Source organism: Lampropedia aestuarii (genome assembly GCF_004803635.1).
GTDB lineage: Bacteria > Pseudomonadota > Gammaproteobacteria > Burkholderiales > Burkholderiaceae_C > Lampropedia > Lampropedia aestuarii.
Genome location: NZ_SSWX01000016.1, coordinates 1 through 57,215 on the forward strand (window position 1 = coordinate 1; position 57,215 = coordinate 57,215).

Annotated in this window: 48 protein-coding genes (1 of these 48 running past the window's edge); 21 read left to right on the forward strand and 27 right to left on the reverse strand. The window is 57.3% G+C overall.

Annotation, left to right across the window (positions count from 1 at the left end; all coding sequences use genetic code 11):
* Window positions 1-41 precede the first annotated feature (41 nt).
* Window positions 42-3,620 (reverse strand): indolepyruvate ferredoxin oxidoreductase family protein, encoded by a 3,579-nt coding sequence (locus E8K88_RS12325; protein ID WP_136406976.1) that lies wholly within the window; start codon window positions 3,618-3,620, stop codon window positions 42-44.
* Between the two features lie 188 nt (window positions 3,621-3,808).
* Between E8K88_RS12325 and E8K88_RS12330 the strand changes: the two genes are divergently transcribed.
* A complete protein-coding gene (locus tag E8K88_RS12330; RefSeq protein ID WP_136406977.1) occupies window positions 3,809-4,735 on the forward strand; it encodes a LysR family transcriptional regulator in 927 nt (308 codons plus the stop codon).
* Window positions 4,736-5,125: 390 nt separating this feature from the next.
* Here E8K88_RS12330 and E8K88_RS12335 read toward each other — a convergent pair whose 3' ends face one another.
* Together E8K88_RS12335 and glmS are read right to left on the reverse strand one after the other, a co-directional pair.
* Entirely contained in the window at window positions 5,126-5,533 is a 408-nt protein-coding gene (locus tag E8K88_RS12335) for an FKBP-type peptidyl-prolyl cis-trans isomerase (RefSeq protein WP_136406978.1), read from the reverse strand.
* A gap of 175 nt (window positions 5,534-5,708) precedes the next feature.
* Window positions 5,709-7,604 (reverse strand): glutamine--fructose-6-phosphate transaminase (isomerizing), encoded by a 1,896-nt coding sequence (gene glmS, locus E8K88_RS12340; RefSeq protein WP_136406979.1) that lies wholly within the window; start codon window positions 7,602-7,604, stop codon window positions 5,709-5,711.
* 162 nt (window positions 7,605-7,766) lie between these two features.
* Here glmS and E8K88_RS12345 point away from each other — a divergent pair, with 162 nt between their 5' ends.
* Window positions 7,767-8,261 (forward strand): Lrp/AsnC family transcriptional regulator, encoded by a 495-nt coding sequence (locus E8K88_RS12345; protein WP_136406980.1) that lies wholly within the window; start codon window positions 7,767-7,769, stop codon window positions 8,259-8,261.
* Window positions 8,262-8,328: 67 nt separating this feature from the next.
* On the opposite strand, the gene E8K88_RS12350 is transcribed toward E8K88_RS12345, so the two are convergent.
* The 3 genes from E8K88_RS12350 to E8K88_RS12360 form a co-directional block, all read right to left on the reverse strand.
* A complete protein-coding gene (locus E8K88_RS12350; protein WP_240754506.1) occupies window positions 8,329-9,588 on the reverse strand; it encodes an aspartate aminotransferase family protein in 1,260 nt (419 codons plus the stop codon).
* An 84-nt stretch (window positions 9,589-9,672) separates the two neighbouring features.
* Window positions 9,673-10,482 carry a YggS family pyridoxal phosphate-dependent enzyme gene (locus E8K88_RS12355; protein ID WP_205880083.1) on the reverse strand — a complete coding sequence of 270 codons (810 nt, stop codon included), beginning with the start codon at window positions 10,480-10,482 and terminating at the stop codon, window positions 9,673-9,675.
* Window positions 10,479-11,726 (reverse strand): benzoate/H(+) symporter BenE family transporter, encoded by a 1,248-nt coding sequence (locus tag E8K88_RS12360; RefSeq protein ID WP_136406981.1) that lies wholly within the window; start codon window positions 11,724-11,726, stop codon window positions 10,479-10,481. The genes E8K88_RS12355 and E8K88_RS12360 overlap by 4 nt, the downstream gene beginning before the upstream one ends.
* A 126-nt stretch (window positions 11,727-11,852) precedes the next feature.
* Here E8K88_RS12360 and pdxR point away from each other — a divergent pair, with 126 nt between their 5' ends.
* A complete protein-coding gene (pdxR, locus tag E8K88_RS12365) occupies window positions 11,853-13,370 on the forward strand; it encodes a MocR-like pyridoxine biosynthesis transcription factor PdxR (RefSeq protein ID WP_136407055.1) in 1,518 nt (505 codons plus the stop codon).
* A gap of 144 nt (window positions 13,371-13,514) precedes the next feature.
* On the opposite strand, the gene chrA is transcribed toward pdxR, so the two are convergent.
* The 7 genes from chrA to cydD all read right to left on the reverse strand — a co-directional run bounded on the left by chrA (window position 13,515) and on the right by cydD (window position 22,078).
* Window positions 13,515-14,723: a chromate efflux transporter gene (gene chrA / locus E8K88_RS12370; protein WP_136407056.1), complete on the reverse strand. Its 1,209-nt coding sequence runs from the start codon at window positions 14,721-14,723 to the stop codon at window positions 13,515-13,517.
* A 32-nt stretch (window positions 14,724-14,755) separates the two neighbouring features.
* On the reverse strand, window positions 14,756-15,070 hold the full coding sequence (locus tag E8K88_RS12375) for a PadR family transcriptional regulator (protein ID WP_136406982.1): 315 nt from the start codon (window positions 15,068-15,070) through the stop codon (window positions 14,756-14,758).
* A 476-nt stretch (window positions 15,071-15,546) separates the two neighbouring features.
* Window positions 15,547-15,660 carry a cytochrome bd-I oxidase subunit CydX gene (gene cydX, locus E8K88_RS12380; RefSeq protein ID WP_136406983.1) on the reverse strand — a complete coding sequence of 38 codons (114 nt, stop codon included), beginning with the start codon at window positions 15,658-15,660 and terminating at the stop codon, window positions 15,547-15,549.
* Between the two features lie 34 nt (window positions 15,661-15,694).
* Window positions 15,695-16,852, reverse strand: coding sequence for a cytochrome d ubiquinol oxidase subunit II (cydB, locus tag E8K88_RS12385; RefSeq protein WP_136406984.1), 1,158 nt, complete (start codon window positions 16,850-16,852; stop codon window positions 15,695-15,697).
* A gap of 29 nt (window positions 16,853-16,881) precedes the next feature.
* Window positions 16,882-18,471: a cytochrome ubiquinol oxidase subunit I gene (locus E8K88_RS12390; RefSeq protein ID WP_136406985.1), complete on the reverse strand. Its 1,590-nt coding sequence runs from the start codon at window positions 18,469-18,471 to the stop codon at window positions 16,882-16,884.
* Between the two features lie 89 nt (window positions 18,472-18,560).
* On the reverse strand, window positions 18,561-20,306 hold the full coding sequence (locus E8K88_RS12395; RefSeq protein ID WP_136406986.1) for an amino acid ABC transporter ATP-binding/permease protein: 1,746 nt from the start codon (window positions 20,304-20,306) through the stop codon (window positions 18,561-18,563).
* The gene (gene cydD / locus E8K88_RS12400) at window positions 20,303-22,078 is read right to left on the reverse strand and encodes a thiol reductant ABC exporter subunit CydD (protein WP_136406987.1); all 1,776 of its coding nucleotides are present in this window, start codon (window positions 22,076-22,078) and stop codon (window positions 20,303-20,305) included. The genes E8K88_RS12395 and cydD overlap by 4 nt, the downstream gene beginning before the upstream one ends.
* 422 nt (window positions 22,079-22,500) lie before the next feature.
* Between cydD and rplM the strand changes: the two genes are divergently transcribed.
* Together rplM and rpsI are read left to right on the forward strand one after the other, a co-directional pair.
* Complete coding sequence (gene rplM / locus E8K88_RS12405) at window positions 22,501-22,929, forward strand: 50S ribosomal protein L13 (RefSeq protein WP_136406988.1); 429 nt, start codon at window positions 22,501-22,503, stop codon at window positions 22,927-22,929.
* A gap of 11 nt (window positions 22,930-22,940) precedes the next feature.
* Window positions 22,941-23,333 carry a 30S ribosomal protein S9 gene (gene rpsI / locus E8K88_RS12410; RefSeq protein ID WP_136406989.1) on the forward strand — a complete coding sequence of 131 codons (393 nt, stop codon included), beginning with the start codon at window positions 22,941-22,943 and terminating at the stop codon, window positions 23,331-23,333.
* Window positions 23,334-23,630: 297 nt separating this feature from the next.
* Here the strand turns inward: rpsI and E8K88_RS12415 are convergent, their stop codons facing one another.
* Window positions 23,631-24,461 (reverse strand): family 1 encapsulin nanocompartment shell protein, encoded by an 831-nt coding sequence (locus E8K88_RS12415; RefSeq protein ID WP_136406990.1) that lies wholly within the window; start codon window positions 24,459-24,461, stop codon window positions 23,631-23,633.
* The gene (locus E8K88_RS12420; RefSeq protein ID WP_136406991.1) at window positions 24,454-25,518 is read right to left on the reverse strand and encodes a Dyp-type peroxidase; all 1,065 of its coding nucleotides are present in this window, start codon (window positions 25,516-25,518) and stop codon (window positions 24,454-24,456) included. Before E8K88_RS12420 ends, E8K88_RS12415 begins: the two co-directional genes overlap by 8 nt.
* Window positions 25,519-25,938: 420 nt before the next feature.
* On the opposite strand from E8K88_RS12420, the gene E8K88_RS12425 reads away from it, so the two are divergent.
* From E8K88_RS12425 to E8K88_RS12445, 5 genes are all read left to right on the forward strand, one after another.
* Window positions 25,939-26,658 (forward strand): toxin-antitoxin system YwqK family antitoxin, encoded by a 720-nt coding sequence (locus tag E8K88_RS12425; RefSeq protein ID WP_136406992.1) that lies wholly within the window; start codon window positions 25,939-25,941, stop codon window positions 26,656-26,658.
* Between the two features lie 456 nt (window positions 26,659-27,114).
* The gene (dnaQ, locus tag E8K88_RS12430; protein ID WP_136406993.1) at window positions 27,115-27,840 is read left to right on the forward strand and encodes a DNA polymerase III subunit epsilon; all 726 of its coding nucleotides are present in this window, start codon (window positions 27,115-27,117) and stop codon (window positions 27,838-27,840) included.
* Between the two features lie 88 nt (window positions 27,841-27,928).
* Window positions 27,929-28,300: an ATP-dependent Clp protease adapter ClpS gene (clpS, locus tag E8K88_RS12435; protein ID WP_136406994.1), complete on the forward strand. Its 372-nt coding sequence runs from the start codon at window positions 27,929-27,931 to the stop codon at window positions 28,298-28,300.
* Between the two features lie 159 nt (window positions 28,301-28,459).
* Window positions 28,460-30,808 (forward strand): ATP-dependent Clp protease ATP-binding subunit ClpA, encoded by a 2,349-nt coding sequence (gene clpA, locus E8K88_RS12440; RefSeq protein ID WP_136406995.1) that lies wholly within the window; start codon window positions 28,460-28,462, stop codon window positions 30,806-30,808.
* Between the two features lie 123 nt (window positions 30,809-30,931).
* Window positions 30,932-31,951 (forward strand): LD-carboxypeptidase, encoded by a 1,020-nt coding sequence (locus tag E8K88_RS12445; RefSeq protein ID WP_136406996.1) that lies wholly within the window; start codon window positions 30,932-30,934, stop codon window positions 31,949-31,951.
* A 345-nt stretch (window positions 31,952-32,296) separates the two neighbouring features.
* Here the strand turns inward: E8K88_RS12445 and E8K88_RS12450 are convergent, their stop codons facing one another.
* The 6 genes from E8K88_RS12450 to tsaE form a co-directional block, all read right to left on the reverse strand.
* Window positions 32,297-33,283, reverse strand: coding sequence for a porin (locus E8K88_RS12450; RefSeq protein ID WP_136406997.1), 987 nt, complete (start codon window positions 33,281-33,283; stop codon window positions 32,297-32,299).
* 559 nt (window positions 33,284-33,842) lie between these two features.
* Window positions 33,843-34,442, reverse strand: coding sequence for a mechanosensitive ion channel family protein (locus tag E8K88_RS12455; protein WP_136406998.1), 600 nt, complete (start codon window positions 34,440-34,442; stop codon window positions 33,843-33,845).
* A 143-nt stretch (window positions 34,443-34,585) separates the two neighbouring features.
* Window positions 34,586-35,575, reverse strand: coding sequence for a diguanylate cyclase domain-containing protein (locus tag E8K88_RS12460; protein ID WP_240754508.1), 990 nt, complete (start codon window positions 35,573-35,575; stop codon window positions 34,586-34,588).
* Window positions 35,576-35,598: 23 nt separating this feature from the next.
* Window positions 35,599-37,149, reverse strand: a complete 1,551-nt coding sequence (gene lysS, locus E8K88_RS12465; protein WP_136407000.1) for a lysine--tRNA ligase — start codon at window positions 37,147-37,149, stop codon at window positions 35,599-35,601.
* A 196-nt stretch (window positions 37,150-37,345) separates the two neighbouring features.
* Window positions 37,346-38,983 (reverse strand): N-acetylmuramoyl-L-alanine amidase, encoded by a 1,638-nt coding sequence (locus tag E8K88_RS12470; protein ID WP_136407001.1) that lies wholly within the window; start codon window positions 38,981-38,983, stop codon window positions 37,346-37,348.
* On the reverse strand, window positions 38,971-39,462 hold the full coding sequence (gene tsaE, locus E8K88_RS12475) for a tRNA (adenosine(37)-N6)-threonylcarbamoyltransferase complex ATPase subunit type 1 TsaE (RefSeq protein WP_136407002.1): 492 nt from the start codon (window positions 39,460-39,462) through the stop codon (window positions 38,971-38,973). Before tsaE ends, E8K88_RS12470 begins: the two co-directional genes overlap by 13 nt.
* Window positions 39,463-39,596: 134 nt before the next feature.
* Between tsaE and queG the strand changes: the two genes are divergently transcribed.
* Complete coding sequence (gene queG, locus E8K88_RS12480) at window positions 39,597-40,709, forward strand: tRNA epoxyqueuosine(34) reductase QueG (RefSeq protein ID WP_205880084.1); 1,113 nt, start codon at window positions 39,597-39,599, stop codon at window positions 40,707-40,709.
* A 238-nt stretch (window positions 40,710-40,947) separates the two neighbouring features.
* Window positions 40,948-41,988: an AbrB family transcriptional regulator gene (locus E8K88_RS12485; RefSeq protein WP_240754509.1), complete on the forward strand. Its 1,041-nt coding sequence runs from the start codon at window positions 40,948-40,950 to the stop codon at window positions 41,986-41,988.
* A gap of 21 nt (window positions 41,989-42,009) precedes the next feature.
* Here the strand turns inward: E8K88_RS12485 and E8K88_RS12490 are convergent, their stop codons facing one another.
* The gene (locus tag E8K88_RS12490; protein ID WP_136407004.1) at window positions 42,010-43,065 is read right to left on the reverse strand and encodes a metal-dependent hydrolase; all 1,056 of its coding nucleotides are present in this window, start codon (window positions 43,063-43,065) and stop codon (window positions 42,010-42,012) included.
* Window positions 43,066-43,307: 242 nt separating this feature from the next.
* Between E8K88_RS12490 and E8K88_RS12495 the strand changes: the two genes are divergently transcribed.
* From E8K88_RS12495 to E8K88_RS12520, 6 genes are all read left to right on the forward strand, one after another.
* Window positions 43,308-44,051, forward strand: a complete 744-nt coding sequence (locus tag E8K88_RS12495) for a YggS family pyridoxal phosphate-dependent enzyme (RefSeq protein ID WP_136407058.1) — start codon at window positions 43,308-43,310, stop codon at window positions 44,049-44,051.
* Window positions 44,052-44,151: 100 nt separating this feature from the next.
* On the forward strand, window positions 44,152-44,628 hold the full coding sequence (locus tag E8K88_RS12500; RefSeq protein ID WP_136407005.1) for a PTS sugar transporter subunit IIA: 477 nt from the start codon (window positions 44,152-44,154) through the stop codon (window positions 44,626-44,628).
* The gene (locus E8K88_RS12505; protein ID WP_136407006.1) at window positions 44,597-44,866 is read left to right on the forward strand and encodes an HPr family phosphocarrier protein; all 270 of its coding nucleotides are present in this window, start codon (window positions 44,597-44,599) and stop codon (window positions 44,864-44,866) included. The genes E8K88_RS12500 and E8K88_RS12505 overlap by 32 nt, the downstream gene beginning before the upstream one ends.
* A 60-nt stretch (window positions 44,867-44,926) precedes the next feature.
* On the forward strand, window positions 44,927-46,777 hold the full coding sequence (ptsP, locus tag E8K88_RS12510) for a phosphoenolpyruvate--protein phosphotransferase (RefSeq protein ID WP_136407007.1): 1,851 nt from the start codon (window positions 44,927-44,929) through the stop codon (window positions 46,775-46,777).
* A 219-nt stretch (window positions 46,778-46,996) separates the two neighbouring features.
* On the forward strand, window positions 46,997-48,544 hold the full coding sequence (locus E8K88_RS12515) for a phospholipase D-like domain-containing protein (protein WP_136407008.1): 1,548 nt from the start codon (window positions 46,997-46,999) through the stop codon (window positions 48,542-48,544).
* A gap of 229 nt (window positions 48,545-48,773) precedes the next feature.
* A complete protein-coding gene (locus E8K88_RS12520; protein WP_240754510.1) occupies window positions 48,774-50,681 on the forward strand; it encodes a sensor histidine kinase in 1,908 nt (635 codons plus the stop codon).
* A gap of 34 nt (window positions 50,682-50,715) precedes the next feature.
* Here the strand turns inward: E8K88_RS12520 and E8K88_RS12525 are convergent, their stop codons facing one another.
* Together E8K88_RS12525 and E8K88_RS12530 are read right to left on the reverse strand one after the other, a co-directional pair.
* Window positions 50,716-51,024 (reverse strand): c-type cytochrome, encoded by a 309-nt coding sequence (locus E8K88_RS12525; RefSeq protein WP_136407010.1) that lies wholly within the window; start codon window positions 51,022-51,024, stop codon window positions 50,716-50,718.
* A 247-nt stretch (window positions 51,025-51,271) separates the two neighbouring features.
* Window positions 51,272-52,186: a 23S rRNA (adenine(2030)-N(6))-methyltransferase RlmJ gene (locus E8K88_RS12530; RefSeq protein ID WP_136407011.1), complete on the reverse strand. Its 915-nt coding sequence runs from the start codon at window positions 52,184-52,186 to the stop codon at window positions 51,272-51,274.
* Window positions 52,187-52,383: 197 nt separating this feature from the next.
* On the opposite strand from E8K88_RS12530, the gene E8K88_RS12535 reads away from it, so the two are divergent.
* The gene (locus tag E8K88_RS12535; RefSeq protein WP_136407012.1) at window positions 52,384-53,352 is read left to right on the forward strand and encodes an aldo/keto reductase; all 969 of its coding nucleotides are present in this window, start codon (window positions 52,384-52,386) and stop codon (window positions 53,350-53,352) included.
* Between the two features lie 50 nt (window positions 53,353-53,402).
* On the opposite strand, the gene greB is transcribed toward E8K88_RS12535, so the two are convergent.
* Complete coding sequence (gene greB / locus E8K88_RS12540) at window positions 53,403-53,969, reverse strand: transcription elongation factor GreB (RefSeq protein ID WP_136407013.1); 567 nt, start codon at window positions 53,967-53,969, stop codon at window positions 53,403-53,405.
* Between the two features lie 188 nt (window positions 53,970-54,157).
* On the reverse strand, window positions 54,158-55,240 hold the full coding sequence (locus E8K88_RS12545; RefSeq protein ID WP_136407014.1) for a TRAP transporter substrate-binding protein: 1,083 nt from the start codon (window positions 55,238-55,240) through the stop codon (window positions 54,158-54,160).
* A gap of 276 nt (window positions 55,241-55,516) precedes the next feature.
* On the opposite strand from E8K88_RS12545, the gene E8K88_RS12550 reads away from it, so the two are divergent.
* Both E8K88_RS12550 and E8K88_RS18360 read left to right on the forward strand, forming a co-directional pair.
* Complete coding sequence (locus E8K88_RS12550; protein ID WP_136407015.1) at window positions 55,517-55,972, forward strand: DNA polymerase III subunit chi; 456 nt, start codon at window positions 55,517-55,519, stop codon at window positions 55,970-55,972.
* Between the two features lie 5 nt (window positions 55,973-55,977).
* The gene (locus E8K88_RS18360; RefSeq protein ID WP_240754511.1) at window positions 55,978-56,370 is read left to right on the forward strand and encodes a hypothetical protein; all 393 of its coding nucleotides are present in this window, start codon (window positions 55,978-55,980) and stop codon (window positions 56,368-56,370) included.
* 88 nt (window positions 56,371-56,458) lie between these two features.
* Here E8K88_RS18360 and E8K88_RS12560 read toward each other — a convergent pair whose 3' ends face one another.
* Window positions 56,459-57,215, reverse strand: the 3' portion of a protein-coding gene (locus E8K88_RS12560) for an RsmB/NOP family class I SAM-dependent RNA methyltransferase (protein WP_136407016.1). Its footprint extends 602 nt past the window's final position; 757 of the gene's 1,359 nt are visible here — the last part of the coding sequence; its start codon lies off the right edge, out of view — the gene reads right to left on this strand; the stop codon is at window positions 56,459-56,461.

Genomic DNA, 57,215 nt, shown 5'->3' on the forward strand with positions numbered 1-57,215 from the left:
ACCTGTGCAGAAAAGGCTGGGTCAATACATCCCTTCCCAGCTTAGCCAGCCTTGCGCTGCACTTGCGGGGCTTCATCGCGCAGCGCATGCAACGCATGCAGCAGACGTTCTTGCTTGTGGAGCGCAGCTTCTGCATTGCGCTCCTTGACATGGCCGTAGCCGCGAATGCTTTGGGGCAAGCGTGCCAATTCGAGCGCGGTATGGAGTGTGTGCGCTTGCAGCTCTTTGGCCACTTGTAGCATCAGTGTTTTGAATGCACCAATCGCGGCGCGCTCACTGCGGCGCTCGTCGGTTTTGCCAAATATATCCAAAGCCGTGCCACGCAGGAACTTGAGCTTGGCCAATGCCTTGTAAGCCTTGAGCACCCACGGGCCATAACTGGATTTCAGCAAGCGGCCTTGGCCATCTTTTTTCGCCAACAAGGGCGGCGCGAGGTGAAAACGCAGTTGGTAGCCACCTTCAAACTGCTTGTCGAGGCGATTCAGGAAGCCTGTCTCGACAAACAGGCGGGCCACTTCGTACTCGTCCTTGTAGGCCATCAGTTTGTAGAGGCTGGTGGCGACTTCGCGGCTAAAGCGCTCGGAGTTGATCTGGGCTTTTTCAATCGCTGCGATCTCGTTGACAAAATCGGCGTAGCTGTGCGCGTAGGCGGCATTTTGGTAGGCCGTCAGGCGCTGTATGCGGTCCGCCATGATGGATTTGAGCGTTGGCAGAGGCTTGGGCATCTGCACGCGTTGTGTGTGTTTGTCGCCCACGCCTGCGGCACTGCGGACCAGCTCGATATCCAGCGCCGCTTGGCGGCCCCAGGCGAATGCGGCTTTGTTCATCGCGACCGCTGCGCCGTTGAGTTCAATCGCCTGCAGCAGCGAGTCGGCGCGCAGTGGAATCCAGCCCTTTTGCCAGGCAAAGCCCAGCATGAAGACATTGGTGGCCACGGCATCGCCCATCAAGGCAGTCGCCAGCGTGCTGGCATCCATTGCTTCAACCTCACGGGCGGCTTGCTGCACGCGCTCGGCCATTGCCTCGGGCGAGACCTGCCAATCTGGCTCGCGTGTGAACGTGCCGGTTGGGGCCACGACAGTATTCAAAATCGCATGGCTGCGCTGTTTGTCCAGACTGGCAATGGCTTCGTTACCGGCGGCGACTAACAAGTCACAACCGAGCAGTAAATCGACTTGGTGAGGTACAACACGGGCTGCATGCAGCAACTGCGGGTTGTTGGCCAGCCGAATATGCGACATCACCGCGCCGCCTTTTTGCGCCAGGCCCGCCATGTCCAGCACCAACACGCCTTTGTTTTCCAGGTGCGCGGCCATGCCCAGCAGGGCGCCAATGGTGACCACGCCGGTGCCACCTACGCCGGTCACGACAATGTTCCACATCTGGGCATCCGGCACTGCAGGCTCGGGCAGATTCTCTGGCGGCATGGCACTGGCTTTGGCTGCTTTGCGCAGCTGGCCACCTTCAACGGTCACAAAGCTGGGGCAAAAGCCTTGCACGCAGGACAGGTCTTTGTTGCACGAGCTTTGGTCGATCGTGCGTTTGCGACCCAGCGGGGTCTCCAGCGGCTGAATCGATACGCAATTGCTTTGCACGCCGCAGTCGCCGCAGCCTTCACACACTTCTTCGTTGATGACTACGCGCTTGGGCGGGTCCAGCATTTCCTGGCGTTTGCGGCGGCGGCGTTTTTCTGCCGCGCAGGTCTGGGCATACACCAGCACCGACACGCCTGGGACTTCGCGTAACTGCCGCTGCAGCGCATCCATTTGCGCGCGCTCATGCACTTGCACATGGGCGGGAATGCCGACCATGCCTTTGTACAGCTCGGGCTCATCGCTGACCAGATGCACATGTTCAATACCTTCGGCACTGACTTGTTGCAGGATTTGCGGCACAGTGGGCGCGCCTTCGACTGGCTGGCCGCCGGTCATCGCGACCGCGTCGTTGACCAGAATTTTGTAGGTGATGTTGACGCCTGCGGCTTTGGAGGCGCGAATCGCCAGCGAGCCAGAATGCATGTAGGTGCCATCGCCCAGGTTGGCAAACACATGCGGTGTGCTGGTGAATTTGGCCTGGCCAATCCAGCTGACGCCTTCGCCACCCATTTGGGTGAAGGTTTCGGTTTGGCGGTCCATCCACTGCGCCATGAAGTGGCAGCCAATGCCGGCGGTGGCGCGGGAGCCCTCTGGTACCTTGGTGCTGGTGTTGTGTGGGCAGCCTGAGCAGAAAAACGGCACGCGTTGTGGTTGGCTGGCATCGGCTTTGAGAAAGCCATCGCCAGCGCGGCACAGCACCAGGTAGTCCAAGACCGAAGCGGGTAGGCTGTCAGCGCCTTGCACCTTGGCCATGCGCATCGACAGCACATGGGCGATGTGTGTTGGCGTGATTTCGCCATTGGGCGAAAGCAAAATGCCGGCTTGAGGCGCATGCACCCATTCACCCGCTTCGTCGAATTTGCCGACTACGCGCGGGCGGCTTTCCACCGGTGCATGGTAGAGCTGCTCCTTGATTTGGTATTCGATGATTTGGCGCTTTTCTTCGATCACCAAAATCTCATCGAGGCCCTGGGCGAATTCGCGGATGATCTCTGGCTCCAGCGGCCAGGTCATGCCGATTTTCAGCAGGCGCAGGCCCAAAGCGGGTGCGTTGTCCTCGTCAATGCCCAGCATCTCCAGCGCTTCGTGCACATCCAGATAGCTTTTGCCGCAGGTCACAATGCCCAGCCGGGCATCGGGCGCTTGCCAGTCCTGGCGGTTGATCTTGTTCTGGCGCACGTATTCCAGCAGTGCGTACAAGCGGTGGCGTTGCAGGCGGCTTTCCTGCTCCAGTGGCAGATCGGGCCAGCGCATGTGAAAGCCACCTTCTGGGATCGGGTAGCTGTCGGGAATCTTGATCTCCAGCCCCATTGGGTCGATCTCAAAGGAGGACGAGGATTCAATCGTGTCGCTGATCGACTTGAAGCCCACCCAGCAGCCCGAGTAACGCGACATCGCATAGCCGTGCAGACCAAACTCGATGAACTCACGCACGCCTGACGGATTCAGAACCGGAATCATGGCGGCAATGAACGCATGCTCACTCTGGTGCGGCAGCGTCGAGGATTTGCAGGTGTGGTCATCGCCTGCAATCACCAGCACACCACCGTGCTTGGATGTGCCTGCGACGTTGGCGTGTTTGAACACATCGCCGCTGCGGTCCACCCCTGGGCCTTTGCCATACCACATCGCAAACACCCCATCGACCGTGGCATTCGGGTCGAGGTTGACCATTTGCGTGCCCCAGACCGCGGTAGCAGCGAGCTCTTCGTTCAGACCGGGCACAAACTGGATCTGGTGTGCATCTAGATGCTTGCGGGCGCGCCACAACTCCTGGTCGACCGCGCCCAGCGGTGAGCCACGGTAGCCGGAGACAAAACCGGCGGTGTTCAGACCAGCGGCCTCATCGCGTTTTTTCTGTGCCATCAGCAAGCGCACCAAGGCCTGCGTGCCGGTCATGTAGACCCGGCCTTTTTCTAAGGTGTATTTGTCGTCCAGCGTGACTTTGGGGCGCACAGGCGTGGATGCAGTCGTCTCTGCGCTGGTGGTTGGCGTGGGTGGCGCTGCCCTTGTGATTGTCTCCATGGGGCGTTCCTTTATTTGTTGTCTTTGATGGAAGCAAGCGTTGCCTGGCCTATGTTTGGTCGATCACACATGGCGAGTGCTTGCTGAACAGGCGCTTAGATTAGCCGCACGCTAAAAACATGTAAAACACAAATACTTTATGATTGATATCGAAAAAATCAATAACACCGAGTCGATCGGTTTTTCAGATGTCTGATTTCATTTCTCCGCTGCGATTTACCTTGCGGCAATTGCAGTATTTCGATGCCGTGGCGCGTACCGGGCAAATTTCCTTGGCGGCCACAGAAATGCATGTGACGCAGTCGACCGTCACCTCGGCGATTGCCGAGTTGGAGCGTGCACTGGACGCGCCGCTGCTAGAGCGCCACCGCTCAGGAGTGGTTCTGACCTATGCTGGTCATTTGTTTTTGCAGCAAGCGCAGACGGTGCTGGCAGCCGCGCACGATGCTGCGCGCCAGCCGTTCAAAGCCTTGCAAGAGCTGGAAGGTGAGGTTCGGGTAGCGGCCAGCTACACCGTGCTGGGTTACTTTCTTGTGCCCTTGATCGCCAAGTTCCAAAAAAACTACCCGAAGGTGCAAGTCATTCCGGTGGAGTTGGATCGCCAGCAGATTGAGCAGGCGGTATTGGCCAATGAGGTGGAAATGGCGGTGGTCATCACCTCCAACCTGCAAGAGCGCAAGCGCTTTCATGAAATCGGCCTGGTCCAATCGCCTCGTCAGTTGTGGGTCGCGCAGGGACATCCACTGGAGGGCCAAACACAGGTGTCGCTGGAGCAGGTGGCGCAGTATCCGTATATTTTGATCAGCATTGATGAGGGCGAAGTCAACGCTGTGCGCTATTGGCAGGCTGCAGGCATCAATCCTTCTACCTTTATCAAAACCTCGTCGATGGAAGCAGTGCGCGAGATGGTGGCTTTGAATTTTGGGGTGACCATTCTCTCCAATATGGTCTATCGGCCATGGTCACTGGAAGGCAAGCGCATCCATGCGATTCGCCTGCCGGCCTCGGTACCACCGATGGAGGTGGGTTTGATTACCTCTAAAGAACATGCGCTCAGCAGCGTGGCTGAGCGGTTTGCTGCGTACTTGTCCATGTCAGCCAAACAAATGTCCTAAGCGCCTGTTCATTCTCCTCGCGCAGCCGCGCAAGGCATAGCAAACAATGGTGGGTTTGGCTGCGCTCAAACCCACCTTCAGGCCGCTAAGAGCCTGTTCAAAATCTCCACGCAGACCGTGTTGGAGCCCAAAAGGATACGATGCGCGGCAAAAACCGCAGTCGGGCTATCTGCCCGGCGAGGGTTTTTAACAAAGCAGCGTGCCTTTTGGGCGCCAACCCGAAGGGCAAGGCACAAAAAAGCGCATTACTGCGTTGCCCGTTTTGCTCATACAGACGTATGAGCTGCAACAGGCGCCTTGTACTGCCTCTTTTTTGTGCCTTGCGCGACTGCGTCGAGACTTTGAACAGGCTCTTAGGTGATCATGCAGCATGCTGCATGTATGCGGGCATTATTTGATGCCTAGCAACTCCACATGGAATTTAAGCGTGGCATTAGGTGGAATCGTGCCAGGCACGCCGCGCGCGCCATAGGCCGTCGCGGCAGGGCAGGTCAGGTCAGCGCTGCCGCCGACTTTGATTTTTTGCACGCCTTCGGTCCAGCAAGGAATCACGCCGGAGAGGGGGAACGAGATCGGCTGGCCACGTTTGTAGGAGCTGTCAAACTCATTGCCATTTTCCAGCGTACCGCGGTAGTTCACGGTCACGGTGTCAGTGGCCTTGGGTGTTGCACCAGAGCCTTCTTTGACGTGCGAGACGACGACGCCAGAGGGCAGTGTTTCGGCCTCAGCAGCATACGCGGCGCTTGAAGCGGCCAGGGCGATGGCGGCCAGCGCGCCAGTCAGAAATTGTGTATTCATCGGAGCTACCTTCAGGTTGAGCACCCCTTGGTGCGGTTGTGATAGCCTGCGATGGCCGTTCGTTTGATCATCGCAGGAGCCTGGCAAGTATAGGCGCATCTTGCTGTGCTGAAAGCGCTGGGCAAGCCCCATTGCGCAGTCAAGCAAGCCATGGCGGCGCTTGCTGACGCATGGATTACTCCACAGTCACACTCTTTGCCAAATTGCGCGGCTTGTCCACGTCTGTGCCTTTGCCCAATGCCGTGTGGTAGGCCAGTAGCTGCAATGGGATCACGTGCAGAATCGGGCTCAGCGCCCCATAGTGTTCTGGCATGCGGATCACGTGCGTGCCTTCGCTGTTGTCGATGCTGGTGTGGGCGTCTGCCAGCACATACAAGACGCCACCACGGGCGCGCACTTCTTGCATATTGCTTTTGAGCTTTTCCAGCAAGGCATCGTTGGGCGCCACCACCACCACCGGCATCGCGCTGGTGACCAGTGCGAGCGGGCCGTGCTTGAGCTCACCAGCCGGGTAGGCTTCGGCATGGATGTAGCTGATTTCCTTGAGTTTGAGCGCGCCTTCCAAGGCAATCGGGTAATGCGCGCCACGGCCCAAGAACAAGGCATTGTCCATGCCAATAAAGGCGCGGGCCCAGCTGATGATTTGCGGCTCCAGCGCAAGCACGGCTTGCACGGCTGACGGAATATGGCGCAGGCTGTGCAAGTGTTTGGCCAGGCTTGCTTCGTCCTGGGCCTTTTTGCTTTGGGCCAAGGTCAGGGTCAGCAAATACAGCGCGGCCAATTGGGTTGTGAAGGCCTTGGTTGAGGCCACGCCAATTTCAACTCCAGCGCGGGTGATGTAGGACAGTGCGCATTCGCGCACCATCGTGCTGGTGGCGACATTGCAAATCGTCAGCGTGTGGTTGTGGCCCAGGCTCTTGGCATGGCGCAAGGCCGCCAGCGTGTCTGCCGTTTCACCCGACTGGCTGATAACCACGACCAAGGCTGCTGGGTGCGGCACCGATTGGCGGTAGCGGTACTCGCTGGCGATTTCGACTTGCACCGGAATTTTTGCGATGGCTTCGATCCAGTATTTGGCCACCAGTCCGCTGTAGTAGCTGGTGCCGCAAGCGAGAATCAGGACCGAATCGACGGCTTCAAAATGCCGCCAGGCGCTGTCGCCAAAAAGCGCGGGGTTGACTTCGAGCACATCGGTCAGCGTATCGGCCAACGCGCGTGGCTGCTCAAAAATTTCCTTTTGCATGTAGTGCTGGTAGGGCTCCAGCTCGGCTGCTGCGGCAAAGGCTTGCACGGTTTGTACTGGGCGTTGCTGTTCGTCAAAAGCGCGCCCTTGACTGTCGGTGATCCAGTATTTAGCGGCTTGCAAATCGACCAGGTCGCCTTCTTCCAGATAGACAATTTTGTCAGTCACGCCGGACAAGGCCATTGCGTCGCTGGCCAGGTAATGCGCAGGCGAGTCGCCACCGACCACACCCAGCACCAGCGGGGAGCCCGCGCGCGCGCCCACCAGCCGGTGTGGCTCGTCGCGGTGCATCACCGCCAGCGCGTAGGCGCCGTGCAGGCGGGCCGTGGCTTCCTTGAGGGCTTCGAACAGGTCGCCGTTGTAGACGCTGTCGATCAAATGCACGACCACTTCGGTATCGGTGTCGCTGCTGAACACGTAGTTCTTGGCTTCCAGCTCGCGGCGCAACACCTCGTAGTTCTCGATGATGCCGTTGTGCACCAAGGCGATGCGTGCGGCCGATTCCGGCAGTTGCTGCTCTTTGGGGTGCGGGCCAAAGCTGAAGTGCGGGTGGGCGTTGTAGAGCGATGGCGCGCCATGCGTGGCCCAGCGGGTGTGGGCGATCCCGGTGGCCGCATGCAGCGATTCTTCGCGCACTTGTGCTTGCAGCTGGGCGACGCGGGCGGTGCTGCGGGTGCGGTGCAGGCCCTCTTCAGAGGCCGGGTTCATGCTGGCGGTATGTACGGCCAGGCCGCAGGAGTCGTAGCCGCGGTACTCCAGGCGTTGCAGGCCCTGCAACAACACGGGAACCACATCGTGATGGGCGACACCGCCAACAATTCCACACATAAGAGCGATCTTTCTATTCAATACAGGCACCGGGACAGGCGGTGCTACAAGTTGCGTATCCTAAGTTTCTTTGGGGAAATGTGTATTCAAAATAATGGCTAATTTGAAATTAAATTTATAGATTAATATATCAAGAAATATTATTTAATATTTCATTAAAAAATGAATGAAAAACTCGACTCCATAGACCGCAAGCTGCTGGCCTTGGTGCAGCAAGATGCATCAATCAGCAACCAGGCGCTGGCGGCACTGGTGCATGTCTCGCCCGCCACGTGTTTGCGGCGCATGCAACGCTTGCGCGAGTCCGGCGTGCTTGAGCGCCAGGTCGCCTTGGTCAATCCCTGGGCCTTGGCAGAGGCTACTGGCCAGCCGCCTGCGCTGACCTGTTTTATCGAGGTCAGCCTGGACAGGCAAGATGCCGAGGCGATGCAAGCTTTTGAAGACGCCGTGTTGCAATTTGAGCAAGTGCAGCAATGCTGGCGTGTGGCCTCGGGGCCGGATTTTGTGATGGTCGTGCAAGTGCTGACGATGGAGCACTACCAGCAACTGGTGCAAGCGCTGCTCAAGCAGTCCAATGCAGTGCGCAATGTCAAAGCCTATTTTGCGACCAAGCGCGTCAAATACAACACGCAGGTGGTGCTGCCAGCGCAGGCATGAGGCTGGCTTAGGCAGTGATTGGGCGCAGCTGCAACTATTGGCATAGCGCGGCAATTGACCACTTGAACTACCAAGATGATGAGGCCACGGCAGTCGCTGACTCTGCCGTGTGTTGCGGCTGGGGTTTTGCTTCTGGTGCCAGTAACAGCACGATACGCCGCACGATGTCGTCTATCTGCGCCTCGGTGCTGATCAATGCGGGCAGCAGCCGGATCACGTTGCCGCGTGTGACGGTAATGAGCAAATGCTGTTCTGCCAGTGCCCGGCCAACCAGGTCCGTGCAAGGGCGGTTCAATTCAATGCCGACCATCAAACCGTGGCCGCGAATTGCGCTGACAGCCGGGTGCGTTGCCAGTGCCTGGCGCAAACCATCAAGCAGGCGCGCACCCAGTACCGCTGCGCGCGCTGGCAATTGTTCGCGGGCCATGACCTCGATCACCGTGCAGGCCACCCGGCAGGCCAATGGATTGCCGCCAAAGGTTGAGCCATGCTGGCCTGGCGAGAACAGCGCAGCCGCTGCGCCGCGGGCCAGGCAAGCCCCAATCGGAAAGCCATTGCCCAGCGCCTTGGCCAGTGTGACCACATCGGGGAGGATGCCTGCGTGCTGGTAACCCAGCCAGGCGCCGGTTCGGCCCATGCCGGTTTGGATTTCATCGACCATCAATAGCCAGCCTTGCTGGTCGCACAACTGCCGCAAAGCGCGCAGGTAAGCTGGATCGGCAGCGCGAATGCCGCCTTCGCCTTGCACTGGCTCCAGCAGCACGGCCACAACATGGGGTGACTGCGCTGCTGCTGCCCAGACGGTGTCAATGTCGTTGTATGGCAGGCGCAAGAAGCCGGGCATCAAGGGGGCAAAACCGGTTTGGATTGCTGGATTGCCTGTGGCCGAAAGGGTGGCCAGCGTGCGGCCATGAAAGCCATTGTCCATCACGATGATCTGCGGCGCAGCAATGCCTTGGTGGTGGGCGTGCAGGCGGGCGAGTTTCAACGCAGTTTCATTCGCTTCTGCGCCCGAGTTGCAGAAAAAGGCTTTGTCCATGCCGCTGAGCGAGCACAGCCGCTCGCCCAGGCGCTCCTGCCAGTCAATGCGAAAAACGTTGGATGTGTGCAGCAGCAAGCTGGCTTGCTCGCAAATTGCTGCGGTGATTTCCGGGTGGGCATGGCCCAGGCTGGTGACTGCGACGCCAGAGATGGCGTCCAGGTACTCCTGGTCTTGGGCATCCCATAACAGCGCGCCACTGCCGCGCACAAAGGACAGGGCTTGGCGGGCATAGGCTGGCATTAAATGGGCGCTTGCGCTTGGTGCGGTGGCTGGCAGTGGGTTCATAGGTCTGGATTTTTTGAGCTTGTCACAGGCAAAGTGGTGCATGGGCGGTGGCAGTTTTCATCGGCAGGGTCATTCCTTGGTGTCCTAGGCGTGGGCTGGGGCCTCACCAGGCCAGTAATGGCTGTCGGGCACAGCACGTGCGCCAAACAGCGCCTGGCCGACACGCACCACGCTCGCACCTTCTTCAATGGCGATTTCAAAATCACCGGACATGCCCATTGACAGCTCATCCAGTGCAATGCCATCTGGCACGCTTTGGCGCAACTGCTCGCGCAGTGTGCGCAGCCGGATGAAGCACTGGCGCACACGCTCGGCTTCGCTAGAGAACATGGCCAAAGTCATCAGCCCCCGCACACGCAAGGCTGAGAATGCCGGCAGCGCTTGCATGAAAGCAGGCACATCGGCTGGCTCCAGGCCGTATTTGCTGGCTTCGCCCGAGGTATTGACTTGCACCAGTACATCCAAGGCTCTGCCTTCGGCTTGCAGTCTGCGCTCCAGAGCCTCGGCCACACGCAGGCTGTCGAGCGCCTGAAACTCCGCCGCGCAGCGCGCGACCAGTTTGGCCTTGTTGGTTTGCAAATGGCCAATGACGGACCAGTGCAGGCCACTCAGGTCTTGCGAGGCTTCCCATTTGCGCAGCGCTTCTTGCGGTTTGTTCTCGCCAAGCATGCGCAATCCAGCAGCGTAGGCCAGGCGCACCACGGCGTCAGGCTGGGTCTTGCTGACCGGCAAGAGCCGCACCTGCGCAGGGTCTCGGCCCACCCGTATGCAGGCAGCCTGTATGCGGGCCTGGACAATGGCCAGGTTGCGGTGGATGTCTGCCACGCTGTGCACTTGGGCATAGCGCCCATGTTGGTCGTGGCGGGTGGCGGTGGTTTCAGGTGTGGGCATCATGGACTCTTGGTGTGGATGGCTGTTGGCAAAGGCGTCGCGGCAGCGGGTGCGGCTCGGGTCGGCCACTGGCCATTGAGCACCGCATACGCCAGCAGGCCAATCACCAGCCCCCAGAATGCGCCGCCAATGCCCAGCAGCGTGATATTGGCAGATGCTGCCAAAAAGGTCATCAGCGCGGCTTCGCGGGTTTTGGCATCGGCCATCGCGCTGGCCAGACTGCCACCGATGGTGCCTAGCAAGGCCAAACCGGCCAAGGTGGTGATGAAGTTCGCGGGCAGGGCCATGAATACCGCTGCCAGTGTCAAGCCAAATACGCCGACCAGCACATAGAACAGACCAGCGGCAATGCCTGCGATCCAGCGTTTACTGGGGTCATCGTGCGCCTCAGGGCCGGTGCAGATTGCGGCTGTGATCGCCGCCACATTGAAGGCGTGCGAGCCAAATGGCGCCATCAACAAGGAGCCCAAGCCGGTCAGCGTGACAATCGGATTGGCGCTGACTGTGAAGCCGTCGTTGCGCAGCACCAGCATGCCTGGCATGTACTGGCCAGTCAGTGTGATGAGAAACAGTGGCAAGGCCACGCTGAGCAAGGCGTTCAGCGTGAACACCGGCATCGTGAACACAGGCGCGGCCAACTGCAATTGCAGCCCGGACAGGTCGGCACGGTCCTGCAGCAGCAATAGGCCCAGGCCCAGCACCAGAATGCCGACGACTGCATAGCGTGGGCAGCAACGCTTGAAAATGGCATATGCGACGATCAGCAACCCGGTCAGCCAAGGATCGATGGCCATGCCGCCAAATGCACCAACGCCGAACTGCAGCAAAATACCTGCTAGCAAGCCTGCGGCAATGCCTGCCGGAATCAGGCGAATCAGGCGGTCAAACCAGCCCGACAAACCCAGCAGCACAAATGCGGCGGCAGAGACCAGGTAGGCACCTATCGCTTCTGCATACGGCGTTGTTGCCATCGCAGTGACTAGAAATGCAGCGGCCGGTGTCGACCAGGCGGTGATCACCGGTGCACGCGAGACCCAGCTGAGCACTATGCCACTGACCCCTACGCCAATCGAGATCGACCATACCCATGAGGCGGTCAGCTCTGGGCTCAGCCCGGCGACCTTGGCGGCTTGAAACACCAGAATAAACGTGCCGCCGTAATTGACCAGCACGGAGATCAGACCGGCAACGACCGGGTGAGGCAGATCGCGCCAGCGAAGAGGGTTGGAAGAGGGGGCGGTTGGCATGGGGGGCGTGCTGGGTAGGAAAATACAAATACAAGCTTGTCTAAGGTGCAAGCGTTGCAAAGGCGTATTTATATTTCTAAAATGGCCGGATATTCCCTGCCATTTTTTCAATGGAGTGCAGACCAATTGTTCAAACATGCGCAATTAGAGACAGTCAAAGCCTGGATGGCCGATCCTGCGCACGGCAGCATGCCACTGCACGCACGTGTGCAACGGGCGATTCGCCAATTGATCCTCGACGGTGTGTTGGAGGCGGGGCGGCCATTGCCGGCCACGCGTGCGCTGGCGGCTTCGCTGGGAGTGTCGCGGGACACAGCCGAGTCAGCCTATGGCCAGCTGCATGCCGAAGGTTTTATTGAGCGGCGCGTGGGCAGTGGCAGCTTTGTGTCTGAGCGCACCCAGCGCTTGCCAGTGCGCAGCCACAGTAGGCGAGCCAGGAGCAGTGCCCCCCACCTGCGGCTGAGCCAACGCGGTATGGCCATGTTTCAGGGCGGTGGTGTGCGTGATTTTTTCAAACCGCGTGCCTTCGCGCCCGGCGTGCCAGAAACACGCAACTTCCCTCTGCAGACCTGGGAGCGTTTGGAGCGCCAGGTGCTCAAGGAGTACGGCACCCAAGCACTATTGCACAGCCCACCCCAAGGCATGGAGCCGCTGCGCCGTGCCATTGCCGACTACGTCAATTTGGAGCGCGGTGCATGCGCCAGTCCGGAGCGGGTGCTGGTACTGACCAGCTCCCAGCAGGCGCTGACTCTGTGCGCCAGCGTTCTGTTCGATGCGGGCGAGCGTATTTTTATTGAGGACCCGGTCTACCACGGTGCACGCAAAGCCTTTGATGCCGCCGGTTTGGAGTGCATGCCCGTGCCTCTGGATGCGGATGGGCTGCAGGTCGAGCAGTTGCTGGCGGCCACCCAGGCAATGGCCAGCGCAAACGGTCCAGCAGGCCAGGTACCAAGGGCGGTTTTTCTGACCCCTTCGCACCAGTTTCCATCGGGTGCAACGCTCAGCCTGGATCGGCGCCTGGCTGTGATTGAATGGGCCCGGCAGCAGCAAGGCTGGATCATTGAAGACGATTACGACAGCGAGTTCCACTACGCAGGCAAGCCGACTGCTTGCGTGCAAGGGCTGGATGCGCATGGGCGCACGATTTACATTGGCACGTTTACCAAATCCGTATTTCCTGGCTTGCGCATTGGCTATATGGTGCTGCCCGAAGCCTTGGTCGCGCCAATGACGGTGGCGCGCACCTTGCTCGACGGCCACAGTGCGCCTATCCCGCAGCTGACCCTCGCGCGTTTCATCGACGCTGGCCATTTTGGCGCCCATGTGCGCACCATGCGTGCCGTCTATGCCGAGCGCCGCGATGTGCTGGCACGGCTGCTGCGTGCGCATTTGGCCGAATTTGTTGAGCCGCAGGTGCCTGCCGGTGGTATGCAAATGCCTTGCGTGCTGATTCGTGATATTGCAGAAACTGCGGCTGTGCAAGCCGCACAGCGTGCGGGCATTGACCTGTTGGGATTGACTGGTTTGTACGCGTCAAGTCGGCATCAGGCTGGCTTTTTGATGGGCTTTGCTGCCCATGCACCGCATGAGCTCGAAGCCGGGGTCATGCAATTGGCCAAGGTGCTGCGTGGCTTGTGCCGCTGATCAGGGCAAGGGCTTGCTCCTGCACTGGCGGATGCAGAAACAAACGAGTCAGTGGCATCTTCACAGCAGCGCCACACCATCAGTGGCCCAAGGAGCACCTGGCAGTGAACCCCTTACTTGCACATCAACCGCCAACCCTTGTCTCTAGCTTGCCATCCCCATAGTCCATCCCATCACACCAGCGAGCAAAACCACCAACGCAGGAGGCACCCGCCCCACGGTCAACAAGCCAAAACACAACAATGCCAGCCCAAAGTCTGTTTTGTTGAGGATCGCACTGGTCCACAGCGGGTCATACAAAGCAGCCCCCAAAATGCCGACCACACCGGCATTGATACCGGCCATGGCAGTTTGGATGCTTGCACGGTGGCGCAAGTCTTCCCAAAACGGCAGGGCGCCAATGAGTATCAAAAAAGCTGGCAAGAAAATCACGGCCAGCAGCACCAAACCGCCAGCCCAGCCATGCAGTGCACCGTTGCTGATGGCCCCCAGAAAGGCTGAAAACGTGAACAATGGGCCTGGTACGGCCTGGGCTGCGCCATAGCCAGCCAAGAAGTCGGCATTGCTGACCAGGCCATTGGGCACCACCGCCGATTGCAGCAGTGGCAAGACCACATGGCCACCGCCGAAAACGAGCGCGCCAGCGCGGTAAACCCCTTCTAGCAACGCCAGCGTTGATGAGCCGGTGATCGCCGCCCACAATGGCAAGCCAATGAGCAGGGTGACAAAGGCAATGAGTGCAGCCATGCCCAGCCTGCGCGATACTGGGTAGTTGTGTGCCTGGCTGCGGCTGTTTTGTGTGGGTTGTAAGCACCACCACCCAAGCAAACCCGCAATGGCGATGGCTGTCACCTGTCCGATTGCCAAGGGCAAGACCAGCGTGAGCAGTGCGGCAAGAAAACCCAGCGCAGCACGTGGCCGATCCGGGCACAAGGATTTGACCATACCCCATACCGCTTGCGCAACGATGGCCACGGCCACGATCTTGAGTCCATGGACCCAACCAGCCTGGGCCAGATGCTGGTATTGGGTGATGCTCAGGGCCAGCAAGATCAGCGCGATCGCCGATGGCAGGGTAAAGCCAGCCCATGCCGCCAGCAGACCAGGCCAGCCGGCGCGGCCGAGCCCCAGCGCCATGCCGACCTGGCTGCTGGCTGGGCCTGGCAGAAATTGGCATAAAGCCACCAGATCGGAGTAGCTGCGGTCATCCAGCCAGCGGCGGCGCTCAACAAACTCCGTGCGAAAGTATCCTAAATGGGCGATGGGGCCGCCAAACGATGTCAGGCCCAGTTTGAGAAAGGCGCCAAAGACTTCGCGCGCTGTTCCCTGTGTGGCCACTGGTTGTTGCGGCATGTTGTTGTTGTTGTTGTTGTTGTTTGGGGGTGTCATTTTGGCATCGCCTCACCTATGAACTCTCGAATGCGCTCCTTGGCCAAGGCCAGGCCTTCACGGCCTTTGGCCGTGATCGTATAGAGCTTGCGAGTAACACGCCCCTGCCGCTGCTGCTGCGAGACAAGATAACCATCGCGCTCCATCTTGTGGAGCATTGGATACAGCGTTCCCGGTGAGAGGCAATAGCCATGGTGCGCTAGCTCCTTGATCATCCATTGCCCGTATATTGCATGCTCACCTGCATGGTGGAGTACGTGCAGGCGGATAAAGCCTGCTAGTAGATCATGGTGTTCTAGTGTGTTTGGCATTGCATATTTTTTGCTATCGAATTTCGATATCGAAATCCGATAATACCACGGTGCACGCACGCACAATGGCGGTTGTGATGGCTTGCTTGCGGTATTGGGCCAGTTATGTTGGCGCAGGTGCGGCAGCCGCTGTTGATCGGCGGGGTTGAGACGCCGTACAAAGAACTGCGTGGAGGGGGTGTGCAGGCTCTTGGTCTGTCCATGCCCGTGGCCCGTGGGCGGCGTTGCTGCAAAAGGCCACGACCAAGACCCCGCTGGTGCGGCCAGTGCAAAGAATGCAATGGCTGGCGTTTGCAACTGGCGGCAAGGCGGTGAGCCAAGCGCATTTTTAACTGCTATTGCAGTTTTGGATCAGCCATAAAAAATCGTGCAAAGGCGTTCTGACAGAACTCCTGTTGCACGACGGTGGAGATGTTGGTTGAGTACCGCAGGCATGGCGTGGGCGCACCAAGCCTGCTACTTCTTCCTGCTACCTCTTATTTGCGCGGATGACGCTTTAAATCCTCTTCCGTCATCTCATACCACATCGCATTCAATACCGCGAACAGTGCTGCCACTGGCAGGCCCAATAACCAAGCGAAATACCACATAGATCAAATCCTTTCTTGTGAAGTGCAGCAGCGCTTAGTAAGCGTGGCCACGGCCTTCTTTGATTTCTTCGGTTGTGACTTTGCCGCGCATCACCGAGTACACCCAGCTGGTATAGGCCAAGATAATGGGCAGGAAGATGATGGCGCAGACCAGCATGATGAACAAGATCATGTGGCTGGACGAGGCATCCCAAACGGTCAGGCTGGCTTTGGGCTGCACGGACGAAGGCAGGATGAACGGGAACATCGACACGCCCACGCTCAAGATCATGCCGGCAATGCCCACACCATTGGCCAGCAAGGTGAAGATTTCTTTGCGTTTGGCAAAGCCCCATGCTGCAGCCAATGAGCCCAGTACGGCAATTGCAGGCACCAGCCACAGCACGGGCGCTGCGGCGTAGTTGGCAAACCACATTTGGGCCACACCGCCTTCTGCGCTTTTCATCAGCGGGTTCGAGGGGCCAGTTGTGATGATGGCGCTGGTGTAGCGGTAGCCGTTGACAAAGAAGTACATCAGCACGCCGGCGGCAATGTAGAGCACGGGCGTCAGCAAGGCGGCAATCTGACCGGCTTTGCGGCTGCGTGCTTGCACGTCGTCAACGGTTTTGAGCTGCAACCAGGCCGCGCCATGCGCAACCAGCATCGATACAGACACCAGGCCGCACAGCAGGGCAAACGGGTTCAGCAGGCCAAAGAAGGTGCCGTCGTAGTGGATTTGCATGTCGGGCTCCAGGCGGAAAGGCACGCCTTGCAACACGTTGCCCATTGCCACGCCAAAGATCAGCGCTGGCACAAATCCACCGATGAACAGGCACCAGTCCCAGGTATTACGCCAGGTTGGGTTTTCGATCTTGCTGCGGTATTTGAAGCCCACGGGACGCAGGATCAGCGCGAACAAAATCGCAAACATCGCCAGGTAAAAGCCTGAGAATGAGACGGCGTAGAGCTGGGGCCAGGCAGCAAAAATAGCGCCACCGCCCAGAATCAGCCAGACCTGGTTGCCTTCCCAGATCGGACCAATGGTGTTGAGCACCACACGGCGTTCTGCATCGGTGCGGGCCACGTAAGTGCCCAAGGCGCCAACGCCCAAGTCAAAGCCATCGGTGACGGCAAAGCCGATCAGCAAGATGCCCAGCAGTAGCCACCAAATGACGCGCAACACGTCGTAGCTGATGAGTTCATGAAGAATCATGGTGTGTTTCTCCGTTTCGTTAATGGGGGTCAGGCGGACAAGGTGCGTGGCGGGTAGGCATAGGGCGAGGTTTCGTTCGCCTCAATGTCTTGCGCATCGAGTTGTGGGCCTTTGCGGATGGCTTTGAGCATCAGCTTCATCTCCACGATCAGCAGCACGGTGTAGATCGCGACAAAGCCCAGCAAGGTGGTCAAAACGGTTGAAGCACTGAGGTTGGAGACTGCCACTGCAACCGGCAGCACGCCTTCAATCGCCCATGGCTGGCGGCCAAATTCGGCCACGAACCAGCCGCATTCAGCGGCAATCCACGGCAATGGAATGCTCCAGACGGCGACTTTGAGCAGCCAAGGATGGGCATCCAAGCGGTGCTTGGCCGACAGCCAGAAGAACGTGGCAGTCAACAGGATGAAGAAGAAGCCCAGGCCGACCATGATGCGGAAGGTCCAGAACAAAGGTGCAACCTGTGGCACGGTGTCCCATGCAGCTTTGCTGATTTGCTCTTCAGTGGCTTGGCGTGGGTCATCGACATAGCGTTTGAGCAGCAAGGCGTAGCCCAGATCGGCGCTATTGGCTTCAAAGCGGGCTTTGACGTCGGCAGGAATGGTGTTGTAGCCGTAGGTGCGCACTTCTTCCAGCGCATCATAGGCCAGGATACCACTGCGGATACGACCGTCAGCTTGCTTGACCAATTCGTCAATACCCGGAATGACGGTGTCTAAGCTGCGTGTGCCAATCAGACCCATGACCCATGGAATGTGCACGGCGTAATGGGTTTCTCTGGCCTCCTGGTCAGGAAAGCCGATCGCGGTAAACGAGGCTGGGGCCGGCTGGGTTTCCCACATCGCCTCGACAGCAGCCAGTTTCATGCTTTGGTGCTCGCCAGACAGGTAGCCCGATTCATCGCCCAGCACAACCACTGATAGCGAGGCTGCCAAACCGAACGAGGCGGCCACGGTCATCGAGCGCTTGGCCAGATCGATATGGCGGCCTTTGAGCAAATACCAGGACGAGACGCCCAATACAAAAATGGCCGCAATCGTGTAGCCGGCAGAAACCGTGTGCACAAACTTGGCTTGCGCTACGGAGTTGAACAGCACGTCGGCAAAGCTGGTGACTTCCATGCGCATGGTTTGGGGGTTCAATGCCGCGCCGGTCGGGTTTTGCATCCAGCCGTTGGCAATCAGAATCCACAAGGCCGAGAAGTTCGTGCCCAGCGCCATGAACCAGGTCACCAGCAAGTGCTTGACGCTGGAGAGGCGCTCCCAGCCAAAGAAGAACAGGCCCACCAGGGTCGCTTCCAGGAAGAAGGCCATCAGGCCTTCAATGGCCAGCGGTGCACCAAAAATATCGCCCACATAGTGGCTGTAGTAGCTCCAGTTCATGCCGAACTGGAACTCCATCACAATACCTGTGGAGACACCAAGCGCAAAGTTGATACCAAAAAGAATGCCCCAGAACTTCGTCATTTGTCGCCAAATCGGGCGTTTGGTCATGACGTAAACCGTCTCCATGATGGCCAAGATGATCGACAGGCCAATCGTGAGCGGAACGAATAGGAAGTGGTAGAGCGCGGTCGCTGCAAACTGCAGCCGCGATAAGGCAACAATGTCTAGTTCCATGGGGAGACCTTTCAAAGCGATGGAGCGAAACGAAAATTTATGATTTATCAGGCAAACACACAACAATCACAACCATTCAGCAGACTTGCTTAGCCATCACGCAGCTTGGCCAATACCTTGTCAAACTCAGGCGTGCCTTGCACAACCTGCTGTGTGATTCGACCTGCTTCGATGACCAACAGGCGCTGCGCCAGTGCTGCTTCACGTTGCATATGCGTTGCAATGACGGCGGTTTTTCCCGTCAAGGTGTAGGCCAGCCGCTCAAGCACATCGCCAGCGGTGTCGGCATCCAAACCATCGGTGGGCTCATCGAGCAGCCAGAACTGCTGGTTGGCCAAAAACATGCGCGCCAGTGACAGGCGGCGGGCCTGGCCTTTGGACAGGCCCAGGCCACCTTCGCCCAGGCGCTCATCCAGGCCCAGCGGGCGGGCAGCGATGACGTCGCGCAGCCCGGCAGCCTCCAAGGCAGACCAGATATCGGCATCGCTCAGCGGCAATTGCTGCAGGTTCACATTGGCGCGCACGGTGTCATTGAACAGTGCGCTTTGCTGAGGCAAGGCCACGCTGGCGCTGCTGCGAACCTGGCCTTCGCTGGCTGCCAACTCGCCAGCCATCAACGCCAGCAGGCTGGATTTGCCGCTGCCGCTGGCCCCGACGATGGCAACGGTCTCGCCACGTGCAATATCAAAAGAGCAGTTGGCAATGCGCAACTCCTTGCGGCGGCTGCTGACGCTGACACCACGCAGTTGTGCGGCTAAACCGGGCGCTGGCTCGGGCAGCGCAATGGCGTTGGTCGTCTGTGTAGACGAGAGTGGGGCTTGCAGGCGCCTGGCGGCCAGGAAGGTGTGGGCCCATTCCATCGCACCACGCCGCATCGCGGCAAACGGCTCCATGCCGGCCATCGCCATCAGAATGAAGAAGGCGGCGTTGGCCACGCCCATTTGGCCATTCAGTACCAGCCAAGCAGCCAGCAGGACGGCCGCGGCCATGCTCAGCGAATGCAGGGTTTGCCAGGCGGCCGCTGCCATGGCGTCGCGGCGCTGCAGGGCGACTTCCAAGTCGGCCACTTGCGCCTGTTTGGCATTGAGGCGCGCTTGCCAGGCAGGCAACTGCCCGGCCATGACCAATTCGGCTTGGCCGCCGGCAATGTCCAGTGCTTGCTGGCGCATTTGTTCGGCATGGCGCGATTGGGCCAGCGCCACTGCAGTGGTGGCGCGCACCAGCCACCAGACGATGCCAACGCCCCAGGCCATGAACCAGACAAATACCGCCAGACCCAGCCAGACATGGTGAAATGCCAGCCACAGGCTGATGAGGGCAGTGCTGAGCAAGGCGCTGCAGCTGGGCACCAGCAAACGCAGGTACAGGGCTTCGGCGGCATTCAGGTCGCGGGTCAAGCGCAGCAGCATGCGTGCCGGTTGCAAGTGCCATTGTTCTGGCGCTTGGCCAGCAGGACGGCTGGCCAGGGCACGGAAGACGCGCTCACGCAGATCGACCAAGGCATTCAGCGCGGCAGAATGGGTCGTGACGCGCTCGCCATAGCGCGATGCGGTGCGGCCCAGTGCCAGCAAGCGGATGCTGGCCGAAGGCGTAAATACATCAAAGGAAATCGCGCTGGTGGCAATCAGGCCGGCAATTGCCGTCGAGGTGATGAACCAGCCCGAAATGCCCAGCAACAAAGCCCCCATGACCACAGTCGCGCAGGCCAGTGCCATGCCCAGCAACATGCCTTGCAGGCGGTTGGCGCTGAGTGCTTGGAACAACAGTTTCAAGGCCTGCCACTGCGATTGGGTGCTGCGTGCGGCAGGCGCTGGAGTGGAATGCTTGGGCTTCATACCAGCACCTCCTCAGGGTGCACCAGCCAGGTGGCGCCACCGTGGCCATCGAGTTGCAGCACATACGGCATGGCTGCGACCATGTCAGGGTCGTGGGTCACAACCAGCAAGGTTTTGTGCCGGGCGATTTGCACAATGGTGCGGATGACTTGTTGGGCGGTGCCGCTGTCCAGATGGGCGGTGGGCTCGTCCAGCAACAGCAATTGGGCTTCGGTATTCACGGCCAGACGTGCCAAGGCCAGGCGCAGGGCTTCACCCCCTGAAATGCCGCTGCCGCCTTCACCCAAGCGCAGACCTTGGTGCTCGGTCGCGACATCGGCCAAGCCGACGCTGGCCAGTACGGCCTGGTCAGAGGCGCCCTGATGGGTATGGCTGCGGCCCAGGTGCAGGTTTTTGGCCAGCGAGCCGGTGAAGAATTGCGGGTTTTGGCCCATCCAGGCCATGCCTTGGCGTAGTTTGCTGGCATTGGCATCGTTCATGTGGTGTTGGTCAATCACCACATGGCCGGAATCGAGGTCGATTAAGCCAGCGACCATTGCCAGCAGCATGCTTTTGCCGCAGCCACTGGGGCCGGTGATGGCGACGTGGGCACCAGCTGGAATGAACACATCGACGGGCGCAACCGCAGTTGCATGCGGGGGCGTATTGGCCTGCGTATCGCGCAGCTGGTGCAAGCGCGGACTGGCTTGCACCAGGGAAATGCTGGGGGCAGTATTCAGACTGACTGCGTCTGCCAGTGAGTGATCCCCCTGCATCTCCAATGGTTGCGTTTGTGGCAGCGAGGCCAGGCCGCCCAGCAAGTGGCGCATGCGTTGCATGGCGGCTTGGCCGTTGGCCTTGTCGTGCCAGACGGCAGACAGTTCCCGCAAGGGCTCAAAAAAGCTCGGTGCCAACATCAGGATGAACAAACCGCTTTGCAGCGTCAGCGGTGTGCCCCAGGAGCCAAAAGGCAACTCACCCAGTAAATGAAAGCCAATATAGACCGCAACCAGCGCAACGCCCAAGGCCGAGAACAGCTCCAGTACAGCTGACGAGAGCATCGCAATGCGCAGCACTTTCATGGTTTTGCCTGCCACTTCTTTGCCTTGGTGGCTCAGGCGTTGGGCAGTGGCATCGACTGCATGCATGGCACGCAAGGTGGGCAGGGCGCGCAAGCGCTCCAGCAATTGGCCGTGTAGAGAGCCCAGCGACTGCATTTGCTCTTCGCTTACGGCTTGGGCACGCCAGCCAATAATGGCCATGAACAGCGGGATCAACGGGGCGGCCATCAGCAGCAATAGCGCGGCAATCCAGGAATGCCAGGCCACCACGATGGCAATGACGGGGGCGGCAATGACAACGCGCCATTGTGCGGCTTGGTAACGCGCCAACCAAGGCACGATGGCTTCGGCTTGCTCCATCCAGACGCTGGTGATTTCACCCGAAGTGGGGCGGCGTGCATCCAGTGGGGATGATTGGCGCAGTTGCTGCCCAAATTGCCCGCGCAATTGGCTCAGTACGCCGCGAGCGAATACGTAGCTGCGCTGCGTACCAAGGTATTCCAGGGCCGCTCTGGCCGCTCCCAGCAAGGCAATGGCTGCCACCCATTGAAGCACCCAGACCATATCAATGGCCGGCGCAGTGACCAGCTCAGGGTTTTGTGTGGCCATCAATCTGGCAACAACACTGGCAATGCACCAAGTTTGGCCGATCCATAGCAAAGACGCCACACCTTGTAAGGTATAGCTCCAGTGTCGGCTATGGCTGGGTGACTGGGTGCGTTGCGATTTCATATGCCTATTGTAATTTCAGTAATTACTGAAAATTCAAATAACTTAAAAATTCTGCACGTTTTGTCGTGGCTTGGCTCAGTGCCTGAATGCATCACCGTGGCATAGATTGACTTTCCTTGTCATTGCTTGTAACGGATGTAAAGGAAAATAGCTTAAGCAGTCCCAATGTACAAGACCAGCGGTAAAGGCTTGGCTGTTTTGCGCCACGGCAGTGCGTTTGGGGGCGTATTTTGAATAAATCATTTGGCGCTTGGCAATGAGTCATATAGAATGCTGGGTTTGCAGCGATTTTGTCCCGCGGCAAAAGCATTGAAGGCTTGGCAGTAGCTGGGTTTTTGGTGCAACGCACCGCCTAAGAGGCTCCATTTAAAGAAGAGCACCGACCGTGGTAGTAGGGCAAGTTTTTTGTTTTAGGAACACACATGTCTACATTCAGCGCAAAACCCGCTGAGGTGCAACATGAGTGGTTTGTGATTGACGCCACCGACAAGGTGCTCGGCCGGGTAGCCAGCGAAGTTGCCCTCCGTCTGCGCGGCAAACATAAAGCCATTTATACACCTCACGTTGATACTGGCGATTTCATCGTCATCGTCAATGCATCCAAACTCCGCGTGACTGGCAACAAGAACACTGACAAAGTGTACTACCGCCACACCGGCCACCCAGGTGGTATCCGCTCCATCAACTTCCGCGACATGCAAGCCAAGCACCCTGGCCGCGCACTCGAGAAGGCTGTTAAAGGCATGCTGCCTAAAGGCCCACTCGGTTACGCCATGATCAAAAAGCTGAAGGTTTACGGCGGTGCAGAGCATCCGCACACAGCCCAACAGCCTAAAGTGCTGGACATCTAAGGAGCGACGAGATGATTGGTGATTGGAACAATGGCACTGGCCGACGCAAATCCAGCGTTGCCCGTGTTTTCCTGAAAAAAGGCTCCGGCAAGATCGTCGTGAATGGCAAAGAGATTGAGGCTTACTTTGGCCGTCAAACTTCCATCATGATTTCTAAGCAGCCACTGGTGTTGACTAACCATGTCGAAACTTTCGACATCCAAGTCAACGTCCATGGCGGTGGTGAATCCGGCCAAGCCGGTGCCGTGCGTCACGGTATCACACGTGCTCTGATCGATTACGACGAAACACTGAAGTCAGCGCTGAGCGCAGCAGGCTACGTGACTCGCGATGCTCGTGAAGTTGAACGTAAAAAAGTCGGTTTGCATTCTGCTCGCCGCCGCAAACAGTTCTCCAAGCGTTAATCGCCTGCAGACTATTTGTCGAAAAAGCCTCCCATATCAGCCGATATGGGAGGCTTTTTTTTATGCCGTTGCACGCCTTGGGATCAGGCAGCTTAAACCCGCGGCGTACACCCCGTTGATTGCGTCAAACACAAGGGGCTATTTTTGGTGATTCAGGCCTTGCTACGCATGCTGGACATGCCGCCTCAGTGATGCTTGGCTGCTCGCTCAATACGCACTGGGCCTGCTGGCACACAGTGCGCATGAGTGCGCATGCAGCCGATAAAGCAGCTCTGCTGCCACTGGCAGTGCTGCGTTTTATGCACTCACTATCGTGCCATCAACTGATTCAGGCGCCTTCAAGGCCACGGCGGCTTCGGCTGTGAGCATGCGGAAGGCCAGGGTTTCCTTCAAATACAGCTGTACCTTGTCTTTGTCATGGCTGGTGTAGCCAATACTCAGATCGCAGCCCAAATGCAACGCATAGTCGCCGCCGCGCAGGCTGACTATGCAGCCGCCTTCAATGGCCGACGACCAAAAAATCTCGCCATTGATCAGTTTTTGGATGTGGGCAATCACTGGGTAGCCCTGGTCGCTGCCCTCACTCAAGGCGGTGTATGCGTCTGAGCCCAGTACGACCGCGTACGGGCCATCGACACCTTCAAGGCGCAGTTGTTGGAGGGCTGCGGCAACGGCATCCGGATAGAGGCTGGTGTCTTTGCTCAGCTGCAAGCTTTTGTTCGATGAGCCATCGCGAATGCCTGTGATGCCGGCTGCTGCGTAACCATCAAAAATGGTTGAGTCTTCAGCAAAGGCCATTTGCGTAGCCGCGTCTTTGGCGGGTTGCCAGTCGGAGTCTTCCGAGCCACGCTCGACATCGTCAATCTGCTCTCTGGACAGCTCAAATGGCACGCACAGCTCAACCAAAGGCAGCACTTCACGCTGCTTGGCGTGCACGCCTTTGATCGGGCTATCAATGCGAATTTGGTGGCCGGTGTTCACGCATGCATATTCATGGCCTGACGGGCCACGCAGATCGACTACGCGGCGTCCGGCAACCAGGCGCTTGAAAGTGCGCGCCACTTCTTCTTCAATTTCTTGCCAGGCGGCGTCAGAGATAGGAGCCAGTTCGCGGTGCAGGTTATTCATGTTGTAGTGTTCCTTTCAGTGAACCAATATGGAGTGAGCCGGTGTGCTGGTTGGCATTGACTGCTGCTTGGGCCTTGGCATCCAGAGCATTGGCCTGAACTGCCGATCTGCTGCTGAGGGCCTGCAATAAGTTGTGTGAAGGCACGAAGAACAGGCCGCCGGTTACGGCGGTGCTGAAATCGAGCAGGCGGTCGTAATTGCCGGGCGGGTTGCCGACAAACATGTTTTCCATCATGCGCTCAATGGGGGTGGGTGAGCTGGCATACCCGATGAAATAGGTGCCAAACTCGCCAAATCCAGGTCTGCCAAATGGCATATTGCCGCGCACGATGTCAATTTCTTCGCCGTCCTCGTCTTCGATGACTGTCAACGCATTGTGCGCCCAACTGGGCTTGCTTGCATCATCGAGTTCGATATCAGACTGTTTGCTGCGGCCAATGATGCGCTCTTGCATTTCGGTCGATAGCGCATTCCAGCCTTGCATGTCATGCAAGTATTTTTGGACGATCGCGTAGCTGCCGCCACTGAAGTTCTGGTCTTCCTGGCCAATCGCCGTGGCATCGACGGCATCTTGACCGACCGGATTTTCCGTGCCATCGACAAAGCCCAGGATGGCGCGCATGTCAAAGTTGCGAAAGCCATGCACTTCATCAACGGCCTCAAAGGCATCGCCCAGATCGCCAATCAGGCGCGTAGCCAACTCCACGCACATGTCCATGCGGCTGGCGCGCAGGTGCAGCAAGATATCACCAGGGGTGGCGACGGCACGGCGCTCGGCAGGGCCAAACTCGATGAACGGGTGTAGTAGCGCAGGTCGGGGTTGGCCAAAAATGCGATCCCAGGCCTCGGAGCCAAAGCCAACAATGCAGCTCAGCTGTGCCTCGGGCACCCGGTGTCCAACCGCTCGCACGGTGCCGGCATAGCCTTCGCACCATTGGCGCACCAGTGCATGGCTTTGCGCTGAGTCTTTGAGTGTGCCGACGATAAAAATAGCGGCGTTTTGCGCTGGTGCTGCTACCGGTTGTGGGGTTTGAGTAGGGAAGTGTTGCTCGCTCATAGGATATGGATAGTCTAAGTCACAGTCTTTTTGGCCGTCGCGCCAGGCTCAACAAACGGCAGTGCGAGCCCATTATTGCCGCTTAACCAGTGGAATGAACCAAGCGGGCAGGGCCGCAATGCGTTTTTTTGTGCCTCAACGCAGCTGCGCGGAGATGTTGAACAGGCTTTGAGGGCAACGCAGCTGCACCAGGCCCAATAAAAGAATGGTGAATATTGCGTGCATTGGTATTCGATTGCCAGATTCTTTGTAAGAATACCCATGCTGGAGGCCTTGCGCCAATAAGCCGATCAGCTTGTCTGTTTTTGGCTTTTGGTGCATCAGGCGCGGCTGCGCGGAGATGTTGAACGGCTCTTAGCGCCCGCTGCTCAGCTTATATATGGTGGATGATGGGCAATGCCCAAAAAAGGATGAATGCTTATGACAACGCGATCAACTGGCCTATGCAATAAATGGACGATGCTGACCATGGCGGTGCTGCCATTATTGGTGGCCTGCCAGTCTGTCCCAACGCAAGAAGCAGGACTGTCCAAGCAAGCCACGGCCGTGGCCTCGCAAGATGCGCCTGTGCCGGTATTGGGCAAGGATGCCAAGGGCCACAGCATTATTGCGTTCTTTGGCGCGCCAGACACGGATAGTGAAGGCAGCTTGTTCAAAGAGGCCCAGCAAGGTGGTTTCTACCGTGTGTATAAGGGCAAGAATGCTGCGGGCCAACTGCAGGTTCAGGACTTCTACCAGGCCAATGGCGCGCCCCAAACTTCGGTGTTTGTTGTCGATCCAGCGGCCAATGTGCTCGATTGGGCCGTGCTGCCGCAAGACGGCCAGATCACCTTCTACCGCCCCAATGGCGCAGTGCGCGGTGTGACTACCTACCAGCAAGGCAAGCTCGAAGGCAAGGACATTTACTACAACGCCGATGGCACTGAACGCTCGGTTTATACCTGGCGCAATGATTTGCTGGATGGGCCTTTCTTTGCCCAGTACCCCGGCTCGCAAAGCCGGGTTGAGGGCGTGGCCAAAGACGACGCGATTGTCAGCATCAAGGCGTTTGACGACCGTGGCCAGCCATTGCCGCAAGAAGATGCCGAGCGCATGCTCGAAGCCTCGATGATCTTCTGGTACGACGATATTTTCCAATAATCGCCAGCCTGTGTTGCCCAGCACAGCACACGCGCCTCCAGCAAGCATGTTTGCAAGTACGGAGCCGCTTTGACTGGTGCTGGTTGACGCTGAGAACGTGTTTCCGATCTTTTTACAGCCCGCGTTGGAGTCCAAAAGGATACGATGCGCGGCAAAAACCGCAGTCGGGCTATCTGCCCGGCGGGGATTTTTAACAAAGCAGCGTGTCTTTTGGACTGCAACCCCCAATACCAAAAGGAGTTGCAAGGTACAAAAAAGCGCATTGCGGCGTTGCCCGTTTTGCTCATACAGATGTATGAGCGGCAACAGGCGCCTTGTACTGCCTCTTTTTTGTGCCTTGCGCGACTGCAAAAAGATCGTAAACACGTTCTGAGCGGCTTATCGCCATTGGTGCGCTGCTAGTGCGTGCCAATGGCGCGATTGTTAGTGATTGTTAGTTATTGACCAAGGGAAGTTATGCGCCAGATTATTCTGGATACAGAAACGACGGGCCTGTCTGTGGCAGAGGGCGATCGTGTCATTGAGCTGGGCTGTGTTGAGTTGCTCAACCGCCAGCTGACCGGCAACAATTTGCATTTTTACTTCAAAGTGGATCGGGCCAGTCACCCCGATGCGTTGCGGGTACACGGTATCACTACCGAATTTCTGAGTGACAAGCCGCGTTTTAGCGAGCTGGCACAAACCTTTATTGATTTTGTGCGCGACGCTGAAATCATCATCCATAACGCTGCGTTCGACGTCGGTTTCTTGGACAATGAATTGGCCTTGATTGGCAAGGGGACACTGCTGGACTACGCCAGCAAGATCACCGACAGCTTATTGCTGGCACGCGAAGCTTTTCCTGGCAAACGCAATTCGCTGGACGCTTTGTGTGACCGTTTTTCGATTGACAAGAGCAACCGCACGCTGCACGGCGCCTTGCTGGATTCGGAGTTGCTGGCACAGGTTTATATCCATCTCACACGGGGACAAAACGCCTTGCTGGGCGATGAGCAGCAAGACAGTGGCAATGATGAAGGCCTGCAGGTGCAGCGCGCCGACCTGAGTGGCCTGAAACTGCTGGTGTTGCCTGCGAATGCGCAAGAGCTGGAGCTGCACGAAGCCATCTTGAAAAATATTGACAAGGCCTCAGATGGCAAGACAGTCTGGCGCGTGGCTGCGGAGTCCGCAGGCCCAGCCTGAGTGCGTTGCACACAATCGACCCACACGCACCATGACCATTCATTTCTCCCTTCGGCACAAGCGCTTTGAGCTTGCTAAAATTTCTCGCATGAACTGTATACACGCCTCCAATTCACCAGGGCAGCCTCCCAAACGGCCCACAGTCTTGCCCCTTGAGGAAGTGGGTACGGTTGTGGCCGAGCGCCAAACGCTACAACCCAAGCCACCACCGATGTGCCAGGTTTTGATGCTCAACGATGATTTCACACCGATGGAGTTTGTCGTGGCGGTGCTGCAGGAGTTTTTTGGTAAAAACATCGACATGGCCACGCAAATCATGCTGTCCATTCACAATGAAGGGCGTGGTGTATGCGGTGTTTACCCGCGTGAAATCGCTGAAACCAAAGTGGCTTTGGTGATGGATGCTGCTGCACAAGCGGGACATCCGCTACAGTGTGTCTGTGAGCCTTTATCCGATTGACGTGTATGCACACTTCGTTCACTATGGTTCAAATGGTGTTGTGCAGCATGAGACTGGATTGCTATTGTTGATGACTCTTAAGCGAGCTATTGATTTTTTAAATCCACCCCCAAACTGTTCAGCATTCATTCAATTCGCAAGCACAAGGAGTCTGTAAAAATGATCGCTCAAGAGCTTGAAGTCAGCTTGCACATGGCTTTCGTCGAGGCGAGACAACAACGCCACGAATTCATCACCGTTGAACACTTATTGTTGGCTTTGCTGGACAACCCTAGCGCCTCTGAAGTGCTGCGTGCCTGCAATGCCAATATGGATGAGCTGCGAGCTGCACTCACCGGGTTCATCAAAGACAATATGCCCCAGGTCGCTGGTGAAGACGAGGTCGACACCCAACCGACACTGGGCTTTCAGCGCGTGGTTCAACGCGCCATCATGCATGTCCAATCCACAGGCAACGGCAAGAAAGAGGTTGTTGGTGCCAACGTGTTGGTGGCTATTTTTGGCGAAAAAGATTCTCACGCCGTGTACTTCCTGCACCAGCAAGGCGTCACACGCCTGGATGTGGTGAACTACATCGCGCATGGCATCCGCAAGGACGATTCCGGCGCTGACAAGTCGTCGAAAAGCGAAGGCGTGTCCGAGCCTGAAGAGGCACAGCAAAGCGGTGAAGCGCGCAGCGAAAAGGCCACACCGCTGGAGCAGTTCACCAACAACCTCAACCAGGCCGCAGCTGAAGGCCACATTGATCCTTTGATTGGCCGCCAACACGAGGTTGAGCGCACCATTCAAGTGCTGTGCCGGCGCCGCAAAAACAATCCGCTGCTGGTGGGAGAGGCAGGCGTGGGTAAAACCGCGATCGCCGAAGGCCTTGCATGGCGTATTACGCAAAACGATGTGCCTGAAGTGCTGGCCAATGCCGTGGTGTATTCGCTGGACATGGGGGCATTGCTGGCCGGCACCAAATACCGTGGTGATTTCGAGCAGCGTCTCAAAGGCGTGCTCAAAAACCTGCGTGACAAACCAGAAGCGGTGTTGTTCATTGACGAGATTCACACCTTGATTGGTGCGGGTGCAGCGTCGGGCGGTACCTTGGATGCGTCGAACTTGCTCAAGCCTGCGCTGTCCAGTGGGCAGTTGCGTTGCATTGGCGCGACCACATTTGCCGAATACCGCGGTATTTTCGACAAAGACGCTGCGCTGTCGCGCCGTTTCCAGAAAATCGATGTGGTTGAGCCATCGGTGGCTGAAACTGTCGACATCCTGAAGGGCCTGAAGTCGCGCTTTGAAGAGCACCACAGCGTCAAATACGCAGCTGCTGCACTGCAAGCGGCAGCTGAGCTGTCGGCGCGCTACATCAACGACCGCCAGTTGCCTGACAAAGCGATTGACGTGATCGACGAGGCGGGTGCTGCCCAGCGGATTCTGGCGCCTTCCAAGCGCAAGAAAACCATCAGTAAAACAGACATCGAGGAAATTGTTGCCAAAATCGCGCGCATTCCGCCTGCCGCTGTCTCGCAAGATGACCGCAGCAAGCTGAAAACCCTGGATCGTGATCTCAAAAGCGTGGTGTTTGGGCAAGACGGTGCTCTGGAGGCTTTGGCCAGCGCCATCAAAATGGCGCGCTCCGGCCTTGGCAAGCCAGACAAACCAATTGGCTCGTTTCTGTTTTCTGGCCCAACCGGTGTGGGTAAAACCGAGGCAGCGCGTCAACTGGCCTACATCATGGGGATCGATTTGATCCGCTTTGACATGTCCGAGTACATGGAGCCGCATGCGGTCAGCCGTTTGATTGGCGCGCCTCCGGGTTACGTGGGCTTTGACCAGGGCGGTTTGCTCACTGAGGCGATCACCAAAAAGCCGCATGCGGTATTGCTGCTCGATGAGATTGAAAAAGCCCATCCGGCGATCTACAACATCTTGCTGCAGGTGATGGACCATGGCACGCTGACCGACAACAATGGCCGCAAAGCCGACTTCCGCAACGTCATCATTGTGATGACAACCAATGCGGGCGCTGAGACCATGAACAAGGCCACGATTGGGTTCACCAATCCGCGCCAGGCGGGCGACGAAATGGGCGATATCAAGCGCATGTTCACGCCTGAGTTCCGCAACCGTCTGGATGCGATTGTCAGCTTCAAGCCGCTCGATGAGCAAATCATCTTGCGTGTGGTCGACAAGTTCCTGCTGCAACTTGAGAGCCAGTTGGCTGAGAAAAAAGTCGAAGCCAGCTTTACCGACGAGTTGCGTGCACATTTGGCCAAAAAAGGTTTTGACCCGCTGATGGGGGCCAGACCGATGCAGCGTCTGATCCAGGATTTGATTCGCAAATCACTGGCTGATGAGTTGCTGTTTGGCGGATTGTCCGACGGTGGCCGTGTTGTGATTGGCCTGAAATCGGTCGATGACGGCAAAGGCGCTCAGAAAGAGCAAATCGATTTGGATATTTCACCGTTGAAGAAAGAGTCCAAGGCCAGCAAACCTGAAGAGGAAGCGGCTGCCGAGTAACTCGCAGCGTGCCTCTGCGATCAAGATGCCTGCTTTTGAGCGGGCATTTTTTTTCTGAACTGGTGTGCCATCGGCTTGGCGTAAACTTGTCCCATTTTCTAACACAGCCTGAGCGCTGCATTTATGCATACGACATACAAGAACCACTGCAATGACCCCGATTGCCAGCATGACCACCATGACTTGGCTGGGGGCACGCAGATTAACGACGCTGCCGCGCCATTTGTGCGGCAGCGCCGCGTTTATGTGTACTCGCCGTCGGGGGCTGTGCAGGACAAGGCGGCTATTTTGCGCGGTGCCCGCTACCTGAAGAAAGCAGGCTACGAGGTCACGCTCGATGAGGCAGTATTTGCCAGGCACACCCGTTTCGCAGGTGACCATGCCTGCCGTTTGGCTGCCATTGAGCGGGCTGCGGCCAGTGGCGCTGATGTGGCTTTAATCAGCCGTGGCGGTTATGGTCTGAACCATTTGTTGGCTGAAATTGATTATGGCAGGCTGGCGCAATCGATTGATGCGGGCATGCAGTGGATGGGCTTTAGTGACTTTACCGCTTTGCAATTGGCGCTGCTGGCCAAGACTGGGCGCATCAGTTGGGCTGGCGTGAGTTTGGGCGTGGATTTGGGAGCGAAAGAAGGCCCGGATGACATCAGTGTGGCCTGCTTTGAAGATGTCGCCTTTGGCGTAGGCGAGGGGGCAGGTTGGCGCATCCGTAAAGACAGTGCGGTCTATGCAGGCACCGACATTGAAGGCGCCACGTTATGGGGCGGTAATCTTGCGGTGCTTGCGTCCATGATTGGGACACCTTATTTTCCCCAAGTTGAAGGCGGCATCTTGTTTCTTGAAGATGTGGCCGAGTCGCCCTACAAGATCGAGCGCATGTTGATTCAGTTGGAGCAGGCTGGGGTGCTCGCTGCACAGCAAGCCATTGTGCTTGGGCAGTTCACTCATGCCAACGTGACACCCCATGACCGAGGCTTTAATCTCACTAGCGTCGTCAACGCACTGCGTGAACGTTTGCGTATTCCTGTTTTGACCCAGCTGCCGTTTGGCCATGTGCGTACCAAAGTGTGTTTGCCTGTCGGGGCAACAGTGGATTTGCAGGTCAGCGAGCGCGAGGCTTTGCTGGTCTGGGGACATTTGTAATCAACCAGGCCGACTTGGCCTGTAGCCAGCACCGCTTGCACCACCTGGCAAACCGAAGGTTTGCGGTTGAGACTTGGTGTGCAACCGCAGGCAGTACAACAGGGACACGACAGGTGCGACCTGGTTTACAACGACATATCAAGGGTAGCGTTAGCGGCTCCTGGTAATGGGCACTCTATGGGGCAGCCAATCAGGCCGCACTCGTAGTGCTTGGTCTTTGGCCCTGCCAGGCATGGTGCGTGAGCTGATTGTGCTTGGCCCATAAAAAAGCGCGGATGTGGTCCACATCCGCGCTTTTTTTGTGCTGCCCAAGGCGGCATGCCTTAGGCCATCATCCATTCACTATTAGAACAGGTGACGCAGGCCAGCACCAACAGAGCTGAAATCTTTGCCAGCTGCTGCGCCAGCGTATGCGCCGTTGCGTTGGTTGTCTACACGTGTGTAGAAGCCGTAGACTTTGGTGCGTTTGCTCAGGTTGTAGTTGTAGCCCAATGTGTATTGAGTGGCGCCGCTCTTGTCAATTTTGCTGTATTTGTCAGCCCAGCCCACGTTGGCGTGGAATTCGCTTGCACCCATGGTGTAGGCGCCAACCAGACGAACGGACCAACGGTCACCCCAGTTGATGTAGCCTGGTACAGCGGTGTCGGTCGCTGCTGCGTTCATGCCGTTTTTGTCGTACTGGACATAGCCGCCCAATGCGAAGGGGCCTGTGTTGTACATGGCGCGCACGGTAGTGGCCTTGGCTTTGTCAAATTGCGCGTAAGCAGCAGCCAGATCCAGTGCGCCCAGTTTGTAAGTCACGCTCAGATCGAATGGGGCCTTGTTGCCGCCATGGTTGTCTTTGAAGCCGTAGCCACCTTCAAATTTGAAGCCAGCAAATTCTGGGGAAATGTAGCCCAATTTGGCCGAGTTTGGCACAACGTAGGCATACAAGGCATCGGCTGTCGAGCCAGTGTCATGGTTGAACATGCTGACATAGTCGGCAGTGTTGGTGTAGGCAGTGGAGTTGTAGTTACCAGCCTTGATGGTGCCGAAGCTGCCCGACAGATTGACTTGCGATTCACGCTGGAAACCTGTGGAGGCGCCATCGGTGGAGTCAAATCGTTGCTCCAGAACGAAACCTGCCTTCAAGCCGCTGCCCAGATCTTCAGTGCCACGGAAGCCCAGAAAAGAAGCATTGCTGTGCATGCCTGTTTTGGAAGATTCGCCAGAGAATTTCTGGTTTTCAAGCGTGGTGTTGAAACGACCATACACGGTCACATTGCTTTGCGCATGAGCGACTGCGCCGGCGGCCAGCAGAGGGAGCAAAACGAAAGGTAAATGTTTTTTCATGGCTGGGTAATCCACATTAATGTCAATTGAATGTCATCAGCGAGTCATGATCTTCTGGCAAATTCACGGCAGGCCGCAGGGTTTAGGCCGGATTGCAAACTAATGACAACTCGCACGTCACAGGCATCGCAGTGTACGCTCGCCTGTGCGAATGTTGTTGCAATAGATATGCCAAGTTTGCTGAAAAGTGACGTTCTCCCCTAATAATTGCCAATCTTGTATGCCATATACAACACACATAATCAGCATCAAGACTTGGATCGATTCCTATCTGCCGCACTGAGTTTGCGGCGGTTTTGCATTACACGTGTACAGAGAGTCTTGCTTGTCGTAAGGGCTGCGCAGGCGCATCGCGCCTAGTTGTCGCAAAGCGCCGAGTGGGGCTGCAGCTGGGCTGCGCCGCGCTTGTCAGAGCGTCTTTATGCAGGTTTCAAGGCAGTGCCAGTGCGCTGGCTCTACTTGGCAGGCTGAGATTGGCAGTAGCACGAGTCTGCCCTTGGCCCAATCTGCTTGGCAGCGCCATCATGGCCGGTGTATGGCACAGGCCAGCTGGGTGGTTTTAAAAGCCGGCAACACCAGACCATTGAAAGCGGCTCTTCCCATCTTCTTCAGGCGGCCATCTGCGAATGGTTTTTTGGAAGAATGCGCTATTGGGAATTTGCAGCCATGCGCCTTGGGTTTCTTCCGAGGTGAGGTCTTGCAATACCGTGTATAGCAAGCCGATTTCGGCCACGCGGCCTTTAACGCCCGGTTTGTCAGAGGCATCCAAGATTTCCAGCCGATCACCGACCCGAAATGGCGCAGAGGTGTAAATCAAGAATGAGCAAAACAGGTTGGACAGCACGCTCCAGGCGGCAAAAAAAGCCACGGCTGCGACTGCGGCAAAGCCGGTAAAGGCCGACCAGATGACAGCGGCAGAGACACCGATTTGCTGCATGACCATCAACATGGCTATGACCACGATCAACCAGCCAGACATGGTGCGCAGGGGCACCAGCATGCGTGGTGGCAGGCTGTGGGTGGCGCCTAAACGCTCGACAATGCGCCATATCAAGCGCTTGATCAAATAGGCGACGGTGATGATCAATGCGATCTTCATCAGGTGCGTCAGCGTTGGCAGGATGTCGATGAGCCAGTCAGGCAGGAGATCGATATTCATGGTGTTCAAGGGCGGGCCATACGAGCTGGCACATTCAAAGAAAGTGAGACGAAAAAAGGTTGCCTAGGCAGCTGGATATCAGGCGTTTGGCGACATAGTCGGCAAAGACGGTCGTGGTGAGCCATGTGGTGTGCTTGGCGCAGTCATGCATCATCGCTGTGCACAAAGCGGTTGCGACCGCGCTTCTTGGCAGCATACAGCGCCACATCTGCTTGCAGGATCAAGTAGTCAAGGCGTTCATCTACTGGTGTTTTGTTGGGGTCTATGGTGACGATGCCGCCAGAGAGCGTGATGTGAGGCGCGACATCGGAGTTCGGGTGCGGCTGTGGGTATTGCTGAAATACCCGCGTCAAACCGCGCGTCAGGGTCATTGCACCGGCTTTAGGGGTGTTGGGCAAAATCAATGCAAACTCTTCACCGCCGTAGCGGGCGGCTACGTCTCTGGGCCGCAGGCATACGCTGCGCAGCAAATGGCTGGCTTGCTTGAGCACCAAATCGCCTTCCAAGTGCCCGCAGGCATCGTTGTAGCGCTTGAAGAAGTCGATGTCGATCAGCACGAGTGACAAGGGTTGCTTATCGCGCAGACAGGCGCGCAATTCCAGTTCCAGAATGCGGTCAAAGCCACGCCGATTGACCAGGCCCGTCAAAGCGTCGATTTCCACCAAATGGATGAGCTTTTCGTTGGCATCTTGCAATGCCTGGCTGACATCGGTGAGCTGCTTGCGCATCACCAGCAAGCGTTGCATGGCGCGCAGTTTGGCGGCCAAGATAGTGGGGGTGACGGGTTTGGTGAGGTAGTCGTCGCCACCTGCCTCAATGCCTTGCCAAATGGCCTGCTCGTCGTTGAGGCTGGATAAAAACAGGATCGGCGTCCAGGTTTGCTGCTGCGAGGAGGACTCGATCTCGCGCATGGTTTTGACCACATCCAGGCCACTGCCATCGGGCAAGATCACATCCAGCAATACCAGATCAGGGCGATGGGCTTCAAACAGCGCCAAGCCTTTTTGGCTGTTATCGGCCTCCCAGATGTGCTGCGCACCAGCGGTGCGCAGCATACCCACCAACATGCTGCGCACAGCCGGGTGATCCTCCACCACGAGGATGCTAAAGGGTTGCAAGCTGGTGGTGTTCATGGCAGAGCAGGGCGCTGGTGGATTTATGGCTCTTGCTGGCGGCGAAGCGCCGGGAACAGGATGATGTCGCGGATACTGGCACTGTCGGTCAGCAGCATCATCAGGCGGTCAATGCCGATGCCGCAGCCGCCAGTGGGCGGCATGCCGTATTCCAGCGCACGCACATAGTCGTGGTCGTAGTACATGGCTTCGTCATCACCGCTGTCTTTGGCCTGGACCTGGGCGTTAAAGCGCGCAGCTTGGTCTTCTGCGTCGTTGAGCTCTGAGAAACCATTGGCAATCTCGCGCCCGGTGATGTAGAGCTCAAAACGCTCGGTGACTTCCGGGCGCTGGTCGTTGGCACGCGCCAGCGGCGAAATCTCCGTCGGGTGCTCCATGATGAAAGTCGGCTGCCACAGTTTGGACTCAACCACTTCTTCAAACAGCAGCACTTGCAGCGCCGCCAGGCTGCGACCAGACAATTGCTTGTCTTTCTCGGTGATGCCTGCCTTTTTCAATTCAGCCAGCAGCCAGTCACGGTCTTCGACGGCTTCACCGCCTTCGCAGTGCAAAGTAATAGCTTCGCGAATCGTCAGGCGTGCAAACGGTTTAGACAAGTCCACGTCCTTGCCTTGGTATTGCAGTTGCTCGCTGCCGGCGGTTTTTTGTGCGGTGTCACGCAGCAGGGCTTCAACAAAGTCCATCAGGTCTTCGTAGTTCCAATAGGCCGCATAGAACTCCATCATCGTGAATTCTGGGTTGTGGCGTACCGAAATGCCTTCGTTGCGGAAGTTGCGGTTGATCTCAAAAACGCGCTCAAAACCGCCCACAATCAGGCGCTTGAGGTAGAGCTCTGGTGCAATGCGCAGGAACATTTCCTGGTCCAGCGCATTGTGGTGTGTGACAAAGGGCTTAGCGTTTGCGCCGCCTGGAATGGCGTGCAGCATGGGTGTTTCGACTTCCAGGAATTCATTCTTGGTCATGAACTCGCGCATGCTGGAAATCGCCTGGCTGCGCTGGATAAAGCGCTTGCGGGTGCTCTCGTCGCTGATCAGATCAACATAGCGCTGGCGGTATTTCAGCTCCTGGTCGGCAATGCCGTGGAACTTGTCTGGCAGTGGGCGCAGGCTCTTGGTCAGCAGACGCAGTGCCTCGACCTTGATCGATAGCTCGCCAGTCTTGGTTTTGAATAAAGTGCCTTCAGCGGCCAGGATATCGCCCAGGTCCCATTTTTTGAATTGCGCATAGACCTCTTCGCCGACGCTGTCGCGTGCGATGTAGAGCTGGATTTGGCCAGTGGCGTCCTGGATCGTGGCAAAGCTGGCCTTGCCCATCACCCGTTTGAGCATCATGCGACCAGCAACGCTGGCTCGGGCCGCCTGGCCTTCGAGGGCTTCGGTCTCAGTGCTATCGTACGCATCGTGCAAGCCTTTGGCACGGTGCTCAGGACGAAAATCATTGGGGAATGCTGGCACGCCTTGTGCGCTGGCACTCTCGCGCAAGGCCTGCAATTTCTCGCGGCGCTCAGCAATTAATTTGTTTTCGTCTTGGGGGGAAACAGCTTCCGCTGCGTTGGTTGTGTTCAGCTCAGACATGCCAAAGGCCCGTGGGCGGTTGCAAAACCACAGATTTTAAAGGGAAATCAAGCTTGGGCGCTCAATGTCCGCCGATCTCCATAGATGTCAGGCGGTCACCCAGTGCCACTCAAGCGCAAACAGCAGGCAATTGAATGCCTGTGAAGCTGTGCGCGCAGGGAGCAGGAGTGGTGCAAGAGTGACCGCTGGCGTGTGCTTACACACTGCGCACACGCGGCTGCGGTGGGTGCGCGCTAAGGTAAGCGACAATGCCCGCCGTGATCGCCGCGGCGAGTTTGGCTTGGTGAGCGCTGGAGCGCAGCAGCTGCTCTTCACTGCGGTTGCTGATAAAACCGGTCTCCACCAGAATGCTGGGTGTGTCGGGATTGCGCAGCACGGCAAAGTTCGCTTGCTCGACCTTGTTGCCACGTACCCGTGTGTGGTTGGCCAGCTCTCTGCGCATCAGTGCGCCCAAAATCAAGCTGTCACGGATTTGCGCAGACAGGCTCATATCGGCCAAGGTGCTTTGCACGTGGCGGTCAGCAGTTTTGATATTCAAGCCGCCGACGGCGTCGGCTAAGTTTTCTTTTTCGGCCAGTAAACGTGCTGCGGTGCTGGTTGCGCCTCGTGAGCTGAGTGCATAGACACTGGCGCCATTGGCGCTGAAATTCTCCGCCGCATCCGCATGGATACTGATGAATAAATCGGCTTGCACCCTGCGGGTTCGCTCCACACGCGCTGCCAACGGCACGAAAAAGTCCCGGTCGCGTGTCATGAAGGCCTGCAATGGCACGCCATTGACCCGGGTGCGGTTGAGCTGTTCGCGCACTTGATGGGCAATGGCCAACACCACATGTTTTTCGAACGTTTTGGCCTGTCCAATGGCGCCTGGGTCTTCGCCACCATGGCCAGGGTCGAGCGCAACAATGTAGATGCGGTCTGTCTGGCGTGCGGTTGCAGGTGGACTAGGCGCAGGTCTAGGTGCAGGCGGGGGAGGCACTGGCGCAGGGGGTGGTGGCGCCGGGGTGGGAACTGGTACGGGCGCTGGCGCTGGCGCTGGCCTGCTTGCGCCGTGCTGGTCAAACCAGCCATCGAGCGGGTCTGGACCCGGTGGGCGTGTAGGCAGGGGTGGCGGCGCTGGCACGGGGGCTGCAGGCGCTGGCGGCGGTGCGGTTGGCACCGATGCAGAAGGCGTTGTATGAATCGCTTCTGTGCTTGGTGCCTGGGCAATGGTTTGCAGTCGCTCTGCAATCAACTGCGCCATTGGATCAACGGCTAGCGCCGGATACAAGTCAAACACCAAACGGTAGCGGTAAGGTGCAATCGGCTTGAGGGTAAAAACCTCAGGCCGCACGCGCTGTTTCAGATCAATCACCATGCGCACGATGGTGGGAGAGTTCTGGGCAATGCGGATGGCAGCAATATTCGGGTCGTCAGCCTGCACGCGCGTTTCCATTGTGCGCAGCTCCGGGCCAAGCAACAGATTATGGATGTCGACATACAGGCGTGGCGGATCGTCTTTGGCGAAGTCGTAGTTGGCCTCAAGCTCCTCATCGGACTCAATCGTGACGCGGGAGTATTCAGGCGCTGGCCAAATGCGCAGCGCTACAATGCCATTTTTCTTGCCTTTTTCGGCCGTCAGTGGCTTGTGTTGTTGGCCAATTTGGGCAAACGCCAGATGCTCAACGCTCAGTGCACACAACAAAGTACTGGCTTTGAGCAGGCTCCTGCGGTTGAGCCGCGCAGCAGCCACAGGCGCAGGTGCACTAAGGGTAATGCTGGTGCCAGCAGTGGCTGTGATCGAAGTGGCTTCAGCGCGGAGGGACTCTAATTGTTTGTAATTTACTGGACGCATGTCAGCACACTTTCTGCGAGCTGCTGGCCTGCAGCACTGTGGGCCTGAAGTCGAAATTGGCGTTGCAGTGCAGAGGTTGGCAAAAATTCAATAAATAGCGTGAGGTCAGGCGTTCCTAAAAGTTCCCCCGCTTTTTGTGGCCACTCAATCAGTTTGAGGCCTGGACCTTGCGCCGTTTCTTGCAGCCCGGATTCAAGCCACTCCTGGGGGTCTTCTAGTCGGTAGAGGTCAAAATGAAATACCTCCAGAGCGTGCTCTGGCAACTCATATTGCTCAAGCAAAGCATAAGTTGGGCTTTTAATGCGGCCTTCAACCCCTAGCGCGCGCAGTAAATACCGGGTCCAGGTGGTTTTTCCTGCGCCCAGGTCTCCATGCAAATCAATACGCAGGTCTTTCAGCGATTGGAGCTGCTGGGCAAAGCATTGTGCGATCAGGGCCGTTTGTTCTTCAGTGTGGGCAAGTAGCGTGGCGTCAGGCATGGTGGATGGATGCGCTGGTGAAGTCACAAGGGCGAAGTCAAAAGAGAGATGGTATGAGGAAAAGGCAAGGCCAATCGCAATCAGTGTAACAACTGGCGGGCCCACGCTGTGCGTTGGACCTACAATTTATATGCATGACAACAGAGATTGATACCGACTCGCTTCTTGAACGCATTCGCCTATGGGCCCATGCGCTGGGATTCTCGCAGGTGGGCGTGGCCAGTGTCGACTTATCGGATGCTGAAGAAGGCTTGCTGGCATGGCTGGCGCAAGGCTTTCATGGCCAAATGGACTATATGGAGCGCCATGGCCTCAAGCGGGCCAGACCTGCCGAGCTGGTGCCTGGCACCGTGTGTGTGCTCACGGCGCGCATGGATTATTTACCTCCTGATACGCCTGGTGATTGGCAGGACGTGGAGTGGCGCCAGCACGCGCAAGCAGGGCAAGCCGTGGTGTCCTTGTATGCCCGAGGACGTGACTACCACAAGGTATTGCGCAATCGCTTGCAAAAACTGGCCGATCAGATTCAGGCCGAGGTCGGGCCATTAGGCCATCGCGTCTTCACCGATTCGGCCCCGGTGCTGGAGGCCGAGCTGGCCAAGCGCAGCGGGTTGGGCTGGCGTGGCAAACACACCCTGGTGCTGTCGCGCGAAGCGGGGTCGATGTTTTTTTTAGGTGAAATTTTCCTTGATTTGGCCTTGCCTGAGACGGCGCCCACCACGGCGCACTGTGGCCAGTGTCAGGCCTGTATCCAGGTCTGCCCTACGCAGGCGATTGTGGCTCCAGGCAAGGTCGATGCGCGCTTGTGCATTTCGTACCTGACGATTGAGTTCGATGGTGTGATTGAGCCGCACCTGCGGCCATTGATTGGCAACCATCTCTATGGCTGTGATGATTGCCAGCTGGCGTGCCCTTGGAATAAATTTGCCAAACCTTCGCAATTGGTCGACTTTCAGTCCCGCGCCTCCTTGCAGCACAACGACTTGCTGCGGTTTCTGGGCTGGAGCGAGGCGGACTTTTTGCGCAATACCGAAGGCAGCCCTATTCGCCGCATAGGCTATGTGCGCTGGCAGCGCAATCTTGCCGTTGTCAGCGGCAATGCATTGCGCCAGCCCAAGGCCAGTGCAGAGCTGCGCCTGGCCATTCGCCAGCATTTGCATGCATGGCTGGAAGCAGCAACTACAACAGATGTGGTGCGCGAGCACCTGCAATGGGCGCTTGATGCGCCTGAGGAGGCCGCCATCTGAAATGGGTTTGATGGTGGGCGAGAGGATTAAAATCCTTCTGGTGTTGGAGGGGGGCCAATGCGCGCATTGGCTGGCCAAAGCCTTGGCCCGTAACGAAAATTTCGTTGTCGATTGGAGTGCCGATGCCCTGTTGGCCGATCGCCGCCTTTTGTTATTGCCCCAGCTCAGTTGCGGCAAAGCCATTGAATAGACCGCCGTTGGCTGGCTTGCAGAGGCCATGCACAAGCGGTGCATGCATATGATTCATTCTTTAGGACGCTTGGCTTTAGGCCTGTCCATTGCGTTACTGGGAGCGCAACTGGCGATATGGTTGAAGATCCCCCTGCCATGGATGCTGGGGCCATTGCTGCTGACCGCTGCCACCCGCATCTGCCATGCTCCCAGTCGCTGCGCGCCGATCTTTAACCAGTTTGGCCGCTGGATGATTGGCCTGTCCTTGGGGCTGTATTTCACACCCCAAGTGGCGCACAGCCTGGCCAGTTTTTGGCCATTGATGCTGTTTGGCATGCTCTACGCCATGGCGTTGGGCGTGTTTGGCTGCTGGGTGTACCAACGCTATGGCGGCCTAGACAAAACCACCGCCTGGTTTGCGGCTGCGATAGGCAGTGCCAGCGAGATGGCCAATACGGCCCAGACCTATGGTGCCAGGGTCGACCAGGTTGCGACAGCGCATAGCGTGCGGGTGATGCTGATGGTCGTCATCGTGCCTTTTGTGTTTCAGTACTTTTTGGGTGCACAAGCCGCCCCTCGTCCAGAGGCCCAGGCCATGCAACTGCCGGGCTTCATTTGGCTGGTTGCTGGTGCCTGGCTGTGTGGCTGGCTGTTTCATAGACTGTCTATTCCGAATGGCTGGATGCTTGGTCCATTGGCGTTTGCAATGGTCTTGACCCTGAATGGCGTGCATTTGTCCAGCTTGCCGCCGTGGCTGTCCTGGGCTGGGCAGCTGTGCATCGGTTGGTCCTTGGGCGATAAATACCGGCCTGATTTTCTGCGCTCGGCGCCGCGCCTATTGGTTGCTGCAGCCGTGCTGTCCCTGGTGGGCATGCTGAGCTCGGCTGGGATCGGATGGTGGCTGTCGCAGCATGTAGAGGTCAGTGCGGCGGCACTGATTTTGGCCCTGGTGCCTGGCGGTATTGCCGAGATGGCCATTACGGCCAAGGTGCTGGGCCTGGCCGTGCCCTTTGTCACAGCTTTGCAGGTCTCACGTATGCTGTGCGTGGTACTGACAACGGGTTGGTTGTATCGGCGCTTGATTGCAACAACGCAGCGGCCGAAATAGCCACATGGCAAGCGCAGGCGATCAGCTGGCGCTGCGCTCGCGCCACGACTGCACAATGCGCCCCCAGGTGGCCTGCCACTCTTTGTTCATCGCGGCAGCCATGGAACCTGAGCGCTTGACCATCGGAGCGACCTGATGGCTTTGCCATTGCGGCGCTGCGCCATCAGGGGCGACGTTCTGCGCCACTTCAAACGCAAAAGTGAAGTGGCCCTCTGTGCCCATGCGCAAATCGTTGATGATCAGCTGCCGGTCGCGCACCTCGGCATTGATAAATCCACTGGTGAACCAAGCCAGTCGGGCCACTTCAGGGTTGATGGCGATTTGTTCCTGCAGCAATGCAGGCTGGCTTGGGTAATGGCTCAATTGCAGGGTTTTATCGCCATCAAAAATGCTGCGATAGCCGACTGCATGGCCTTGCTCCGTGATGACCACCACGCGCCACAGCAGCGTGTTGAACGGAGTGGCTATCAATAAATAAGGCGCGCCACCCAAGCCTTGTTGTTGCAGGCTGTGCGCGACGGCATGGCTGCTGATGCTGCGTGAGATGTGTGACCAGCCAATGTACGCGGTGCTGAGCACAAGCCCAGTCACCACGGTGAAGAAGGCCCAGCGTTTGGGGCCGCCCAGCAGCACGGCCAGCACCCCCACCAGCAAAGGCAGGGTGTAGAGTGGATCAATGATGAACAAGCTGGCCCACATCACCGGACTGCTGCTGGTGGGCCACCACAGCTGGGTGCCGTAGACCGTGAAAGCATCCAGCAGCGGGTGGGTGATCAGCGCCAGTGCCGTGGCGATCAGCCAGGCTCTAGGTGCTTGGCGCACCGCCGGGCTGATTTTTTTCAGCGCCCACCACAGCAACAAGGCCAGTAGTAGCAGCAACCACAGCGCATGGCTGGGGCCACGGTGCCAGGTAAAAAGGCTCACCGGTGCCTGTGTAAACAGTGGCACGATCAAGGTGTCGAGGTCAGGCACTGTGCCCAAAATCGCCCCGGCCAACAGGCCCAGACGCCGTTGCGTTGCGGGCACGGCGGCAGCAACAATGCTGGCACCCAGAACGGCTTGAGAGAGGGAGTCCATCAGATGCAGTCTTAATAAGTCAGGAGCAAGCCACAAAAGGCTGTGTGGGTGATCGCCAGCAAGCAATATACCCAAGGGAGCCAAGGAATGCGCTAAGTTAAGGGAGTTTGTATGGTATCCAAACTGCCATTTGGGGCTCGCGAGCCCTAGCTAGCCCTATACAATCGCCACTGTTCTGCAAGACTAGCTTGCAATTATTCAAATAGCCTAGCGCATCGCTTGGCGCATTCGTGACTCACACTATGACCACCAGCACGCCAGCGGCACTTGGCTTTGAAGATATTCAGCACAACCTGAATGCGATGCGCGCTCGGATCGCTGCAGCTTGTGCGCATGCTGGGCGTGATCCGAGTGAGGTGCGTTTGTTACCGGTTACCAAAACGGTGGATGAGCACCGTTTGCGCTTGGCCTATGCCGCCGGCGTTCGGCAAATGGGAGAGAACAAAGTTCAGGAAGCGCATGAAAAATGGCAGTCCATGGCGGACTTGGCTGACCTGCAGTGGTGCGTGATTGGCCATTTGCAAACCAATAAGGCCAAACTGGTTGCAGAGTTCGCTAGTGAGTTTCATGCGCTGGATAATTTGCGCGTGGCCGAGGCACTGGACAAGCGCCTGCAAAGTCTGGGCCGCAGCCTCAAGGTGCTGGTGCAGGTCAATACCTCGGGTGAAGCCAGCAAGTTCGGCGTTGAGCCTGCGCAGGCGCTGGAGCTGGTGCAACAGTTGCCAGCCTTTGGCAGTTTGCAGGTGTGTGGGCTGATGACCTTGGCGCTCAATTCCAGTGAGGAGTCTCAAGTGCGGCCTTGTTTTGCACTGTTGCGCCAGTTGCGCGACCAGATGCAGCAAGAGACGCCGTACGCCGGGCAAATGCGTGAGTTGTCGATGGGCATGTCCGGCGATTTTGCTTGGGCGATCCAAGAAGGCGCGACCACGGTGCGTGTAGGCCAGGCGATTTTTGGCGCGCGTACTGCGCCGGCTGCCGCCCGGTAATGTGCTGCGCGCTGTCCAGTGTGAAGTGACACTGGACAGGTGACATCGCGTGCTATTGTGTGAGGACTGTTTTTCTTTTTTATGAGCCCTGATTGAGCGTATGACCCATAGCCGTATTGTCCTGATTGCCCACACGCCGTTGGCTAGTGCATTCAAGGCCTGTGCCTTGCATGTCTTTGGTGAGCAGGCAGCGGACGTGCTGGTGGTCGATGTCCAGCCAGATCACGACGTCGCCACATGGCATGCACAAGCTGCCGAGCTGCTGCAAGGAACTGCCGAGCCCGTCTTGTTGCTGACCGATGTGTTTGGTGCCACGCCATTTAACATCGCGCAGAACTGGTGCGACTGGTGCGCACAAAACAGCATTGCGACACGTGTTATCTCGGGGCTGAATGTGCCGATGCTATTGCGCGCGATTACCTACCGCGAAGAGCCATTTGAGTCATGGGTCGAGCGGGCGCAATCGGGCGGCGCTAACGGCATTATGGTGGTATCTCCCAAGGCTGCGCCTACCGGTGGGTGGCAGCAAGCAGTGCGAAATTCTTATGATCCAGACCACAACAACCATCATCAATAAACTGGGCTTGCATGCCCGTGCTTCGGCCAAACTGACTAAACTCGCAGGCAGTTTTCCTTGCCAAGTGTGGATGAGCCGCAATGGCCGGCGCATCAATGCCAAAAGCATCATGGGCGTGATGATGCTGGCTGCTGGCATAGGCAGCGAAGTGGTCATTGAGACCGATGGCGCGCAAGAGGAGGAGGCCATGCAGGCCCTGCTGGCATTGATTGCCGATCGTTTTGGTGAAGAACAGTGAGCGAATCCCTTGTGGGCATGTGGATGCGCACAAGGCTAGACGAAGGAAGGACGTGAGGCCATGAATGAACACATTAACGGAATTGCCGTCTCACGCGGTATTGCAATCGGTCGGGCCTTGCTGCTGGGCCAGGAGCCATTGCAAGTCAAACATTACCTGATCAGTGAGAAGCACGTTGCGCGTGAAGTCAAGCGTTTGCAAGCGGGCTTCGAGCTGGCGGTGCAAGAGCTGCGACGGGTGCAGAGATCCATCATGGACGACGCGAGTTCAGCCGAGCTGCACGCTTTACTGGATGTGCATGCCATGCTGCTGGAGGATCCAGAGCTGCAAATGGGCGCTGCGGCCTTTATTGAAAAACGCCGCTACAACGCCGAATGGGCGTTGATGCAGCAGTTGGCGCATTTCTCGCGTGAATTTGATGCCATGGAAGACAGCTATCTGCGTGAGCGCAAAGTGGACCTTGAGCAGTTGGTCAAGCGCGTGGTGCATTGCATGCGCGCGCCCGATATTGCGGCTGTGCAGAGCAGCTCCTCGCTGGCTGAGTTCGTCGCAGTGTTTGGCGCGCATGGGCAGGCGGCCCATGCAGGAGCGGCCTCAGAAGCGGCGGATGGACCGCTTGCCGATTGCAAGTCGCAGGACTGGCCTTTCATCATCGTCGCGCATGATTTGGCTCCAGCTGACATGCTGCACTTCAAAAGCGTTGCCTTTGCCGGTTTTGTTGCAGACACTGGCGGTGTTACATCGCATACGACCATTGTGGCGCGCAGCCTGGATATTCCGGCGGTGGTGGGCACCAAGAATGCCTCTCAACGGATTGCCCAGGATGCGATCTTGATCATCCATGCCGAGGCTGGCGTAGTGATTGTCAATCCCGATGCGCAGACACTGGCGCATTACTTCGAACTGCAGAAAAATGATTTGCAGGTGCGTGAGCGCCAGCAGCAGTTGTTGCACACGCCGGCAGTCACGCAAGACGGTCAAGCCGTGGAGTTGCTGGCCAATATCGAGTTTCCGGCCGACTGCGAGGTGGCCATAGCCGCTGGTGCGGTGGGCGTTGGCCTGTTTCGCAGCGAATTTTTATTCATGGGGCGCGAAGGCGTATTGCCCGATGAGCATGAGCAGTACTTGGCCTATAAGGAGGCTGTTCTGGCGATGAAAGGCCTGCCAGTGACCATTCGCACGGTCGATATTGGTGCAGACAAGCTGCTGCACAGCGCCTCGCACCAAGGCCGCTCGGAATGGGACCAGTCACCACTGGGCTTGCGAGCGATTCGCTGGAGTCTGTCTAGCCCCGAGATGTTCAGAACCCAGTTGCGGGCCTTGCTGCGTGCGGCCGTGCACGGACCATTGAATATTTTGCTGCCGATGCTCTCGCACTTTAGCCAGGTACAGGAGGCGCGTGCGCAACTTGAACTCTCTCGTCAAGAGCTGCGCGCAGTGCAAGTGCCTTTTGGTGAGGTGCGGCTGGGGGCGATGGTCGAAGTGCCTGCGGCTGCATTGATGGTTGAGCAGTTTTTGGACGATGTGGATTTCGTCTCGATTGGCAGCAATGACCTGACGCAGTACACCTTGGCGGTTGACCGCACCAATGAGGCCGTGGCGCATTTGTTTGATGCCACGCATCCAGCGGTGTTGCAACTGATTGCCCATGTGATTGCGCAATGCCATAAGCGCGGCAAGCATGTCAGTGTGTGTGGCGAAATCGCTGGTGATCCCATGGTGACCGATTTGCTGCTAGGCCTTGGCTTAACAAGTTTTTCGATGCACCCGGTGCAATTGCTGCAAGTCAAAGAGCGCATCGTGCATGCCAATGCCTCGCAGTTGGCAGATTGGGCGCGCCAGGTGTTGGCTTCGAACACTCCCCACACGCTCATTGCACAACATGCCCATGTAGAGCAGGTCGCCGCATAAGCACTGCCTGCATACAAGAATGCCGTGATCCGAGCGCAGTGCAGCACTGCTGCATAAGCGCTTGTAGACACCAGTACCCCCATGCAGCCACAGTACATGCTTGCGCTGTGCCTGGGCTTATGAGAGAAAGAGCTCTTTGCGCCCACGTACTCGCAGAGTAGTCTGCAACTGCCGTTGCAGGTCGGCTTCATTCAACCCATTCATTGCCCAGTCTTTTTCATGTATACCTTGCCCCTTTCATTGGGGCACATCAGTCTTGTGTGCCTTGGCCTGCTGCTGTATGTGCTCACCAGCCGCACGCACCATGTACGTAGATCACCGGGCTCGGCTGTGGCCTGGGTGCTGCTGCTGGTGGCATTTCCCTATCTTGGTATTCCGCTGTATTTGATTTTTGGTCTGCGCAAAGTCACCAAGGTCAAAGCGACTCAATGGGCTGTCGAGCCCAGCGTGCAAGCTGATGCGACAGGCAATGCTGCAGATATGCCACGCTATGTGCCCAGCTGGGCCAAGTCGGTCTTGTCGGCGATGCAGTTGCCGCATGCGGTAGGCGTGCGTGCGCTGCATTTTGATGCCGATGGACGCGTCGCCTTGCTGGGGGTGTTGGAGTTTATTGAACGCGCTGAAGACGAGTTGCTGGTCTGCACCTTCATTTTGGGCAATGACGAGCAAGTGGCAGCGCGCATTGTGGATGCCTTGGTGCTGGCTGCACGCCGAGGTGTCAAGGTGCGGGTCATCGTCGATGCGATTGGCAGCTTGAAGCTGCGCAAGCAAAGCATGCTCGTGATGGAGCAAAATGGCATTGCGCTCAGGCGTTTCATGCCGCTGTTGCACAACAGCGTCAAAGGGCGGGCCAATTTGCGCAATCATCGCAAATACATGGTCGCCGATGGACGCTATGCCTGGTCGGGTGGGCGCAATTTTGCTGTCGAGTATTTTCTGGACCAGCCCATGCACCCCGCTTGGCTGGATTTGAGCTTTCAGGCAGAAGGTGCGATTGCCGAGCACTTTGGCCAAATGTTTGAGTCTGATTGGGCGCAAGCGTCAGCGCCCTTGCTATGGGGCACTCGGCGCGTGGCCAGTGAATCATTGGCTCACAGTGCGATTGATGCGTTTTATCGCTTGCAAGGTACCTGGCAAAATGTGGCCGATTTGGTCATGGGCAGCTTGGCTGGGCCTGTTGCGCCGCGCTCTGAAAACCAGGCCGCTGGCTTGTTGCCTACGGCTTTGCAAGACCAAACCATGCAACTGGTGCCTAGCGGTCCCGATCAGTCCGATGACACCATCTACAGCTTGCTGCTCACTGCGGCGTTTCATGCCAACAAGCGCATTGCAATTGTCACGCCATATTTTGTACCTGATGATGCATTGACAGCTGCATTGTCCTTGGCAGTGCGGCGTGGGGTTGAGGTGCAGTTGGTGATTCCTAAAACCTCCAACCACCGCATGGCCGATATTGCCCGCATGCGTTCCTTGCGCTTGCTGGCACGCGCCGGGGCCAAAGTCATGTGGTTGCCGGTCATGTCGCATGCCAAACTGGTCATCGTGGACCATGCGATGGCTTTGTGTGGCTCGGCCAACTTTGACACCCGCAGCTTGATGCTGAACTACGAGATCATGACGGCGTTCTACAGTATTGAGGCGATAGAGGCGTTAGAGGTGCTGCTGGGCTATGCCTGCCAGCATGCCAGCGCGTACGTTCCGCAAGAGCCGGGCTTTGCCAGAGATTTGCTCGAGGGCATGGTGCGCTCAGTGGCCTTCGAGCTGTAAGGCATGCCTGCCGTATTTTCAGTATGTCTCAGGGCGCTATTGGCATACCATGCTCGGCTATGAGCGCTGCTGCCTTTTCCTATTCCCCCATGGTTGACGATGCCAGGCATCGCTCACCCTTACCCATGCAAGCCTTGTTGCTGCCAAAGGGGCGGCGATGAGTGCTTGGCGGCGGCTATGGTTGTTGTGCTGCGTTCTCATGTTGGGCGTATCTGTGCATGCGCAGACCATGGAACAAGCCGATGCCGATCGCGCATCCTCTGTGTGTGCTCCGCGCATTGTGGCAATACAGGCAGCCCGCGCAGCTGTCCAGACGCCATGGTTGCACCCGGTTGATGGCTGGATCGATGTCAGGCTGCCCAATTTTTGGGCGCGGCAGTGGCCGGATTGGAATGGCTCGGTCTGGTACCGCATTGACTGGGAACGCGGGCCCACTGGCGTATGCGCCACTAGCACGTCGCCAGTGGCCTTGGGTGTTGATGGGGTCAGCATCACAGGCGAGGTGTTTAGCAACGGCGATTTGTTGTGGCGCGGTGAATCCTTGGTCGAGCCTTTGTCCCGCCATTGGAATGTACCGAACTGGTGGATTTTGCCCGCCTCTGGTTTGCTCCCTGGCAAGAATTCAATATGGATCCGGGCCGTTGGCCCGGCCAGCGTTTCCGCTGGGGTTGGCGCAGTGCGCTTGGGCGATGTGGAGTCGGTAAGCAAGGCCTACGGCAGCGCGCAGTGGCGCCAACGCACGGTGTATTTGATCAATGCGGTGCTATGCGCAATGGCAGCAGCACTTTTTTTGCTGGTCTGGGGCTTGGGTTGGCGCAGCAGCCGTCCACAGCTACGCGATGAGTTGACGCAAGCCTATGGCTGGTTTGGCTTGATGGCACTGTGTTGGCTGGCGTATTTGAGTACCTATTTGGCCCATACCCCGTGGCCCTGGCCTGATTCGATTACACGCTCGCGCTTTAGTACCATTGCGCTGATTGGCTATGCGCTGTGTGTGTGCAAGTTCACCTTTCGTTTTGGCGGCCAGAGGTTGCCGCGGCTGGAAAAAGCGTTGCTAGTTCTGGCCGTATTGGGCTGTGCGATGGTGCTTTTGCCGCCCAATGAAACGGCGATGCAGTGGAGCAACACGGTCTGGAGGTCGACGATGGTGGTGTTTTTCGTTAACGGCCTGCAGTTTCAATGGCACGCATGGCGGCCACAGCCGGTCGAGCGCAAGCTGTCGCATCGGCTGTTGGCGCTGTGTTGGCTGGTGTATGTCTTGATCGGTGCGGCGACGCTGTTCTCGTTTACCGATTTTTGGCAGGTGGCACGCTATTGGGCTGCGTTGTCGGGCTTGTCGGTGATTGGCTTGGTGATGTTGCTGCTGGGCGGGCAACTGGTGCGGCAAATGCGCCGCATGGAGGGTTTTAACCACATACTCACCGAGCGGGTTGCGGATGCACGCATTGAACTGGCACAGTCATTGGCACGCGAGCATGCACAGGCCTTGGAGAATGCCACATTGCAAGAGCGCATCCGATTGGCCCATGATTTGCATGATGGTTTAGGGGGTAGTTTGGTGCGGGGTATGGCCTTGGTCGAGCAGACCAAAGGGGGGCTGTCGCAAGCGCGTGTGCTGTCCTTGCTGAAGAACATGCGCGATGACTTGCGTCAACTGATTGACCAAGGCTCCAGCGTTGGCGCCACTGTGCCACAGACTCCAGTGCAATGGATTGCTCCATTGCGCCATCGCTTCACCAGCATCTTCGATGCCATGGGCATGGAGACGCAGTGGAGTATTGCACGACTGTGGAGTGCCGAGCATCGCCCCAGTGTGGTGCAGTGCTTGGCGTTGACGCGGCTTTTGGAGGAGGCCTTGTCCAATGTCATCAAGCACAGCCAAGCCCAGCAGGTACAGGTGAGTGTGGAGGTCGGTGAAGAGCTGTCTTCAAGTCAAAGCATGCTGACCATCCGTATTGAAGACAATGGCCATGGATTTGACGTTGCCGCAGTGCAAGGTGCAGGCCTGTCAGTAGGCATGCGCAGTATGGCTGAACGTGCCAAGCGCATTGGTGCGCAACTGCAAGTACAGTCAGCGCCTGGGCGCACGGTTGTCAGTATCCGGCTGGCGCTGGGGGTTGGCGTGGCAAGCGATTAGCAGTGGCGCAAGGGCATCGAGCGAGCCCATGCCCTCACTGCGTCAGAATCCATTCTGCCAATTGCTTGGCTTCTGCTTCATTCACGCGCGTGTTCGGAGGCATCGGCACTGGGCCGTAAACACCACGGCTGCCTTTGCGGATGTGTTCAGACAGCAACTGCACGGCATCGGGCTCATCGCGGCGCTTTGCCGCAATGTCTTTGAAGGCCGGGCCGACGATTTTTCTCTCTACGCTATGGCAGGCGATGCAGGCTTTGGACTTGATCAGGGCTTCGTCAGCCCACGCCGCCTGGTGGTTGAACACAGGGGCGATGGCAAACAGGCTGAGCAATAACAAACGCATGGTGGTAGTTTTGGAGTCGATTTTCAGGAGTTTTAGGAGTGCAGTGCCGATTGCACCGGTCTTGCCAGTTGCCCAGAGCCGCGGCGACAGCGCCCTTCTTGGCATGGACGACAGGTTGCAGTATCGCACTGACTTGATCAAGAGCGGCTCGCTTCTGGCAATAGCTGAGCAAAATGGATACCAAATGCACCAGTGATTACCTGTGCGCAGGCCATCGCTGGCCATGACCGACGCAAGCGTTGACAACTCAGGCGCTACTTTCCAGCGTGTGGGCGGCGACATGGTCCTGCCCTAGCGCTTTGACCAGTTCAGGCAAAGCCTGCTGCAGTTGCTCACGCAGCACAAATGGTGGATTGACGACAACGACGCCGCTGGCCACCATGCCGGTGCGCTCAGCGCGCTCGCCTGGCAACTGTACGCCAGATTTTCCGCCGGTTTTAATGGCCAAGGTCGCATGCAGCCAGCTTTTACCTGCTTGGCGTGCAATCGTTTTGAGCTTGCGTGGCAGCTCATGCGCTTCAGGTCTGGGAATCACCGGGTACCAGATGATGTAGGTGCCGGTGGCGAATTTGCGCAGCGCATCGGAAAGCCATTGCGCGACTTGGCCGTAATCAGTTTTGAGCTCGTAGCTGGGGTCGCACAGCACCAAAGCCCGCCTTGAAGGTGGTGGCAAAAACTTCAAGCTGTCTTTGAAGCCGTCGGCATGCCACACATGGGTGTGGTTGGCAAATGGACCTTGCGCCATATTGCCTTGCAATGCACGCATGTCTGCCGGTTGCAATTCAAACAGATGCAACTGGTCTTGCGGGCGCATCAAATGCTGCAGCAAGGCAGGAGAGCCTGGGTAGACAATGCGTTTGGTGCCCGGTTTGATTTCACCATTGAATGAGGTGATCTGGTCCAGGTATTGCTGAACAGCCGGGGTGAGTGGCTCAGTGGCATTGGCCGCATAGGCCAGCAACTGCTGTATACCGCTGGCGCTTTCATTGCTGGTTTGGGCAAAATCACCATCAAGCCGGTACAGGCCGTTACCAGCATGGGTATCGATGAGTGAGAGCGCCACTTCTTTTTGCTTGAGATACTCAAGCGTGGCGATGAGCACCGTGTGTTTGAGCACATCGGCGTGGTTTCCTGCGTGGAAGGCGTGTCGGTAACTGAACATATGGGCGGCATTATCGCAAATATGCGCATCAAGGGGCGCGCATTTGCATCGATATGCAGGATTCTTTGAAGCATGCTAAGGTCGATCCTAGATCACAAAGAGAAGACACTTTTGCTCGCAGGTACGTCCCGTATGCGATAAAAGGGGTGTTTCTATCAGTTCCGCTAAGATGGTATTCATCCAACAAGGAGGTTTCAATGCTTGCAATGCGCACACTTGGTAAAACCGGCATCACAGTTTCGCCCCTCTGTTTTGGGGGCAATGTGTTTGGCTGGACCGCAGACGAAGCACAATCGTTTCGCTTATTGGATCGCTTTGTCGACGCGGGATTTAATTTCATAGATACCGCAGATATTTACTCCAGCTGGGTTCCAGGCCATCAAGGCGGCGAGTCGGAGACGATTTTGGGCAAGTGGCTCAAACAAGTCGGCAACCGTGAGAAAGTGGTCATTGCCACCAAGGTGGGCAAGCCAATGGGCGAGGGCAAGTCGGGCTTGAAGTCGCACTACATTCAGCAAGCAGTTGATGCGTCACTGCAGCGTCTGCAAACGGATTACATCGACCTGTACTACACCCATGAGGATGATCCCTCAACCCCTCTGGAGGAAACACTCCAGGCGCTCTCAGACTTGGTCAAGACTGGCAAGGTGCGCAGTTTAGGCGCCTCTAATTACACCGGTGCGCGTTTGACTCAAGCCATGGATGCGGCCAAAAAATTGGGTGTTGCCGGTTTTGAGGTTTTGCAGCCAGGCTATAACCTCTATGACCGTGAGGAATACGAGCGCGACTTGCTACCGGTCGTGCAAGCCCATGGGCTTGCAGTAGCCCCTTTTTATGCGTTGGCTGCGGGCTTTTTGACAGGCAAGTACCGCACGCAGGCAGATGCAGAAAAAAGCGTGCGCGGCGCACGAGTGGTCGAGACTTATTTGAATCCACGTGGCTTGTTGATTTTGCAAAAGCTCGATGAAGTCGCCGATCGCTATGTGGCTACGCCAGGACAAGTGGCGATTGCCTGGCTGTTGAGTCAGCCGGGCATTGTGGCGCCAATTGCCAGTGCCACCACGGACGAGCAACTCGATGAATTGCTGTTTGCTGCGCGGCTGAAATTGGACAAAGATGCGCTGCATGAGTTGACAATGGTCAGCGCACCTGCCGATAGCCAGTAAGCTGCAGCGTCACTGCAGTAGCAGTCCAGCTCTGTGCATGCGCGATAGGGTTATCCGCGCGGCTCAGGGTAGCTGACTGCGACTACCTGCAGATGCTGCAGGCCTGCGGGTGTTTGCAGCACCACCTCGTCATCCACACGCGCCTTGAGCAAGGCTCTGGCTACCGGGGCGATCCAGCTGATTTTGTGCTGCAGGCTATCGGCCTCATCGACCCCGACAATGGTGATGGTCTGCAACTGGCCATCATCGGTTTCGTAGTCGACGGTGGCACCAAAGAACACCTGGTCTTTGCCGTAATGCACCGAGGCATCGACCACCTCAACAATTTCCAGTCGCTTGGTCAGAAAACGCACGCGTCGGTCAATTTCGCGCAAGCGTTTTTTGCCGTACAAATAGTCACCGTTTTCTGACCGGTCGCCATTTTTAGCTGCCCAATGCACGGTTTCAACGATTTTTGGGCGTTCCACCTCCAGCAAGTGTTTGAGTTCTTGCTGAAGATTTTTATAACCAGCAGGTGTCAGGTAGTTTTTGACCCCGGGAGGCAGGGGGGCAGGGCCTTGCAGGCCGTCTTCGTCATCGGAGCTGTGGTCGGACTCTTTCACAAATGCTTTGTTCATGTCTGCCATTGTGCATGAGTTCTAGCCCTCTGTGCCGTGCCACAGCTGGCCTTGGACGCGCGCTTCAAGCGAAGTAGCGCGGCTGTGCGTGTAGTGGCGTATGTCAGCCAGTAGCGCTGGCAAAGGTGGCTATACAAAAGGGGCCAATGGCCCCTTTGTGCATGCTGCAAAATGCCTGTAATGGGCACTTAAATCTTGACGCTGGTCATGTATTGGTTGAATGGGTATTCCGAGAAGCGGTTCCACAAAATCTGATCGCGCTGGAATGCGCGCATGTCTTGGTGGATCTCCTTGAAGTCAGGTGACTTGGCCTCGTGCTCCGCAAACACTTCCATCGAGGCTTTGTAGCCTGCGTCCATCAGCTCCTTGGAGAACATTTTCAGCTGGGTTTTATCGGCCACCAGCTTTTTCAGCGCAACCGGGTTGTACGCCATGTACTTGGAGGTCATGTCAGCCGCTGCGACACGAGTCGCTGCATTCAAGATGGCCTTGTTTTCTGGCGAGAGTTCATTGTATTTTTTCAGATTGATAAAGAACTCCAGATCGGCGCTGCCTTCCCACCAGCCAGGGTAGTAGTAGTACGGTGCGACTTTGTTAAAGCCCAGTTTTTCATCGTCGTAAGGACCGACAAACTCGGCGGCATCCAAGGTGCCTTTCTCCAATGCGGTATAAACATCACCAGCCGGAATGTTTTGCGCCACCACGCCCAGCTTGGCCATGGCTTCGCCGAACACGCCGCCACCCAAGCGCATCTTCAATCCTTTGAGATCCTCTGGAGTTTTGATTTCTTTGCGGTACCAGCCACCCATTTGCGTGGTGGTGTTGCCTGCGCTGGCTGTGCGGAAATTGTATTTTTCAAAGAAGGCATCGAGCAGCTTGCGGCCATTGCCATGGTCTTTCCAGGCATTGAGCTGCAGGGTTGTCAGGCCAAATGGGACGGCCGTGCTAAAGGCAAAGATGGGGTCTTTGCCGGTGAAATAGTAGGCAGCAGTTTGGCCAATTTCGATGTTGTCGCCCTGCAGGGCATCGACCACACCAAATGCGGGCATCAACTCGCCGGCTGGGTGTACGGAGATTTCAAACTTGCCACCAGACATGGCCTTGACTTCAGAGGAGAGCTTTTCTGCGCTGCCATAAATCGTCGAGAGCGATTTGGGAAAGCTGGATGCCAAGCGCCAGCGAACTGCTTGTTGGGCATGCACAGCGGGGGCGACACCGGCGGCCAGTACGCCAGCTAATCCTGCAGTTTTAATAATTGAACGACGATCCATTGAGTTCTCCAGTGAAAAAAATAGCCAGTCACGCACTTGATTTGGGCGTGCACCGACAGCGTGGAAATTGTATGAAAGCGGTTTAAAAACGGATATTGCTGGAAACCCCGCAGTAAAAACCAACCCCTGTTGCCCAACTGCTGTGCCTGACGCGCTGGATGGACTTGGTACAGACGCCGAGTATTTCTTGGCAAGGCGCATGCATGCATGCATGCACTGTGGCGTAAGTAGTCAGGAATGCCGGGCTATGCAGCAGACTTGCCAGATAATTGCGGTATGACTGATGTGCATTTTTATTTCAATGTGCCAGATAAGCTCGCATTGGCGTGCCGGCTGGCGCGTAAAGCGTTTATGCAAGGCGCACCAATGGTGCTGACTGCCAATGCGGCGCAATTGGGCCAGCTCGACGAGATGCTCTGGCAAATGGCGCCCAGCGACTTCTTGGCGCATGACTATGTGGCCGAGCAGCAAGCAGCCACGGCACAAGCGCCGATTCAGCTGCGTGAAGCAATTGCTGCCAATAGCCTGATGCACAGTTCTGCGCGATCTGCACGCTTGCTGCTGACGTTATGGGAGGAAGTTCCCGCAGCCTTTAGCCATTTTGAGAGGGTCTATGAGCTGGTCAGCGCACATGACCAGGCCGATCGCGAACAAGCACGCAAGCGATGGCGCTTTTACCAGCAGCGTGGCTATGCCATTCACCGACATGATCTCGCACAAAAAGGGGGCTAATGACCATGAGCCATGCATCTGATCCAACACGTTTTGTCCCCACGCTGACAGATATTGTCGAGGTTGATGTAGCAATCGATGGCGTGGTGCGGCAGCCGGAGCTGTCTGTTGCGCCTTTGTCCGAGACTCCAGTGCCTGCGGCAAGCGAGCCAGTTCCTGAGCCAGGCGCATGGTCAGAGGCATTGGCCGAACAAATGGTGCACCGTGTGATTCAGCGCGTAGATGTTTTGCTGACGCAACGTGTGGGCGAGGTGGTTGCCTCTGTCATTGAGGCGCAGACCCGCTCGCTCTTGCCAAGCATTCGTCAAGAACTGGAGTTTGCCATTCGCAATAGCGTCAACGAGGCCGTGGCCGATGAGCTATCGCATATCGATCAGGCATTCAAAAGCACCGAATAAAAAAGCAGCGAATCAACGCCTGCTGGGTGAATGTAGCCATAACGAGCGCCTGCCAGTCAGACGCTTGCAGGCCAAATCCTGTCGATAATCAACGCGCTCTTTGCCATCTGGCCAGATAAAAACCATCCGTGTGGTGCAAGTGGGGCATGAGCATAATGGCATTGCTGGCCAGCGCAGGTGTTTGGTCTGCGCTGGTTTGTAGTCCTTGCAGATCGTGTTTTTGTAGCGTTTCAGACCAGTCCAGTGGTGCAAATTCGCGCGCATGTGAGGTGGTGAACCAGCGATTGACCGCTTCGTTTTCTTGCTCCAGCAGGCTGCAGGTCGCATAGACCAGGATGCCGCCTGGTTTGAGCAGGCTGGCTGCACTTTCCAGAATGCGCATTTGCGTTTGTTGCAGCGCTTCAATGCTAGCGGGCTGGTTGCGCCAGGCCAGCTCTGGGTGGCGACGCAATGTGCCAAGACCCGAGCATGGAGCATCCACCAAAACACGGTCTGCTTTGCCGCGTAAGCGGCTCAAACGTTCGTCGGTTTCTGACTGCAAAACCAAGGTGTGGACATTGCTCAGGCCACTGCGTTTCAAGCGTGGCTGCAATCCATCAAGGCGGTGCGCGGAGTTGTCCAGTGCATACAAGCGGCCGGTATTGCGCATCATCGCCCCCATGGCCAGGGTTTTGCCACCTGCGCCGGCGCAAAAATCGACGACGGTTTCCCCACGCTTGGCGCCAGTGAGCAATGCCAGCAGTTGCGAGCCTTCGTCTTGCACCTCAATGGCGCCACTGTTCATTAAAGGGTTTTGTCGCAGCGAAGGCTTGCCTTGGATGCGGATGCCCCAGGGGGAGTAGGGT

Bases quoted from the DNA above. Each gene is read 5' to 3' on its own strand.
- E8K88_RS12325 (WP_136406976.1), bottom strand. From the start codon at position 3,620: ATGGAGACAATCACAAGGGCAGCGCCACCCACGCCAACCACCAGCGCA.
- E8K88_RS12330 (WP_136406977.1), top strand. From the start codon at position 3,809: ATGTCTGATTTCATTTCTCCGCTGCGATTTACCTTGCGGCAATTGCAG.
- E8K88_RS12335 (WP_136406978.1), bottom strand. From the start codon at position 5,533: ATGAATACACAATTTCTGACTGGCGCGCTGGCCGCCATCGCCCTGGCC.
- glmS (WP_136406979.1), bottom strand. From the start codon at position 7,604: ATGTGTGGAATTGTTGGCGGTGTCGCCCATCACGATGTGGTTCCCGTG.
- E8K88_RS12345 (WP_136406980.1), top strand. From the start codon at position 7,767: ATGAATGAAAAACTCGACTCCATAGACCGCAAGCTGCTGGCCTTGGTG.
- E8K88_RS12350 (WP_240754506.1), bottom strand. From the start codon at position 9,588: ATGAACCCACTGCCAGCCACCGCACCAAGCGCAAGCGCCCATTTAATG.
- E8K88_RS12355 (WP_205880083.1), bottom strand. From the start codon at position 10,482: ATGATGCCCACACCTGAAACCACCGCCACCCGCCACGACCAACATGGG.
- E8K88_RS12360 (WP_136406981.1), bottom strand. From the start codon at position 11,726: ATGCCAACCGCCCCCTCTTCCAACCCTCTTCGCTGGCGCGATCTGCCT.
- chrA (WP_136407056.1), bottom strand. From the start codon at position 14,723: ATGCCGCAACAACCAGTGGCCACACAGGGAACAGCGCGCGAAGTCTTT.
- E8K88_RS12375 (WP_136406982.1), bottom strand. From the start codon at position 15,070: ATGCCAAACACACTAGAACACCATGATCTACTAGCAGGCTTTATCCGC.
- cydX (WP_136406983.1), bottom strand. From the start codon at position 15,660: ATGTGGTATTTCGCTTGGTTATTGGGCCTGCCAGTGGCAGCACTGTTC.
- cydB (WP_136406984.1), bottom strand. From the start codon at position 16,852: ATGATTCTTCATGAACTCATCAGCTACGACGTGTTGCGCGTCATTTGG.
- E8K88_RS12390 (WP_136406985.1), bottom strand. From the start codon at position 18,471: ATGGAACTAGACATTGTTGCCTTATCGCGGCTGCAGTTTGCAGCGACC.
- E8K88_RS12395 (WP_136406986.1), bottom strand. From the start codon at position 20,306: ATGAAGCCCAAGCATTCCACTCCAGCGCCTGCCGCACGCAGCACCCAA.
- cydD (WP_136406987.1), bottom strand. From the start codon at position 22,078: ATGAAATCGCAACGCACCCAGTCACCCAGCCATAGCCGACACTGGAGC.
- rplM (WP_136406988.1), top strand. From the start codon at position 22,501: ATGTCTACATTCAGCGCAAAACCCGCTGAGGTGCAACATGAGTGGTTT.
- rpsI (WP_136406989.1), top strand. From the start codon at position 22,941: ATGATTGGTGATTGGAACAATGGCACTGGCCGACGCAAATCCAGCGTT.
- E8K88_RS12415 (WP_136406990.1), bottom strand. From the start codon at position 24,461: ATGAATAACCTGCACCGCGAACTGGCTCCTATCTCTGACGCCGCCTGG.
- E8K88_RS12420 (WP_136406991.1), bottom strand. From the start codon at position 25,518: ATGAGCGAGCAACACTTCCCTACTCAAACCCCACAACCGGTAGCAGCA.
- E8K88_RS12425 (WP_136406992.1), top strand. From the start codon at position 25,939: ATGACAACGCGATCAACTGGCCTATGCAATAAATGGACGATGCTGACC.
- dnaQ (WP_136406993.1), top strand. From the start codon at position 27,115: ATGCGCCAGATTATTCTGGATACAGAAACGACGGGCCTGTCTGTGGCA.
- clpS (WP_136406994.1), top strand. From the start codon at position 27,929: ATGAACTGTATACACGCCTCCAATTCACCAGGGCAGCCTCCCAAACGG.
- clpA (WP_136406995.1), top strand. From the start codon at position 28,460: ATGATCGCTCAAGAGCTTGAAGTCAGCTTGCACATGGCTTTCGTCGAG.
- E8K88_RS12445 (WP_136406996.1), top strand. From the start codon at position 30,932: ATGCATACGACATACAAGAACCACTGCAATGACCCCGATTGCCAGCAT.
- E8K88_RS12450 (WP_136406997.1), bottom strand. From the start codon at position 33,283: ATGAAAAAACATTTACCTTTCGTTTTGCTCCCTCTGCTGGCCGCCGGC.
- E8K88_RS12455 (WP_136406998.1), bottom strand. From the start codon at position 34,442: ATGAATATCGATCTCCTGCCTGACTGGCTCATCGACATCCTGCCAACG.
- E8K88_RS12460 (WP_240754508.1), bottom strand. From the start codon at position 35,575: ATGAACACCACCAGCTTGCAACCCTTTAGCATCCTCGTGGTGGAGGAT.
- lysS (WP_136407000.1), bottom strand. From the start codon at position 37,149: ATGTCTGAGCTGAACACAACCAACGCAGCGGAAGCTGTTTCCCCCCAA.
- E8K88_RS12470 (WP_136407001.1), bottom strand. From the start codon at position 38,983: ATGCGTCCAGTAAATTACAAACAATTAGAGTCCCTCCGCGCTGAAGCC.
- tsaE (WP_136407002.1), bottom strand. From the start codon at position 39,462: ATGCCTGACGCCACGCTACTTGCCCACACTGAAGAACAAACGGCCCTG.
- queG (WP_205880084.1), top strand. From the start codon at position 39,597: ATGACAACAGAGATTGATACCGACTCGCTTCTTGAACGCATTCGCCTA.
- E8K88_RS12485 (WP_240754509.1), top strand. From the start codon at position 40,948: ATGATTCATTCTTTAGGACGCTTGGCTTTAGGCCTGTCCATTGCGTTA.
- E8K88_RS12490 (WP_136407004.1), bottom strand. From the start codon at position 43,065: ATGGACTCCCTCTCTCAAGCCGTTCTGGGTGCCAGCATTGTTGCTGCC.
- E8K88_RS12495 (WP_136407058.1), top strand. From the start codon at position 43,308: ATGACCACCAGCACGCCAGCGGCACTTGGCTTTGAAGATATTCAGCAC.
- E8K88_RS12500 (WP_136407005.1), top strand. From the start codon at position 44,152: ATGACCCATAGCCGTATTGTCCTGATTGCCCACACGCCGTTGGCTAGT.
- E8K88_RS12505 (WP_136407006.1), top strand. From the start codon at position 44,597: ATGATCCAGACCACAACAACCATCATCAATAAACTGGGCTTGCATGCC.
- ptsP (WP_136407007.1), top strand. From the start codon at position 44,927: ATGAATGAACACATTAACGGAATTGCCGTCTCACGCGGTATTGCAATC.
- E8K88_RS12515 (WP_136407008.1), top strand. From the start codon at position 46,997: ATGTATACCTTGCCCCTTTCATTGGGGCACATCAGTCTTGTGTGCCTT.
- E8K88_RS12520 (WP_240754510.1), top strand. From the start codon at position 48,774: ATGGAACAAGCCGATGCCGATCGCGCATCCTCTGTGTGTGCTCCGCGC.
- E8K88_RS12525 (WP_136407010.1), bottom strand. From the start codon at position 51,024: ATGCGTTTGTTATTGCTCAGCCTGTTTGCCATCGCCCCTGTGTTCAAC.
- E8K88_RS12530 (WP_136407011.1), bottom strand. From the start codon at position 52,186: ATGTTCAGTTACCGACACGCCTTCCACGCAGGAAACCACGCCGATGTG.
- E8K88_RS12535 (WP_136407012.1), top strand. From the start codon at position 52,384: ATGCTTGCAATGCGCACACTTGGTAAAACCGGCATCACAGTTTCGCCC.
- greB (WP_136407013.1), bottom strand. From the start codon at position 53,969: ATGAACAAAGCATTTGTGAAAGAGTCCGACCACAGCTCCGATGACGAA.
- E8K88_RS12545 (WP_136407014.1), bottom strand. From the start codon at position 55,240: ATGGATCGTCGTTCAATTATTAAAACTGCAGGATTAGCTGGCGTACTG.
- E8K88_RS12550 (WP_136407015.1), top strand. From the start codon at position 55,517: ATGACTGATGTGCATTTTTATTTCAATGTGCCAGATAAGCTCGCATTG.
- E8K88_RS18360 (WP_240754511.1), top strand. From the start codon at position 55,978: ATGAGCCATGCATCTGATCCAACACGTTTTGTCCCCACGCTGACAGAT.